This window comes from Rhodococcus sp. ACPA4 (assembly GCF_002300185.1).
In the GTDB taxonomy this organism is placed as follows: domain Bacteria; phylum Actinomycetota; class Actinomycetes; order Mycobacteriales; family Mycobacteriaceae; genus Rhodococcus_F; species Rhodococcus_F globerula.
Genome location: NZ_NSDY01000001.1, coordinates 2,775,820 through 2,832,279, shown reverse-complemented (window position 1 = coordinate 2,832,279; position 56,460 = coordinate 2,775,820). Strand labels below are relative to the sequence as shown.

The 56,460-nt window shown below is 62.1% G+C and carries 55 protein-coding genes and 1 pseudogene (2 of these 56 cut by a window edge); 30 read left to right on the top strand and 26 right to left on the bottom strand.

What is annotated here, in order from left to right; translation table 11 throughout:
* Nucleotides 1–447 carry the 3' portion of a TetR/AcrR family transcriptional regulator gene (locus tag CJ178_RS12930; protein WP_095886834.1) on the top strand. It extends 165 nt beyond the left edge of the window, so only the last 447 of its 612 coding nucleotides appear in the window; its start codon lies beyond the left edge, outside the window; its stop codon occupies nt 445–447.
* 73 nt (nt 448–520) lie between these two features.
* Nucleotides 521–1,207 (top strand): PadR family transcriptional regulator, encoded by a 687-nt coding sequence (locus tag CJ178_RS12925; protein WP_033235691.1) that lies wholly within the window; start codon nt 521–523, stop codon nt 1,205–1,207.
* Between the two features lie 36 nt (nt 1,208–1,243).
* Here CJ178_RS12925 and CJ178_RS12920 read toward each other — a convergent pair whose 3' ends face one another.
* Nucleotides 1,244–2,047 carry an IclR family transcriptional regulator gene (locus CJ178_RS12920; RefSeq protein WP_033235829.1) on the bottom strand — a complete coding sequence of 268 codons (804 nt, stop codon included), beginning with the start codon at nt 2,045–2,047 and terminating at the stop codon, nt 1,244–1,246.
* 272 nt (nt 2,048–2,319) lie between these two features.
* On the opposite strand from CJ178_RS12920, the pseudogene CJ178_RS12915 reads away from it, so the two are divergent.
* Nucleotides 2,320–3,660, top strand: a pseudogene (locus CJ178_RS12915) (DUF222 domain-containing protein).
* Nucleotides 3,661–3,820: 160 nt separating this feature from the next.
* On the opposite strand, the gene bphC reads toward CJ178_RS12915, so the two are convergent.
* The 5 genes from bphC to CJ178_RS12890 form a co-directional block, all read right to left on the bottom strand.
* Complete coding sequence (bphC, locus tag CJ178_RS12910; protein ID WP_045064119.1) at nt 3,821–4,732, bottom strand: biphenyl-2,3-diol 1,2-dioxygenase; 912 nt, start codon at nt 4,730–4,732, stop codon at nt 3,821–3,823.
* An 18-nt stretch (nt 4,733–4,750) separates the two neighbouring features.
* Nucleotides 4,751–5,932, bottom strand: coding sequence for an acyl-CoA dehydrogenase family protein (locus tag CJ178_RS12905; protein ID WP_033235689.1), 1,182 nt, complete (start codon nt 5,930–5,932; stop codon nt 4,751–4,753).
* A gap of 52 nt (nt 5,933–5,984) precedes the next feature.
* Nucleotides 5,985–7,157, bottom strand: coding sequence for a Rieske 2Fe-2S domain-containing protein (locus tag CJ178_RS12900; RefSeq protein WP_033235827.1), 1,173 nt, complete (start codon nt 7,155–7,157; stop codon nt 5,985–5,987).
* A 106-nt stretch (nt 7,158–7,263) separates the two neighbouring features.
* A complete protein-coding gene (locus tag CJ178_RS12895; RefSeq protein WP_033235688.1) occupies nt 7,264–8,472 on the bottom strand; it encodes an alpha-hydroxy acid oxidase in 1,209 nt (402 codons plus the stop codon).
* A gap of 58 nt (nt 8,473–8,530) precedes the next feature.
* Nucleotides 8,531–9,085, bottom strand: a complete 555-nt coding sequence (locus CJ178_RS12890; RefSeq protein WP_095886833.1) for a hypothetical protein — start codon at nt 9,083–9,085, stop codon at nt 8,531–8,533.
* A 291-nt stretch (nt 9,086–9,376) separates the two neighbouring features.
* On the opposite strand from CJ178_RS12890, the gene CJ178_RS12885 reads away from it, so the two are divergent.
* From CJ178_RS12885 to CJ178_RS12875, 3 genes are all read left to right on the top strand, one after another.
* Complete coding sequence (locus tag CJ178_RS12885) at nt 9,377–10,201, top strand: SDR family NAD(P)-dependent oxidoreductase (RefSeq protein WP_095887957.1); 825 nt, start codon at nt 9,377–9,379, stop codon at nt 10,199–10,201.
* Between the two features lie 11 nt (nt 10,202–10,212).
* On the top strand, nt 10,213–12,426 hold the full coding sequence (locus CJ178_RS12880; RefSeq protein ID WP_095886832.1) for an arylsulfatase: 2,214 nt from the start codon (nt 10,213–10,215) through the stop codon (nt 12,424–12,426).
* Nucleotides 12,427–12,590: 164 nt separating this feature from the next.
* Nucleotides 12,591–14,165 carry an AMP-binding protein gene (locus CJ178_RS12875; protein ID WP_033235685.1) on the top strand — a complete coding sequence of 525 codons (1,575 nt, stop codon included), beginning with the start codon at nt 12,591–12,593 and terminating at the stop codon, nt 14,163–14,165.
* A 132-nt stretch (nt 14,166–14,297) separates the two neighbouring features.
* On the opposite strand, the gene CJ178_RS12870 is transcribed toward CJ178_RS12875, so the two are convergent.
* Both CJ178_RS12870 and CJ178_RS12865 read right to left on the bottom strand, forming a co-directional pair.
* A complete protein-coding gene (locus CJ178_RS12870; RefSeq protein WP_095886831.1) occupies nt 14,298–14,999 on the bottom strand; it encodes an aspartate/glutamate racemase family protein in 702 nt (233 codons plus the stop codon).
* A gap of 2 nt (nt 15,000–15,001) precedes the next feature.
* Nucleotides 15,002–16,420, bottom strand: a complete 1,419-nt coding sequence (locus tag CJ178_RS12865) for an MFS transporter (RefSeq protein ID WP_095886830.1) — start codon at nt 16,418–16,420, stop codon at nt 15,002–15,004.
* A gap of 273 nt (nt 16,421–16,693) precedes the next feature.
* Between CJ178_RS12865 and CJ178_RS12860 the strand changes: the two genes are divergently transcribed.
* Nucleotides 16,694–17,368, top strand: a complete 675-nt coding sequence (locus CJ178_RS12860; RefSeq protein WP_095886829.1) for a GntR family transcriptional regulator — start codon at nt 16,694–16,696, stop codon at nt 17,366–17,368.
* 54 nt (nt 17,369–17,422) lie between these two features.
* Here CJ178_RS12860 and CJ178_RS12855 read toward each other — a convergent pair whose 3' ends face one another.
* Both CJ178_RS12855 and CJ178_RS12850 read right to left on the bottom strand, forming a co-directional pair.
* Complete coding sequence (locus tag CJ178_RS12855) at nt 17,423–18,091, bottom strand: response regulator (RefSeq protein WP_033235681.1); 669 nt, start codon at nt 18,089–18,091, stop codon at nt 17,423–17,425.
* Nucleotides 18,088–19,731: a sensor histidine kinase gene (locus CJ178_RS12850; RefSeq protein ID WP_257013119.1), complete on the bottom strand. Its 1,644-nt coding sequence runs from the start codon at nt 19,729–19,731 to the stop codon at nt 18,088–18,090. The genes CJ178_RS12855 and CJ178_RS12850 overlap by 4 nt, the downstream gene beginning before the upstream one ends.
* Nucleotides 19,732–19,844: 113 nt before the next feature.
* Here CJ178_RS12850 and CJ178_RS12845 point away from each other — a divergent pair, with 113 nt between their 5' ends.
* Both CJ178_RS12845 and CJ178_RS12840 read left to right on the top strand, forming a co-directional pair.
* On the top strand, nt 19,845–20,885 hold the full coding sequence (locus CJ178_RS12845) for a Bug family tripartite tricarboxylate transporter substrate binding protein (protein WP_095886828.1): 1,041 nt from the start codon (nt 19,845–19,847) through the stop codon (nt 20,883–20,885).
* 95 nt (nt 20,886–20,980) lie between these two features.
* Nucleotides 20,981–22,363, top strand: a complete 1,383-nt coding sequence (locus CJ178_RS12840; protein WP_095887956.1) for a CitMHS family transporter — start codon at nt 20,981–20,983, stop codon at nt 22,361–22,363.
* A 6-nt stretch (nt 22,364–22,369) separates the two neighbouring features.
* Here CJ178_RS12840 and CJ178_RS12835 read toward each other — a convergent pair whose 3' ends face one another.
* Nucleotides 22,370–23,554 carry a nitric oxide synthase oxygenase gene (locus CJ178_RS12835; protein ID WP_095886827.1) on the bottom strand — a complete coding sequence of 395 codons (1,185 nt, stop codon included), beginning with the start codon at nt 23,552–23,554 and terminating at the stop codon, nt 22,370–22,372.
* 237 nt (nt 23,555–23,791) lie between these two features.
* Here CJ178_RS12835 and CJ178_RS12830 point away from each other — a divergent pair, with 237 nt between their 5' ends.
* The gene (locus tag CJ178_RS12830; protein ID WP_095886826.1) at nt 23,792–24,952 is read left to right on the top strand and encodes a globin domain-containing protein; all 1,161 of its coding nucleotides are present in this window, start codon (nt 23,792–23,794) and stop codon (nt 24,950–24,952) included.
* A gap of 3 nt (nt 24,953–24,955) precedes the next feature.
* Here the strand turns inward: CJ178_RS12830 and CJ178_RS12825 are convergent, their stop codons facing one another.
* Both CJ178_RS12825 and CJ178_RS12820 read right to left on the bottom strand, forming a co-directional pair.
* On the bottom strand, nt 24,956–25,702 hold the full coding sequence (locus CJ178_RS12825; protein WP_095886825.1) for an FAD-binding oxidoreductase: 747 nt from the start codon (nt 25,700–25,702) through the stop codon (nt 24,956–24,958).
* 16 nt (nt 25,703–25,718) lie between these two features.
* Nucleotides 25,719–26,897 carry an FAD-binding oxidoreductase gene (locus CJ178_RS12820; protein ID WP_239654596.1) on the bottom strand — a complete coding sequence of 393 codons (1,179 nt, stop codon included), beginning with the start codon at nt 26,895–26,897 and terminating at the stop codon, nt 25,719–25,721.
* 224 nt (nt 26,898–27,121) lie between these two features.
* Here CJ178_RS12820 and clpB point away from each other — a divergent pair, with 224 nt between their 5' ends.
* The 5 genes from clpB to pyrE all read left to right on the top strand — a co-directional run bounded on the left by clpB (nt 27,122) and on the right by pyrE (nt 33,271).
* Nucleotides 27,122–29,674: an ATP-dependent chaperone ClpB gene (clpB, locus tag CJ178_RS12815; protein ID WP_033235677.1), complete on the top strand. Its 2,553-nt coding sequence runs from the start codon at nt 27,122–27,124 to the stop codon at nt 29,672–29,674.
* A 188-nt stretch (nt 29,675–29,862) separates the two neighbouring features.
* On the top strand, nt 29,863–30,732 hold the full coding sequence (locus tag CJ178_RS12810) for a hypothetical protein (protein WP_257013116.1): 870 nt from the start codon (nt 29,863–29,865) through the stop codon (nt 30,730–30,732).
* Between the two features lie 145 nt (nt 30,733–30,877).
* Nucleotides 30,878–31,831, top strand: a complete 954-nt coding sequence (locus CJ178_RS12805; RefSeq protein ID WP_257013368.1) for a hypothetical protein — start codon at nt 30,878–30,880, stop codon at nt 31,829–31,831.
* A 49-nt stretch (nt 31,832–31,880) separates the two neighbouring features.
* The gene (locus tag CJ178_RS12800) at nt 31,881–32,681 is read left to right on the top strand and encodes an SDR family NAD(P)-dependent oxidoreductase (protein WP_033235821.1); all 801 of its coding nucleotides are present in this window, start codon (nt 31,881–31,883) and stop codon (nt 32,679–32,681) included.
* A gap of 56 nt (nt 32,682–32,737) precedes the next feature.
* Nucleotides 32,738–33,271 (top strand): orotate phosphoribosyltransferase, encoded by a 534-nt coding sequence (gene pyrE, locus CJ178_RS12795; protein ID WP_033235674.1) that lies wholly within the window; start codon nt 32,738–32,740, stop codon nt 33,269–33,271.
* Nucleotides 33,272–33,314: 43 nt separating this feature from the next.
* Here the strand turns inward: pyrE and CJ178_RS12790 are convergent, their stop codons facing one another.
* Nucleotides 33,315–33,764 (bottom strand): MarR family winged helix-turn-helix transcriptional regulator, encoded by a 450-nt coding sequence (locus CJ178_RS12790; RefSeq protein WP_033235673.1) that lies wholly within the window; start codon nt 33,762–33,764, stop codon nt 33,315–33,317.
* Between the two features lie 63 nt (nt 33,765–33,827).
* Complete coding sequence (locus tag CJ178_RS12785) at nt 33,828–34,382, bottom strand: TetR/AcrR family transcriptional regulator (protein ID WP_095886824.1); 555 nt, start codon at nt 34,380–34,382, stop codon at nt 33,828–33,830.
* Between the two features lie 64 nt (nt 34,383–34,446).
* Between CJ178_RS12785 and CJ178_RS12780 the strand changes: the two genes are divergently transcribed.
* The 6 genes from CJ178_RS12780 to CJ178_RS12755 all read left to right on the top strand — a co-directional run bounded on the left by CJ178_RS12780 (nt 34,447) and on the right by CJ178_RS12755 (nt 39,213).
* Entirely contained in the window at nt 34,447–35,127 is a 681-nt protein-coding gene (locus CJ178_RS12780) for a lysophospholipid acyltransferase family protein (protein WP_033235671.1), read from the top strand.
* A 63-nt stretch (nt 35,128–35,190) separates the two neighbouring features.
* On the top strand, nt 35,191–35,901 hold the full coding sequence (locus CJ178_RS12775) for a lysoplasmalogenase (protein WP_095886823.1): 711 nt from the start codon (nt 35,191–35,193) through the stop codon (nt 35,899–35,901).
* Complete coding sequence (locus CJ178_RS12770) at nt 35,894–36,676, top strand: SDR family oxidoreductase (protein ID WP_095886822.1); 783 nt, start codon at nt 35,894–35,896, stop codon at nt 36,674–36,676. Before CJ178_RS12775 ends, CJ178_RS12770 begins: the two co-directional genes overlap by 8 nt.
* Nucleotides 36,677–36,750: 74 nt before the next feature.
* A complete protein-coding gene (locus CJ178_RS12765) occupies nt 36,751–37,344 on the top strand; it encodes a DUF6636 domain-containing protein (RefSeq protein ID WP_095887955.1) in 594 nt (197 codons plus the stop codon).
* On the top strand, nt 37,344–38,024 hold the full coding sequence (locus CJ178_RS12760) for a TrmH family RNA methyltransferase (RefSeq protein ID WP_045064099.1): 681 nt from the start codon (nt 37,344–37,346) through the stop codon (nt 38,022–38,024). The genes CJ178_RS12765 and CJ178_RS12760 overlap by 1 nt, the downstream gene beginning before the upstream one ends.
* Nucleotides 38,025–38,091: 67 nt before the next feature.
* Nucleotides 38,092–39,213 carry a glycoside hydrolase family 76 protein gene (locus CJ178_RS12755; protein ID WP_095886821.1) on the top strand — a complete coding sequence of 374 codons (1,122 nt, stop codon included), beginning with the start codon at nt 38,092–38,094 and terminating at the stop codon, nt 39,211–39,213.
* A 65-nt stretch (nt 39,214–39,278) separates the two neighbouring features.
* Here the strand turns inward: CJ178_RS12755 and CJ178_RS12750 are convergent, their stop codons facing one another.
* Entirely contained in the window at nt 39,279–39,941 is a 663-nt protein-coding gene (locus CJ178_RS12750; protein WP_033235666.1) for a DedA family protein, read from the bottom strand.
* Nucleotides 39,942–39,972: 31 nt separating this feature from the next.
* Entirely contained in the window at nt 39,973–40,707 is a 735-nt protein-coding gene (locus CJ178_RS12745) for a VTT domain-containing protein (RefSeq protein WP_033235665.1), read from the bottom strand.
* A gap of 182 nt (nt 40,708–40,889) precedes the next feature.
* Between CJ178_RS12745 and fbaA the strand changes: the two genes are divergently transcribed.
* A complete protein-coding gene (fbaA, locus tag CJ178_RS12740; RefSeq protein ID WP_033235664.1) occupies nt 40,890–41,927 on the top strand; it encodes a class II fructose-bisphosphate aldolase in 1,038 nt (345 codons plus the stop codon).
* An 80-nt stretch (nt 41,928–42,007) separates the two neighbouring features.
* Here fbaA and CJ178_RS12735 read toward each other — a convergent pair whose 3' ends face one another.
* Nucleotides 42,008–42,793 (bottom strand): Rv0361 family membrane protein, encoded by a 786-nt coding sequence (locus tag CJ178_RS12735; RefSeq protein ID WP_033235663.1) that lies wholly within the window; start codon nt 42,791–42,793, stop codon nt 42,008–42,010.
* 123 nt (nt 42,794–42,916) lie between these two features.
* On the opposite strand from CJ178_RS12735, the gene CJ178_RS12730 reads away from it, so the two are divergent.
* The 3 genes from CJ178_RS12730 to CJ178_RS12720 all read left to right on the top strand — a co-directional run bounded on the left by CJ178_RS12730 (nt 42,917) and on the right by CJ178_RS12720 (nt 45,479).
* Complete coding sequence (locus tag CJ178_RS12730; protein WP_033235662.1) at nt 42,917–43,333, top strand: DUF3151 domain-containing protein; 417 nt, start codon at nt 42,917–42,919, stop codon at nt 43,331–43,333.
* Entirely contained in the window at nt 43,320–44,465 is a 1,146-nt protein-coding gene (locus tag CJ178_RS12725) for an FUSC family protein (protein ID WP_033235661.1), read from the top strand. Before CJ178_RS12730 ends, CJ178_RS12725 begins: the two co-directional genes overlap by 14 nt.
* Before the next feature lie 84 nt (nt 44,466–44,549).
* Nucleotides 44,550–45,479 carry a cation diffusion facilitator family transporter gene (locus CJ178_RS12720; RefSeq protein WP_095886820.1) on the top strand — a complete coding sequence of 310 codons (930 nt, stop codon included), beginning with the start codon at nt 44,550–44,552 and terminating at the stop codon, nt 45,477–45,479.
* Here CJ178_RS12720 and CJ178_RS12715 read toward each other — a convergent pair.
* Nucleotides 45,469–45,933, bottom strand: coding sequence for a pyridoxamine 5'-phosphate oxidase family protein (locus CJ178_RS12715; protein ID WP_179300821.1), 465 nt, complete (start codon nt 45,931–45,933; stop codon nt 45,469–45,471). The genes CJ178_RS12720 and CJ178_RS12715 overlap by 11 nt on opposite strands.
* Nucleotides 45,934–45,997: 64 nt before the next feature.
* Between CJ178_RS12715 and CJ178_RS12710 the strand changes: the two genes are divergently transcribed.
* Nucleotides 45,998–46,951: a helix-turn-helix transcriptional regulator gene (locus tag CJ178_RS12710; RefSeq protein WP_095886818.1), complete on the top strand. Its 954-nt coding sequence runs from the start codon at nt 45,998–46,000 to the stop codon at nt 46,949–46,951.
* Here CJ178_RS12710 and CJ178_RS12705 read toward each other — a convergent pair.
* Entirely contained in the window at nt 46,948–47,889 is a 942-nt protein-coding gene (locus CJ178_RS12705) for a DUF808 domain-containing protein (RefSeq protein WP_033235659.1), read from the bottom strand. The genes CJ178_RS12710 and CJ178_RS12705 overlap by 4 nt on opposite strands.
* A 240-nt stretch (nt 47,890–48,129) precedes the next feature.
* Between CJ178_RS12705 and CJ178_RS12700 the strand changes: the two genes are divergently transcribed.
* The gene (locus tag CJ178_RS12700) at nt 48,130–48,810 is read left to right on the top strand and encodes a class I SAM-dependent methyltransferase (protein WP_033235658.1); all 681 of its coding nucleotides are present in this window, start codon (nt 48,130–48,132) and stop codon (nt 48,808–48,810) included.
* A 23-nt stretch (nt 48,811–48,833) separates the two neighbouring features.
* Here CJ178_RS12700 and CJ178_RS12695 read toward each other — a convergent pair whose 3' ends face one another.
* Nucleotides 48,834–50,264, bottom strand: a complete 1,431-nt coding sequence (locus CJ178_RS12695; protein WP_095886817.1) for an MFS transporter — start codon at nt 50,262–50,264, stop codon at nt 48,834–48,836.
* 58 nt (nt 50,265–50,322) lie between these two features.
* Between CJ178_RS12695 and CJ178_RS12690 the strand changes: the two genes are divergently transcribed.
* On the top strand, nt 50,323–50,820 hold the full coding sequence (locus CJ178_RS12690; RefSeq protein ID WP_045064086.1) for a winged helix-turn-helix transcriptional regulator: 498 nt from the start codon (nt 50,323–50,325) through the stop codon (nt 50,818–50,820).
* 39 nt (nt 50,821–50,859) lie between these two features.
* Here CJ178_RS12690 and CJ178_RS12685 read toward each other — a convergent pair whose 3' ends face one another.
* Complete coding sequence (locus CJ178_RS12685) at nt 50,860–51,669, bottom strand: SDR family NAD(P)-dependent oxidoreductase (protein ID WP_095886816.1); 810 nt, start codon at nt 51,667–51,669, stop codon at nt 50,860–50,862.
* Complete coding sequence (locus CJ178_RS12680) at nt 51,666–52,361, bottom strand: hypothetical protein (protein ID WP_257013115.1); 696 nt, start codon at nt 52,359–52,361, stop codon at nt 51,666–51,668. The genes CJ178_RS12685 and CJ178_RS12680 overlap by 4 nt, the downstream gene beginning before the upstream one ends.
* Before the next feature lie 121 nt (nt 52,362–52,482).
* Here CJ178_RS12680 and CJ178_RS12675 point away from each other — a divergent pair, with 121 nt between their 5' ends.
* The gene (locus tag CJ178_RS12675; RefSeq protein WP_033235815.1) at nt 52,483–53,148 is read left to right on the top strand and encodes a TetR/AcrR family transcriptional regulator; all 666 of its coding nucleotides are present in this window, start codon (nt 52,483–52,485) and stop codon (nt 53,146–53,148) included.
* An 894-nt stretch (nt 53,149–54,042) separates the two neighbouring features.
* Here CJ178_RS12675 and CJ178_RS12665 read toward each other — a convergent pair.
* On the bottom strand, nt 54,043–54,249 hold the full coding sequence (locus CJ178_RS12665; RefSeq protein WP_143547510.1) for a hypothetical protein: 207 nt from the start codon (nt 54,247–54,249) through the stop codon (nt 54,043–54,045).
* A 40-nt stretch (nt 54,250–54,289) separates the two neighbouring features.
* Here CJ178_RS12665 and CJ178_RS12660 point away from each other — a divergent pair, with 40 nt between their 5' ends.
* On the top strand, nt 54,290–55,630 hold the full coding sequence (locus tag CJ178_RS12660; RefSeq protein ID WP_095887953.1) for an HNH endonuclease signature motif containing protein: 1,341 nt from the start codon (nt 54,290–54,292) through the stop codon (nt 55,628–55,630).
* A 115-nt stretch (nt 55,631–55,745) separates the two neighbouring features.
* Here CJ178_RS12660 and CJ178_RS12655 read toward each other — a convergent pair whose 3' ends face one another.
* Nucleotides 55,746–56,237, bottom strand: a complete 492-nt coding sequence (locus tag CJ178_RS12655; protein ID WP_033235653.1) for a GNAT family N-acetyltransferase — start codon at nt 56,235–56,237, stop codon at nt 55,746–55,748.
* A gap of 88 nt (nt 56,238–56,325) precedes the next feature.
* A protein-coding gene (locus CJ178_RS12650) for a site-2 protease family protein (protein WP_095886813.1) crosses the window boundary here: on the bottom strand, nt 56,326–56,460 show its end. It continues 636 nt past the right edge of the window; only the last 135 of its 771 coding nucleotides appear in the window; the start codon falls outside the window, past its right edge — the gene reads right to left on this strand; it ends in the stop codon at nt 56,326–56,328.

Genomic DNA, 56,460 nt, shown 5'->3' with positions numbered 1-56,460 from the left:
CTCCAGGCGATTCGCGAGAAGTACCTGGTGCAGTTGGAAGCTCGGAGAACCGCGATGCTCGCGCACTGGCAAGGTGACGTCACCCCGCGCAAGTGCGTCGAACTGATCGTGGCGCCGCTGGGGGAGATGCTCACCAGCGAAGCGGGCCGCAGATACCTGCGCATTCTCGGCCAGACCATCTATCAGCTCGAACCCGAGCAGATAGATCAGGTACCGCCGAACTATCCCAGCCTCGTCAGATCCATCGAGTTGCTGCGCGAATCCATCGGTCACCTGCCCGGCCCGCTGGTCGACGAGCGGGTGCGCGGAGCAATTCTGCTTGCCACCGCAATGCTTGCCGTCCGGGCACGTGATCTGACCGGACGTCGCCGATTGCCGCTCTCGGCGGCGGACTTTCAAGTGAACGTCATCGACATGACGACAGCAGCCTTGACCGCCAATTCGTGAAACTCTCCCGCTAAGCGGGCACCTCGGTTTGTGATGCACCTCACCTGGTCGTTCGATTGTTAGACTCCTGTCCGTGTCCGCAACCGAAGACGTGTCCAGAGGACTTCCCGCAACGAGTTGGGCGGTCCTCGGAACGCTCACGTTTGGTGAGGAGCTGACAGGCAACGATCTCAAGAAATGGGCCGACTGGAGTGTCGGGTTCTTCTACTGGAGTCCGTCCATCAGTCAGGTGTATGCCGAGCTCAAGAAACTCGAGAAGATCGGGTTCGTGGAATCGCGGGTCGTATCCGAACCCGGGGTGCGGGGTCGACGCCTGTACGCGATTACCGAATCCGGAACCGAGGCAGTGCGCACCTGGTCACGCGAAGCTCCTGTGGAGGTTCCCGTACTCAAACACGGTGTCATGCTTCGCCTTTGGATGGGGCATCTGAATGACCCGCCACGGCTCAAGGCGCTTGTCGGTGCGCATATCGCCAATGTCGAGGAGCAACTACGACGCGCGGAACTTCACGCAGACCACGCAGAAAACGAGCCCGCGTGGGCGTACTCCGTCATGACATTGCGTTGGTCGGTACGCTACTTCCGGGCTGAAATCGACCTTGCGCGTGAACTACTCGACGATATCGACCGGGCGTCGGCAGAATTTGCCAAGGTCGCCGAATATGATCCCCTCGGGTCACCGATCCCGGTGTCGCCTGGCCGATGGAAGGACATCGAAGATCATGTCCTCTCACTCACCCAGGATCAGCGCGATATCTGAGTAACCAGCTGCCCTCGGTCATGACCGACATGTTGCTCACGCCCTGGCAGCGGTGGGCAGGTTTCGCAGCAGCTGCCGACGCTGCAAAGTCGGTGTGACAGTGTGAGATCCACCGTCGATGGCACGCCAGATCGCAGACGCGGCCATGCGGACGGGTGCTGCACTGATGTGATCGTTACGTAGCGCCTTCGTCGGCCCACAAATCGACACTGCGGCAACTGCCCGTCCGGGCAGTCCGATCGGTGCCGCCAGACAGCTGAAGCCGGCCAACCCACTCCCACTTTCGAAGGCCACACCGGCCTCCCGAATCCGGGCACGCTGGGGATGCGTTGTGGATTGCGACTCGAATGCGAGCAGCGCCTGCCCCAAGGCAGTCGTGGGAGCATGACGCCGTTCCCCGACGCGCGTCGGGACAGCGGCGGCCAGGCGCCCGCCGATCTTCTCGAGATACACCACATCGGAGCCGTCGAGAATGCCGAGGTGAACAACAAATCCAGTGACGCGATACAGCTCGTGCAGCAGTGGCAACGCAGCTGTGTGCAGGCGATCCTGGTGTACGGCGAGAGAGCCCAACTCGACCAGGCGCATACCGAGCTCGTAGTCGCGGCCGTCGCGCCGTAGCCAGCGCATCGAGACCAGCCGCTCGAGTAGGCGGTGGGCGGACGACCGAGGAAGGCCGGTGCGGCGAACAATCTGGGCGAGCGTGAGGCGGCCAGGACCGTCGAAGGTGTCGAGGACGAGTGAGACGCGGTCGAGAACGGCAGTGGGTGTCGAGTCAACCCCCAGGTCAGCGGAATCTAGCTTCACGGTCGCTACTTGGGACTCCAGTGCCATAGTCATCGCGTCCACTACTCCTCTTCGATGAAAATCTGTGAGCTGGCTATTTCAATTAGAAATAGTGTCATATGACTCGCGATTTGTGAAGTGAATCACGTAAACGTCCTGCATCTGGGCGTAGAGGTGTGGCGCGCTCGGGTTTTTGTGGGCGCCATTCCTGTCGACTGGGCGATCCGGCGCGCATGCGTGTCGCTTCGGTTTCAGATGTGCCCGATATGTCTCTTGATTCGAATAAGTGTTCGAGTATCATTGTGGTCAAGGGTGGGGAGGCTCTGATGACCAAGGTCAGCGATTTTGTTTCGGTGGGGGATGTTGTAGCCGGCTCGGCTGCGGGTGTGCGTGGCAGGCTGTGGCAATTGCGCCCGGCGGAGGTTCGGGACGTTGCCGTGAGTGCGTCTGCGGAGATTCTTCGGTTGGAAGCGATTCGGGTTGCCGCTGTCGACGCGTTGGCGCTCAATCCTGATGAGCAGGTGCTGTGTTACCGGGGTGTTGGTCGGTGGTTGGCGGCGAACACGATGCTGCAGAATGCGGCCGGTAACAAGATCGCTGCCATTGGCGCCGCGCTGCGGGTGTTCCCCGACATTGCTGCGTAGTTCGAGGCCGGCGATCTCTCGCTCGATCATGCGGCAATAATTGCCGCATTCTGTGAATCTCCGCCAAAAGGAATGCCCGACAGTGCGTTACCGTCCTGCATGGCAACTCTGCTCGCCGCGGCATCCGGGGTGGAGGCGACCACCATCAAACTCCGCTATGCGATTGCGGTTCTGGAGCGGATATTCGAGTCCGACGATGTCCCGCCCGGTGAGGACGACGATCTCAACGTCTTGCGGATTTCGCCAACGCTCAACGGACGGGTCGCGATCAAGGGTGATTTCGACGCGTTGACCGGCGAAATGTTGTTGTCGGCTCTCTCGGGTTTGTCGATGCCGAAACCGGCCGCGGACGGGACCCCGGATCAGCGATCGGCTGCCAAACGAACCGCGGATGCGTTCACGGAGCTTATTCGCCGGTACCTCGACAACGCCGTCACCGGTGTTGATGGTGGGCAGCGTCCGCATGTGAATGTGCACATCACTGCGAAAGATCTTGCGGAGCATCGGGAATGCGCCACCATGCGTAGCGATGTCGCGGCGGATTTCGATGAGCCTGACGTCGAGGATCTTGATGTCGGGTACATGCCGTGGATGGGACCACTCAGTGTGAGCCTGACCCGGATGCTCGCCTGCGATTGCATGCTCTCCACAGTGTTGATGGACGGCAACGGTGCACCGCTCGATGCGACGCCGCACAAACGGTTAGTCACACCCGAACAGCGGACTGCGCTGATCGCTCGGGACAAAGGCTGCGCCTTCCCGAACTGTGATGCCGTACCGGCTTGGTGCGGCGCCCACCATATACAACCCTGGTCGGTGGGCGGTCCGACGGTGATGGACAACCTCACCCTCCTCTGCCGTAGCCACCACCGATTGATCCACAGCACCAGCGGGTTCCGCGGGATCTGGGAAATCAAGATGGGCGATGATCACAAACCGTGGTTCATCCCGCCGTCGGCGATCGATCCGAAACAACGACGCCGTCGCTCCACCACCCGTCAGGGACCAGTTCACCGAGACTGAATCCGGTTCCACCGGAACTACATACCGCGTGAGAGCCTCGCATCACCAGGAAAGACGATACGAGGCCCACACGCATGCCTACGGGGTCCGAACACAGGAAAAGGGCTTGCGCACAAATGTGCGCAAGCCCTTCCCGGTGAAAATTTACATCGCTTGCTATTTACATCGCTGCCAGCGGTTCGCTGCCCGACCAGTCATGGCCCCAGTAACTGTCGGCGGTGATCTCCTCTGCCGAGTAGGAGTCCTGATCCACCTTCGATCCCTCGGTGCCGAACTCGATGTCCCAGCCGCCTGGCGCCCGGACGTAGAACGAGACCATCTTGTCGTTGGTATGTCGACCCAGGGTCGAGGACACCGAGAATCCGTCCTTCACCACCCGGTCGAGTGCCTGGCCTACGGCGTCGAGTGTGTCGACCTCGACCATGATGTGGATCAGGCCGGGCGCGCCGCCGTGCGGGGCAGGGCACAGCGCCAAGCTGTGGTGGCGTTCGTTGACCCCGAGGAAACGGATGCGCAGGGGGCCGAACTCCGGCGGCGCGGGCAGGCGGAATGCGCCACGCGGATAGAAGCCGAGAACATCGGTGTAGAAATCGAAGCTCGCAGCACTGTCCATGACCGGGAGAACAACGTGGCCAAGGCCCTGTGAGCCGGTGACAAATCGAGAGCCGAACGGCGTGACGACCGGGCTGTGATCGAGGATCGCGCCGTGGAAGATTTCCACATTTGCGCCGCCGGGATCGGTGAAGGTGATGACCTCTTCGACTCGGCGTGCGTCGGCCTCGGCCAGGGGAAGTTGGTCGACCGCGGTGCCGAACTTCTCCAGCGCGGCCTGAACGCGTCGTAGCGCGTTGCGATCGGCCACCTCCCAGCCGATGCTGACGATCTCGTCGCGCTCGCCCTCGACGATGACGATGCGGGCGGCGCGCTCGTCGAGACGCAGGTACAGCGCGTTCTCGTCCGGTCCGCTGCCCTTGGCGAAGCCAAGAACGTCGAATGCAAAAGTGCGCCAACGGTCCATGTCGTTGGTGGAGATCTTGACGTAGCCAAGTCCCTTGATGTCGGTGTGCGTCATCGTGTGTTGTTCCTTATGTCAGATCATCGCCCGCAGCGGGCCCTGCGGATCGGCGCCGAGGCGGCTGAGGGAGGCAGCGTGGAATACGGTGCCGGGGACGTGGATTGCGTGATGCTGGCCGGCATGGGCGTCGCGCCAGAAGCGCTGCAGTGGCTTGTCCATGCGAAGGGCGTTGCCGCCGCACCGCGGGTAGACCTGGTCGATGGCATTGATGGCACGCCATGCAGCCTGAACCTGGGTCTGCCGACCTTCGGCGCGCTGCTCGAACGTCACTTCCTTGCCTGCGTCCACGCGATCCCACATGCGATCGACATTGGCCAGCAGAGTATCTCGCGCCGCGCGAATATCGGCTGTTGCCTGGCCGATGGCGAAGAGCGTGTACGGATCATCCTTGATCGCGGTGCCCTGGGCATTGATGCGATCAGCCTGGTATTCGTTGGCGTGGAACAGCATTCCCTCGCAGATTCCGATGGTCGCGGCTGTGATCCCGAGTGGGAACATGTTCGACCACGGCATCAGGTACAGCGTCTCGGTGCGTCCGTACTTGCGCACAGCGGTACCGTCGATGACCTCGTCGCAATCCATGACGCGGTAATCGGGAACGTACGCGTCCTTGACCACAAGATCTTTCGACCCCGTGCCGCGCAAACCCATGACGTCCCACGAGTCTTCGATGATCTCGTAGTCGGTGCGCGGAATGATCACGTGCAGCATGCGGGGCGGCATTTCCATGTTGCCGTCCTTGTCGCAGGCCATAGCGCCGAGGAACGCCCAATCACAATGGTCCGTACCGGAGGAAAACTGCCAGCGGCCGGAGAACTTGTACCCACCGTCGGTGGGAATACACATGCCGCCGGGCATATAGGGAGAGGCCATCCAGGTATCAGGATCGGAACCCCAGATTTCCTGCTGAACCTTCGGATCGGCAAACGCCAACTGCCACGGGTGAACTCCGACAATCCCGTGGACCCAACCAGCCGACGGATTCAGCGACGCCATCCGCATTACGGTTTCCGCGAACTCGCGCGGATGTGCCTCCATGCCGCCGTATTCCTTGGGCTGCAACATCCGGATCGACCCGGCGGCTTTCATCTTCTTGGCGGTATCGTCTGCCAACCGTCCGATTTTCTCGGCCTCGATACCTTCTTGGAAGATGTCGTCGGCCATCAAGTTGATCTGTTCGAGCACTTCGTAACTCATGGTCACCCTATGTTGTGTTGTGTCGTGTGGTCTCGGTCAGCACGGGCTCTGATCAGGACGTGGTCTGAGGTGCCTGGGCTTCCCGGGCTGCGACGTTCTCGGCAACTTCCTGCTTCCAGCTCGCCACCGCTCGGGTGGTGTCGATCTCGAACTCGAAGCGCTTGGTCATGTCTTCGGTGACGTCCTCGACATCGGTGTAGAACTGGTTGTACCAACGCCGCAACTGATATACCGGGCCGTCTTCTTCGGAGAGAAGTGGATTGTCGATGGGAGCCTTGTTCTTCCAGATCTCCACGTCCTGAAGGAATCCCGTCTCGACGCCCTCGGTGAACTGCGCGGCCATAGCCGCAGTGTCCTCGTCGCTCATTCCGGGAAGCTTCTTCACCATGGCGCCGTACTGCAGCACGAAGGCGTTGTTCGAGATCGGGTAGTGGCAGTTGATCAGAACGGTCTCGATGATCTGACCGTTGGCCTCGCTCTTGAGCCAGTCGATCATGTACGACGGACCGAAATACGACGCGTCCGAACGAAGAACAGCGTTGGGATCCCCGTAGTTCGTACCGCTGATGACATCCTCACGTCCCACCGACTCCATGTACTGGCTTGCGACATGACCTTCGAAGATGTTCTTGAAATACCGGGGGAAGGAGTAATGGATGTAGAAGAAGTGCGCCATGTCCACGACGTTGTCCACGATCTCGCGGCAATGCGAGCCTTCGATGGTGAGCGTGTTCCAGCTCCAGTCGCTCCACTCGCTGCTTCCGAAGCCTTCGATCTCGGGGATGGTGACTTCTGCGGGTGGGGGGTTGCCCTGGGGATCGTTCCAGACGAACAGCTGGCCGTTGCGCTCGAGTGTCGTCCATGCACGGGTCTTGGCCAGCGGCGGAACGCGTCGTGCGTACGGAATGTCCGTACATTTTCCGTTGCCGCCCCAACGCCAGTCGTGGAACGGGCACGCGATCGAATCGCCCTTGACCGTGCCCTGCGCCAGGTTGCCGCCCATGTGACGGCAATAGGCGTCGAGGATCTTGATGTCGCCCTTACTGTCGGCGAAAACAACCAGGCTGGTGCCGAAGATTTCGATCTGGTGTGGCGTTCCGTCGCGATACGTCTTGCTGAGTCCGAGGCAATGCCACCCCCGAGCAAATCGCGCCGGGGGAGCCGCCGCCTCGATTTCGCGAATTTCCTCGTCTGCCGTTGTGGGTGAGTCCGTGCTGAGCGACATGTCTTCCTCCGAGCCGCGTCCGACGACGCTGTCAGTGATGTGATCCACCCCATAGAACCGTTGGCGTGGTTGCCTCGGATACGGGCATTCCCGCTGGATGGAACACTTACTCTCGGGACCGGAAACTCGCCCCGCGTCGCATGATGTGGGAGCGATCGAGTTCGGCGATGTCACGTACGCCCATGAGCGTCAGAGTCCGCGCGATCTCCTCGCGGAAAATCTCGAGAACGTGCGCGACGCCGTCCTCACCGCCAACCGCCAATCCGTACACGTACGGTCGGCCGATTCCGACCGCGGTCGCGCCGAGTGCAAGTGCCTTCACCACATCGCTGCCACGACGAATGCCGCCGTCCAAGTAGACGGGAACGCCGCCGGATCCGCCCACTCGATCAACCACCGCAGGCAGTGCTTCGATGCTCGAGAGCGCGCTGTCGAGTTGGCGTCCACCGTGATTCGACACGACAATTCCGTCGGCACCCAGTCGGACAGCAGCAGCGGCATCATCCGGATCGAGAATGCCTTTGACGTACATCGGACCGTCCCACAGATCGCGGATCTTCGCCAAGTCGTCCCAGCACAGTTCCGGTCGCAGGAGACTGACCTGCTTCTGCGCCGATCGCACTGCGGCGGCGGCGCCTCGCTCGTCGACCAACATGCGCGACGAGATTCGCTGGTGTTTCAGGAAGTTGTAGGCCCAGCGGGGTTTGCGGGCCGCGTCGAGGACGCGGGACGGCGAGAGAGTGGGCGGAATCCCCATGCCTCGCTTACGTTCTCCCTCCCGGTTTCCGGTCACCGGAACGTCAACCGTCACGAACAACGCGCTGTACCCGGCGTGGTGTGCGCGGTCGATGAATTTCTTCGCCAACGATTCCCCGGTGCGGACGCTGGTCCACGGGTAAAGCTGGAAGAAATGGTTCTCGGAGGTCGCGTCCGCGATCTCCTCCACTGTGTAACTGGATGCCGTGGAGATAACCGCTCGCGTGCCAACGCGTTCGGCTGCCCGAGCGGCAGCTCGTTCACCGGTCCACTGGATAAGTCCGGTCATTCCGGTGGGAGAGAGGAAAACCGGGAGATCGAGCGCTGTGTTCCCCACTTTGGCGGACAGCCCTTGACCTTCGTTTCCGGTCAAAACCCGTGAGCGAAGCGCCCACTTGTCGAAATCATCGACGTTGGCGCGCAGCGTCAGCTCGTCCTCGGCGCCGCCGTCGACGTACGCCCAGATCATCGCGGGCAGTGCCTTGCGGGCACGTTCGCGGTAGTCAGCGACGGTTATCGGTGACGTACGTGAGGACAGAGTGAATGCAATGGCCGACATGGAGACACTCAATCACCGGAGAATTGCCCGGTTACTGCCTGATCCCGCTCGGTGGAACTTACCGATCCGAGTGAGCAGTCTCTGCCACGGTGACCCACGCCCTGCCCGCGGTTACGCCTGCATCATCGGTTGCACTCACGATGAAATCGGAAACATACTCCGAATCCTTGAGATACCGGGCGACGGCAGTGCGGGTAAACGTGAGACGCGAGGCATCCGAGACGAAGATCCGGGTACGGAATCGACGGACACTGTCGGCATCGAACGAGGCGTCGACGTGGGCGGCCAGTGCGGACGAAGTGCTCGCAGCGACAGGACCCTTGATGTCGCAGGCGATTCCCGATGCGTACACCTCGGCAACCAGGTGCCCGTACACGTCGCGGTAGTCGATGGTCCGGGCGATCCGCGACGGGCCGCCGTCGGTGGACGAGATTCGTTCGAGTGAACGGATACTTCCCACAACAGTGTCCGTGGGGCGTGGCGGGCCGAAGAACACCACATCCTGTTCGTCTGTCGACGCGTCGATCAAGCCGGCGGATGCGTCGTACAGCGTCGAAAATGTCGGCAGCACCGCGTGCGCCAAGGGATTCTCGTCGACAAGCATTGCAGTCACGATAACCTCCGTTTCCCCCGGCCAGTCGGCCGTTCGAGTGGGTGATGGCAACGCTAGTGACCATCGCGGCTACCACAGCATTTGCTCCCGCTGATCGGGAATATGTGCAGAAGTGCCCTGTAGTGCGGCTGGGACGTGGCCGTGGTTTCGGTGGGCGAGACATCAGTTTCTGGCGGTATTGCGCTCGTTCCACCGTGCGGGAGATCCTCTGTCGAGCGGGCTGTAGGCCGAATAGTGTCACCCGAAAATTCGGCAGAGCAACGCGTCACTGCAGGTTGCGAAGGGAATGTGATGAAACTCGAAGAATTGCGCGACGGAACAGCAGTGATCACGGGAGCCGGAAGTGGAATCGGCGAGGGTCTGGCCCGCGAAGCTGTCAACCTCGGAATGAATGTCGTCCTGGCGGACATCTCCGCCGAGCGCCTCGAGGCTGTGGCGACCGATCTTCGGGCAGACGGAGCCCACGTGCTGACCGTCCCGACCGATGTCACCGTCGCCGCAGATGTGGACGCACTGGCCGACGCGGCCTTCGCGGAGTTCGGTGCCGTGACACTCCTGGCCAACAATGCAGGCCTCGAATCCGTCGGGTTCACGTGGGACATTCCGGCGGACGAATGGCGCCGCGTCATCGACGTCAACCTGACCGGGGTTTTTCACGGCATCCGCTCGTTCGTCCCCAGAATGGGAGCCGACCCGCGGCCTTCCCACGTCGTCAACACCGTCTCGGTCGGCGGTGTGGCGATCACACCGAAGATGACTGCGTACGCGGCCTCGAAGCACGGTGTGCAGGCGCTCACCGAAAGCCTGTATCTCGAATGTGCCGAACAGTTTCCACAGATCCGCGTCTCGGTGTTCAGTCCGGGACAGGTTGCCACCAGGATTTTCGAGGACGTCGCGGTGCGCCCGCAGTCCGGGGCGGACACCGAGTTCTGGCGCGAGAACATCAGAGAAGGTATGTCGCCCGCGGCCGCAGCCAAAATCTACTTCGACGGTGTTGCGCAGGAAGAGTTCTGGATACTCACGCACCCCGATTCGTTCGACCGTCTGGCCGCAAAGCGGGCCCAGGTTCTGACCGGAAAACTACGTCCGGACGCACTTTTCGACGGCCGGAACTGAAAGGTACTGCTATGACGAACAAGGCACCTAACGTACTGATCGTCTTGGTCGACGACATGGGATTTGGCGCCACCTCGCCGTTCGGTGGGCCGATCGACATGCCCACGGCGCAGCGGCTCGCAGATGACGGCCTGAAGTACAACAGGTTTCACACCACCGCATTATGTTCGCCGACCAGAGCATCGCTGCTGACCGGCCGAAATCCACATGCGGTGGGGTTCGGTACTGTCACCAACTTCGAGAGCACAGATCCCGGATACAACTGCACAAGGCCAGACAGTGCCGCAACGCTCGCGATGACTCTGCGTGAGAACGGATACAACACAGCAGCATTCGGAAAATGGCACCAAACTCCGGGTGTCGAGACGGGGCCGGCCGGACCGTTCGATCGTTGGCCAACCGGGGAGGGGTTCGAGCACTTCTACGGATTTCTCGGCGGATCCACCGACCAGTACTACCCGGCTCTCTACAACGGCATCACCCCGGTTGACGCCCCAGCAGGTCCGGAGGAGGGCTACCACCTCTCCGAAGATCTCGCCGATCGCCTGATCGACTGGGTGGGCCACCAGCAGGCGGCCGCGCCGGACAAACCCTTCTTCACGTATCTGGCTCTGGGAGCGACACATTCACCCCTTCAGGTCCCGGCGCAGTGGCGAGACAAATACGCCGGGAAGTTCGCGCACGGGTGGAACCGTCAGCGCGACATCACCGTGACACGCCAGCACGAGTTGGGCGTCGTACCGGAAGACGGACAGCTGACGGCGTGGCTGGATTTCATTCCCCAGTGGGATTCGATGAGCGACGAAGACCGTCGCGCGGCGGAATTGCTCATGGAACTGTACGCAGGTTTTGCCGAGCACACCGACGCTCAGGTCGGGCGGGTGATCGACGCACTCGAAGACATGGGCACGCTCGAAAACACCTTGGTTTTCTACATTCTCGGCGACAACGGTGCGGCCGGTGAAGGCGGCATGCTCGGCACCGCCAACGAGGGCATCCTGTTCAACGGCCTGAAGGACACGTCGGCGCGGATCATCGACAAGAGTGCGGAATTGGGTGGACCGACCACAGCTCCGCAATATCCGATCGGGTGGGCGCTGGCGATGGATACGCCCTACCAGTGGGTGAAGCAGGTCGCGTCGCATTACGGCGGCACGCGAAACCCGTTGATCGTGCACTGGCCGTCCGGCATCGACTCGGGTGGCGAGATTCGCGAGCAATGGCACTTTGTGTCCGACGTCGTTCCCACAGTTCTCGAGGCTGCGGGAATTGCGCAGCCAGAGACTGTCGGCGGCGTGGCGCAGCAGCCGATGGACGGAGTGTCGATGCTCTACAGCTTGAACGACCCGTCGGCGCCCGATCGGCGAACCACGCAGTATTTCGAAGTATTCGGCAACCGCGGGATCTACCACGAGGGGTGGGTGGCGTGTACCGCTCACCGCGTCCCGATGCAGGCGGCATCCGGTGACAAGCCATTCGAAGACGATGTGTGGGAGCTGTACGACACGAATACCGACTGGACCGAGGCGGCCGACCTGGCGTCGACCCGGCCGGACAAACTTGCCGAGCTTCAAGCGGTATTCGAACGCGAGGCGGTCCGAAACCAGGTCCTGCTCGACAACACTCGCATGCAGAGGATGCGCAAGGGGTCGGTGAAGCCGGCGCCGAGTTCGCACACCTATCCCGGGTCGATGCCACCCTTGCTGCCGGACGCGGCACCCAAACTGTTCAATCGTTCGCACGCGATCACGGCGGACGTCGAACTGTCGGAGGCGGGGCTGACCGGCGTTGTCGTGGCTCAAGGTGCGCGCGCCGACGGCGGATGGAGTCTCTATGTGCACGACGGCGCCCTGACGTACTGCAACAACGTCGCCGATCTGCATGTGCAGCACGTTCGTAGCCGGGTGGTGATCGAACCCGGCCATCACGACCTGCGGATGGAACTGCACTACGAGGGCGACGGATTGGGCTCCGGCGCGCAGATCGTGCTTCTGGTGGACGGCGCCGTTGTTGCGTCGGATCGGATCGAGCGGACGACACCGTTCTACATCGGCGGAACCGGCCTGCTGACAATCGGGCGATGCCACGGCGTCGCAATCAGTTCCGACTACACCGACCGAGATCGTTTTGTAGGGACGGTGCGATCCGTTCGGGTCGATCTGGATGATCTGCCTCCGCGCGAAACGGAAGCGGATCTCGCGCGGATTGCATTTGCGGTGCAGTAGGGCCTTCGGCCCTGTGCGCCTTTTTGGTAGTCGGGCCTACCAGAAAGGCGCACAGGGGACGGAGGCCCCTCTGGAACCTGTTCCAGTTTTGTGCGATTGTGGATAACGTATTCGTGACCGGGAGCACATCTCGATGACGGCAGGCCAAGCAGAAGGAAGACCAGATGACAGACGAGTTTGCTGACCTCCACCGACCGATTTACGGTCCGGACCTGCTCATCACCGCCCTCGAACGGAACCACGACAAGCCGGCGCTGTACATCGGCGACGTTGTTCTCACCGGCGGACAGATGCGCGATCAGATCAGCTGCTTCGCCCAGGCACTCGCGTCGCTCGGAATCACCCAGGGCACCAGCACGGCGATGCTCTCCAAGAATCGACCCGAAGTACTCATCAGCATGGGCGCCACCATGATCACCGGTTGTCGCGCCAGCGCTCTCAATCCGATGGGCTCCCTCGACGACCACAAGTACATCGTCGACGACGCCGAGATCGAGACCCTCATCTTCGACCCCAACGCTTTCGAGGACAGGGCCGCCGAGTTGAAGGCGTCGTCGCCGTCGTTGACCACGATCCTGTCGATGGGCCCGTCGGAGATCGGCATCGACATTCTGGCTCTCGCGGCAACTTTCGAGCCGAAGCCGCTCAAAGCCGCGCACGTCGACGCCGAGGACGCCAGCAGCATGGTGTACACCGGCGGCACAACCGGAAAGCCGAAAGGTGTTATCGGGTCGTTCCGTTCGGGCGCGGCGCTCAACCAGATCCAGATGTCGGAATGGCAGTGGCCCGAGGAGAATCGCTTCCTCATCTGCACGCCGCTGTCCCATGCCGGTGCCGCGTTCTTCACTCCGACGCTCCTGCGCGGCGGCGCGCTGATCGTGCTGCCCGCCTTCGAGCCCGGAGCAGTTCTCGAAGCGATCGAAAAGTACAAGATCACGGCAACCATGTTGGTGCCCACCATGATCTACATGCTCATGGACCATCCGGATTTCGAGAAGCGGGACGTCTCGAGTCTGCAGACGCTCTTCTACGGCGCATCCGCGATGTCACCGGCCCGCTTGCAGGAAGGAATCAAGAAGTTCGGTCAGATCTTCTTCCAGTTCTACGGTCAGAGTGAGTGCGGCATGACCATCTCGGTGCTCCGCAAGGAAGAGCACCTCGCCGACGACCCGGTCCGACTTGCCACGTGTGGCCGCCCGGTGCCGTGGCTCGACGTCCGGCTGCTCGACGACGATCTGAACGAGGTGCCGCAGGGCGAACTCGGTGAGATCTGCGTCCGAGGTCCTTTGGTCATGAAGGGGTACTGGAAGAAGCCCGCCGAGACTGCAGAAGCCTTCCGCGGTGGCTGGCTGCACACCGGCGACATCGCGCGCAAGGACGTCGACGGGTTCCTGTCCATCGTCGATCGCAAGAAGGACATGATCGTGACCGGCGGTTTCAACGTGTTCCCGCGAGAGATCGAGGACGTGATCTCCGCGCACCCGTCCGTCGCGTCCGTGGCCGTGGTGGGTGTGCCGGACGACAAGTGGGGCGAAGCCGTCAAGGCGTGCGTGGTTTTGCGCGGCGGGCTCACCGTCAGTACCGAAGAGCTGGTCGAGCGGGTGAAGGCGGCCAAGGGATCAGTACACGCGCCCAAGAGCATCGACTTCGTGGACAGCCTGCCGCTGACACCGCTCGGCAAGCTCGACAAAAAGGCTCTGCGTGCGCAGTACTGGGAGACCAGCGACCGCGCTGTGTAGTCGTAGGAGTGAGCTGGCAGTAGGAGTGAGCTGGCAGTAGAAGTGAGCTGGCAGTAGGAGTGAGCACAGTTTTCCTCGAGTGAGCAGCCCCTGCAGCAGGATGCAAGGGCTGCTCACTTCGCAAAACCTGTGTCAGCTTCGAGTTGAACTGCACTCCGACACCCTGAACTCCGCCAGCGCTTTCCGGACTGCGCTTGGAATAGGTTCGATCACCGTGGCGTCGGTGCGCAGCGAGAGCACTTGTGCGGGTTCGCTCAACGGTCCGCCGCCGATCACCACGGCTCGCGCGCCCGCCGCGACTGCACCGTCGATCGCGCTCCCCAACTGGCTGACACTGGCAGTTGTGTCTTGCGCCAGGGTCAGGGGATCGCCTTCGGTCAACCACAGTCCGGCATAATCCCCTGTCGGGCAATACCACTGGACAAGGTCGTTCATCGCGTCCGCGAGCAGTCCCGTGGTGGTGGCGATGGCGAATCGTCGACCGTCTTGCGCGGCTTCCAGTATCGAGGCCTGTCCGATGCCGATCACGGGGATCTCGACGCGAGAACGTAATTCGTCGGCGCCGGGATCGCCGAACGCGCTGACGATCACCGCGACCGGTCGATACCGATCGATACCCACCATCGCTGCGTCGACCGCCCACCGCGCCGAGTCTTCCAAAGCCTGCGGTTCGACGATCATCTTCGGACCGCGCGCCGCAGTGACACCGACCGTGCGGAAACCCGTGCCGGTCAATACCGTGTTGGCTTTGGCTACCATGCGATCGGTGGTGTCTGCGTTGGTGTTCGGATTGACGAGCAGGATGGTGCGACGGCGATCGGTATCGGTGGACATGATCAGTCATCCTCCGGCATGGGCTGACCCACGGTTTCCTTGGGGAACTGAACGGCGATGGCGCAGACTGCGAACAAGCCGGCGAGCATCGCGAACATGGCTCCGACACCGGATGAATCGAGAACCGCACCGGCGATCAACGGGAACAACCCGCCGGACAGTGAACCAAGGGCGAGGATGACCGACGTGGCCAGGCCGCGGATGCGGGTGGGGTACTGCTCCGGCGCAAACAGCCAGATGGTGGTGTTGAGGACGATGACGCAGAAGTTGAACAGTGCTCCGAAGATGAGGACCAGCGGCATATTGACTGCAAAGAACCCGAACCCCAGACCTGCGACGACACCGAAGATCGCCGCCGCGGTCAGCGTGACTTTACGAGGTAGCCGACGCGCGATCATGGCCGCTGTCAGCGCACCCACCAATGAACCGGTCTGCATGACCAGCGTGTACCAGAGGGCGCTGGTGATCGACATGCCGCGCTCGGTGAGAATGACGGGGATCAAGGTCAGCATCGAGATCTGAGCCGCGTAGGACATGCAGACTGCAGTGCCCAGTGAGAGTGTTGCGCGGCGGAACCGCTTCCCGAACATCTCGGTCCACCGCGTGGTCGTGGTAGTGGTGACTTCTGCAGCCGTCGACGCGTCGACGAGGTACTGCTCCTGAACCTCGATTTCGCCCCGAAGTTTGCCCTGCGCAAGGCGATTGATCACGATGTTTGCTTCGTCGATCCGTCCGGTCGCGGCAAGATAGCGAGGTGTTTCCGGCAAAGCCCGCCGATAGACGACAACTGCTAGGGCCGGCAGGATCAGCACACCGAAGAGCCAGCGCCACGCGTTGTCGCCGGAGAAGATGGCAAAGACAATGACTCCGAACAATGGGGCAAGCATATTTCCCAAACCTGCTGCGGCAACGTTGATCAGGCCGACAGCGGTGCCGCGGTGCTTTGCCGAGAAGAACTCGGACAGCATGATCACAGCAGTGGCGATTTCGCCGCCCAGGCCCAGTCCGACCAAGAACCGCGCGCCAACGAGGACTTCGTAATTCGGTGCCAGCGCACACAGCAACGAACCGACGGCAAACACCAACAGGTTGGCTCCGAGCAGGGTTCGGCGTCCGAAGCGGTCCATCAACGCCCCGGCAAGCAGGCGGCCCAATGCGACTGCGGTGAACGTCGCGGTGTTCAGCAGACCGATCTGGGTTCCACCGATTCCCCACTGTTCCTTGAGGGCCGGACCAGCGATACCAACGGTGTTCTGCTCGATCGCGTCGAAGAAGACACCGAACAAGACCATCGCGACGATGCCGATATGGGCGGAGGTGATGCCGATCCTGCTGTACGACGCCTCGATCTGGTTGCTGAGGCTGGTGCGTTCGATGGGTGTTTCGCCGTGCGGTTTCATGTGTGGATCAACAGTCACCATTGCGGTGCCTTTCGTTGTTCAAGGACGGTAAGAATGGGTTGATTGGTATACCTGAGCTCGGTCAGGAATCTATGTCCAGATTTCGGCGATGCGATTGCTTGGCGGTAAAGATTGTGTTTCCAAGTGCGTATATTCAACGAAACTGGACCGTCCGGCGGAGTTGGCCGCGGGTACCTATATGGAGCACAGAGAGGAATTGGTATACCAAGAACGCTGAGTTGGGGTGCTGGATATCGTGTGAGGGAACATCAACGAAAGAGGAGTCGTAACCACGTGGGCGCACCAGAGAGACCGGAAAGCCTGTCACGTGTTGTGTTCGACGAAATCCGGGCGCGGATTCTCGACGGTCGCTTGCGCGCTGGAGAGCCGCTACCTGAACGTGACATCAGCGCAGAACTCGACGTTTCCCGGGTTCCGATCCGTGAGGCGCTTCCACTACTGGAAGCCGCCGGTTTGGTGAAGCTGTCGAAGCGTCGTCCGGCAGTGGTCACCTTTGTCACGCGCAGCGGAGTCGACGAACTGTACGACATCCGATCGGCGCTCGAACCGTTGATCGCAAGAAAAGCGGCCGCAGCGGTGGTGCGTGGCGCGGACGCGTCGTTGTTGCTCGGGGCGCTCGAACGGGCAGGCGCCGCCTTGGACGTCGGTGATCTCGACGCATTCCATTTCTCGAGTGGGCAGGTGCACAAGGGAATCGAAGCGCTGGCAGGCAACACGCTCTACGTGACCATCACCGAACCGTTGCGAGAACGTAGCGAGCGACTGAACGTGGCAAACATGGAACGGGATCCAGCCAAGCGTCACGGCGAGCACGTCGCCTTGGTCGAAGCCATTGCCAACGCCGACGTCGAACTAGCTGCGGCAGTTGCTTACTCGCACGTGGAATGGGGGAGGGCGCGCACCTTCGAGACGTTATCCTCGGTACCGGGATACGATCCGAATCAGTAGCCCAGACCTCAGCGTCTCCGACCTCAGCGTTTCCGACCTCAGCGTTTCCAGGTCTCAGCGTTTCCAGACGTAGCGTCGTTCCGGGCGGCCCACCACTCCGTACTTCAGGGACGTGGTGGACTGCCCGCTCGCGCACAGGTGCTCGAGGTAGCGACGCGCGCTTGCCCGCGAGATGCCGACGCGTTCGGAAATGTCTGTCGCCGAGGCAGGTTCCGCTTCTCCGCGCAGTGCGGTCTCGACCAACTGCAGGGTCTCGGGACTCAGGCCCTTCGGCAGGGGTGCTGCCACAACACCGGCTACACCGAACGCTTCGTCGACGGCGGTCTGCTCGGCTTCACCCGCGCTGTCGAGGTTCGCGTACGTCGATCGGTACCGCTCGAGACGGTCACGGAGAACGTCGAATGTGAACGGCTTCATCAGATAATGCACGACGCCGCTGCGTAGTGCCTTCTTCACCGAGCCTGCCTCGCGCTCGCTGGTGATCACCAGAACGTCGAGTTCGGGCACCAGTTCCCGGAACGGAGCGATCAGATCGAGCCCTGTTGTTCCGGGCAGGTGGACGTCGAGAAGCACCAGATCGGGAACCAGGTCTCCGACGGCAGCCAGCGCGGCCTCGGCGGAGTGCGCAACACCGCATACCTCGAAACCGTCTATCCGCGAAACAAATCCGCTGTGCACACGCGCGACCATGAAGTCGTCGTCGACTACCAGAACTCGGATCATTCGCTCTCTCCGTCATGTAGGACTGCGGTGAAGACGGTCCACTCGAGACCCTCCGCAGTGTGAGTGCTCACGGAGACGTCACCGCCGCGCCGCCGACATGTCAGGCGCACCAACGCCAACCCGAATCCGTGACCGTCGCTCGATTGTCCCTTGGTGCTCCAGCCCTGGCTGAACACCCGCTCTCGATTTTCGGGCGCGACACCGGGGCCGGCGTCCTCGACACGCACTTCGACGGAGGCGCCCAAACCGCGAATGGACAACCGAACCGTGCGCCGCTCCGTCTCCGACATTTCAGCGACGGCATCGACGGCATTGTCGACGAGGTTTCCGACCACCGTCGCCACATCGCGCCCGAGCGCGCGTTCGAGAGTGCCCAGATGCGAATCGGCAGACAAGTCGACGGTCACCAATCCCTGTGCCGCCGCGCCGATCTTGGCAATGACAAGCGCGGCGGTGCCCACATCGGCGATCTTGTCGGTGACCGCCGCGCTGATCTGCGCCCGCTCCATGGTCAAGCCTTCGACGTAGCCGACAACTTCGTCGTATTCGCCCAGTTGGATGAGGCCGGAGATGGTGTGCAGTTGATTGTCGAACTCGTGAATGTGAGCGCGCAGTGCGTCGGTGCTGGTTTTGGTTACGTCGAGTTCTTCCTCCACAGCCCGCAATTCGGTGCGATCGCGGAACGTGGTGACCGACCCGATGGTGCGGCCTTTGGACTCGATGAGCACGGTGTTGAGAACTAGCAGCCGATCGCCGACCAGAACCAACTGATCGGATTCCGTTGTCCCGGAGGTCAGAACGCTCTGCAAGCGATCGTCGAGTCCTAGATCTCGGACGGATTTGCCCGCGCTGCCGTAGGCGATGTCGAGAAGTTGGTGGGCGCTCTCGCTCATCAGCACTACACGCCCCTGCGCGTCGAAGGCGATGACTCCCTCCTTGAGGCCGCGCAGCATTGCCTCGCGGTGGCGGACAAGATCGAGGATCTCGCCGGGTTCCATGCCGAGCGTCTGCCGTTTGACCCTGCGGGCCAACAGGATCGAGCCGACTGCGCCGATCACCGAAGCAACTGCGAGATACACCAGGAGGTTCGGCGCCGACTGCAGTAGGCGGGTCCAGATCGACGGGTACTCGATCCCGACTACGGCGCTGCCGATGATCGAACCCTCGTTGCCGAGAATCGGAACCTGCGCTTCGACGGCCTTGCCGGAGGACGTGTCGACCAGTCCCGTCTCGGACCGGCCCTGAGTCTGCGGTAGGGCAGTGCCGACATCGCCGGGACGCGTGGAGATGACAACGACGGCGTCTCCATCGGCAAGAGACACGTACGTGACACCGGAGATTGCGCGCACCGAGTCGACAGATCCCTGCAGCCCCGAGCGAATACGGGTCTGAGCTCCGGGGAGTAGTTCTCGCACTGCCGGATTGGCGGCAAGCGACTCTGCTGCCGAGAGTGCGCGGCGCCCCTCCTCGCGCTGGAAACTCGCCGACGACTGCGCAAGTGAGAGTGCGGTCACGCAGAGAAGAACCGCCACGACGATCAGGAGTTGCAGTTCGAGTAGCTGTGTCGCCAATGTCTGTCGTCGACGGCGGAAGCGAGCGCGCAGCGGTATGCGTTCGGCCTGCGCGTTTCCTGTGGACACCTGCCAGACCATAGCGCGGTAGTCGGGCGCCGGGAAAGTGGCTGTTTGTGAGCACAATGAGCACAAAGCACTTTGCGTTCCCAATGGTGACTCCAGTCACAAAGTGCGCCAGTATGAAATCTGTTCACACATCGAACCAGGCAGGAAAGGGCAACATCATGAGTGCATCGACGCGGCTGAGCAGGCGTATCGCCCCGCTGGCTGCTTGCGCGATGGCTCTCGCGGCGGCGATCGGATGCACTCCGGTCGAGTCCTTCCTCGCTGGTGGCCAGGCAGGAGCCAGTTCCGAGGAATTGCGCATCCTGGTGCCGTCGGTTGCCGGTGGCGGTTACGACCTGACCGCCCGAACCATGGTGCAAGCCCTTGCCGACGAGGGAACCGCCACCGCCGACGTCGTGGTTCTGCCCGGATCGGGTGGCATCGTCGGACTCAACCGGTTGGTTCTCGAACGGGGGAACTCCGATCTCCTCATGGTGATGGGGCTCGGTGTGCTCGGATCCGTGGAAATTCTGCCGTCCCAGCACACGCTTGCCGACGCGACACCGATCGCACGGTTGATGGACGAACCGGAAGCTGTTCTGGTTCCGGCAGATTCGCCGTTCACAACCCTGGCGGATCTGACATCGGCGTGGACCCAAGACCCGTCGTCGATCTCGATAGGCGGGGGTTCGAGCGAAGGCGGACCGGACGGGCTGTTCCGGCTTCTCCTGGCGCGGGCCGTCGGCGTCGATCCGTCGCTGTCCCCGTCGCGCACGTACGACGGCGGCGGTGAACTGCTCCCAGCGCTATTGACCGGGCAGGTCGATGTCGCGGCAACCGGTCTCGGTGAATACCTGGATCAGATTGCGGCAGGAACGGTTCGGGTTCTTGCGGTCAGTTCACCGCAGCGCTCGCCGGCGGTGGACGCGCCCACCTTGGCTGAACTGGGCGTCGACGTCACCTTCACGAACTGGCGAGGCCTCATGGCGCCGCCGGGGCTGACCGACGATCAGCGACTGCGTCTGCAGACGCTGGTGACGGACTTGACGGCCAGCCCGCGATGGAACGAGCTTTCCCGCCGAAACGGTTGGAACAGTGCAGTTCTCACGGAACCCGAGTTCTCCGAGTTCCTGCAAGATCAATCCCGGTTTGTTGCTGCGACTTTGGATCGGTAGGGCGTCAACACCGAAGTTTCGTTTCACCCTCAGTAGGACATCAGCTGGATTTGCTGTGCCTTCTTCTCCTCGTTCCGTACGCAAAGGAGCTCACCATGCTCGTCACACTCGGCTTCCTCATGGTTGCGGTGTTCATGTTTCTCATCCTCACCAAACGTGCAACACCGGTGGTGGGGCTGACACTGGTTCCCGTGGCCTTCGGATTACTTGCCGGAGCGGGCCTCGGGATCGGCGACATGATCACCGACGGCATCAAATCGCTTGCCCCCACCGCGGCGCTCTTGTTCTTCGCGATCATCTTCTTCGGCATCATGATCGACGTCGGGTTGTTCGATCCGCTCGTGAAGTTCATTCTCCGGTTGGTGCGTGACGACCCGATGCGATTGGTGGTCGGCACCGCAGTTCTGGCGATGGTGGTCTCCCTCGACGGCGACGGTTCCACGACGTTCATCATCGTGACGTCCGCGATGTTGCCGCTGTACCTCAAACTCGGAGTCAGTCCGGTTGTGCTGACAGTGGTCGCCGGGCTGTCCAACGCGACGATGAACATCATTCCGTGGGGCGGTCCTACCGTCCGGGCCGCGAGCGCCTTGGGACTTTCGCCGTCCGATGTCTTTGTTCCGATGGTGCCGTCGCTGGTCGTCGGATTGATCATGGTGCTCGGGTTTTCGGTTCATCTCGGGATCATGGAGCGTCGCCGGATCGGGACTTTGGTCCTCACTTCTGAACGCATCCTCGAAAAGGTCGGAAACGGAGGAACTTCCAGCGCCGGCAGCGATCACAGTGGCAACGCCGACGACAGTGACGACGGCGGCGACACCGGACGCTTCATCGACGGCCTCGACCCCAAGCGGGATACGTTGCGGCCGAAGCTCCTGTGGTTCAACGCCGCGCTGACGACTGTCCTTCTGGTTGTTCTCGTCATGGATGTTCTGCCCATCCCGGTGCTGTTCATGATCGCGTCGTCGATCGCTCTCGCGGTGAACTTCCCTGCCGTCAAGGATCAGGGTGAGGCGATTGCCCGGCACTCGGCGAGCATCGTGTCCGTTGTCGCGATGGTGTTAGCGGCAGCTGTGCTGACCGGCGTTTTTCAGGGCACCGGCATGGTCGAGGCGATGGCCGAATGGCTCCTGCAGGTCATTCCCGACGCGATGGGCTCCCACCTGGCCGTCATCACCGGCGTCCTGAGCATTCCGCTCACGTTCTTCATGACCAACGACGCCTTCTACTTCGGCGTACTGCCGGTGCTGTCGGAGACGGCGGCGCAGTACGGAATCGAGCCGGTGGAGATGGCTCGGGCGTCGATCACCGGGCAGGCAGTACACATGCAGAGCCCGCTGGTCCCCGCGATTCTGCTGCTCGTGACGTTAGCCGGTGTGTCTTTGGCGGATCACCACAAGAAGGTCCTGTGGCGAGCCGGCCTCATCTCGATCACGATGCTCGTGGTCGGAGTTGCGTTGGGGCAGATCCCGTTCTGAGCGTGATCACGTGTGGAAGGGGCATCGACCTTGGTCGGTGCCCTTTTTCTTCGTCACGAAGTTGGGGCGGATGGAGAGATCTGGCTCGTCGTAGAGGCGATGGAACGTCGGAGTGAGAGAACTGGACATCGGCGGGTTCACCCAGGACCAGTCCGTCGGGCATTTGCGGCCCGCCTTTTCTTCGCGCCCGATGTGGTCGATGAATTGTTTTGCGACAGTGTGGTGGTCGACCATGATGACGCCGGCCTTGCGATAGCTGTGAATAACTGCGCGGTTCAATTCGACCAGAGCACGGTCCTTCCACAGAGTGCGGTCGTGGCTCGTATCGAGTTCCAAATGCGCTGCCACGGCGGGAAGCATGTTGTAGCGATCGGTGTCGCTGAAGTTGCGGGCGCCCACTTCGGTACTGACGTACCAACCGCTGAACGGAGTGCAGGGGTAGACGATTCCGCCGATATCGAGATTCATGTCCGAGACTGCCGGAACGGCGTGCCATTTAAGGCCCAGGTCAGCGAACCATGGGTAGTCGGGATGCTCGATGGGTACCTCGAGGACAAGGTCTGCAGGCACGTCGAAGTACTGCAGTGGTTCGTCCGGAACCGAAATGAGCAGGGGTAGAACGTCGAACGGCGTTCCGGCGCCCTTCCATCCCATCGACTTAACCTGTTCTGTCAGGTCGACGTGCCACGGGTCGCCCAGAATTGTGCCGTCTGGCCGCCGGTAGCCGGCGTAGCGGATCAGTTGCGGGCTGAGGATGCGGTACTCCTGCCCGTCCTCGCGGGGAAGTGGTCCGACGGTGACGACGGACTGGAGTGCGCCGCCGTTGGTCGAGAGCCGCAGGTGTTCCCAACAGGCTTCCGCCAGTGCGGATGCGGTGACGGCGTCGCGTGCGTCGATGAGTTTGAGGGTGCGCCAATGTGCGCGTCCGACGCACCGTGCGTGGTTGCGCCACGCGAGCTTGGCTCCGACCAGAAGTTCTTCGGCGGTGTGGGTGTACGTTCCGGTCCGATGCAGTTCCCGTAGCGCTTCGTGCCTTCTCGACGTCGGCAGGTGGCTCAGTTCCGGGGAGTCGAAGAACTCCACGCACTCGAGTTCGCGGCGTTGAAGATCGGTAGGCACCGGGGGATGTGATACGAGCGGAGTTGAAGGAGCGCTACCTTTTGGCAATGCATCCGGTCGAACAATATCCACGGCACGACTCCTGTTTGGCTGGTTCGGATTTCGCTGGACGTTAGCTCAACTGTCGAGCGTGTCGAAACCCTTGCTTATTTTGCACCCCCCAGCGAAAAAGGGACGGGCGTACCGAAAAAATCGGCGTGACGTGTGACATATACGGCCAAACATTTACGAGTGGGACATTTGTGACATAAGCTCCCCTCGGAAAGTTTGCGGCTGGTCTGCCGCGAAAAATCGGGACGAGGATTAAGCGTGGATTCGCAAGCAATTTCTCTGGTCCGGTCGAGCTTCAAGTCCATCGTCGCTGAAGAAGGCGGCCCGGAGCGGCTTGCCCGGACCTTCTATTCGCTGCTGTTCGCGCGCTCACCGGAGACACGCGAGTTCTTTCCGGCTGCAATGGACGTGCAGCGTGACCGTCTGTTCACGGCGATAGCTTACGTTGTCGAACGACTCGACGAGACCGACGAAATTCTTGAATATCTCGCGCAATTGGGCCGCGATCATCGCAAATACGGTGTAACGGACGAGCATTACCAAGCCGTCGGCAATTCGATGATCGAAGCCTTCGAGCTGTTCGGCGGCGCCGAGATGTGGACCGACGAGGTCGACAGCGCCTGGCGCAACGCCTTGGCTGTCATCTCCGCAGCCATGATGGACGCGGCAAACGCAGAAGACGGACCGCCCGCCTGGAGCGCCACGGTAATCGAGACGCGCACCGCGATCAGAGGAGTCGCGATCGTGCGACTCCAACTCGATCAGCCCATGGACTACCGGCCCGGTCAATACGTCAGTGTGCAGGTTGGCGCGCGGCCCCGGATGTGGCGATACCTTTCCCCGGCCAATCCGCCGGACGGATCGGGAATCATCGAGTTCCACATCCGTCAGGTAACCGGCGGCTGGGTCAGCCCCGCAATGGTCACGCAGACCACCGTCGGAGACATCTGGGTGATCGGGTCACCGATCGGCGGCCTCGGAATTCCGGAGAACACCAAAGACCTCCTGATGATCGCGTCGGGAACCGGCGTTGCACCGCTGCGCGCACAGATCCTGGAACTGATCCGTCGCAGCAATACTCGCAAGGTTCACTTGTTCTACTCCGGTGCGCATCCGTGCGATCTGTACGACCTCCCACATCTGTGGGCCCTCGCCGAGCGACATCCCTGGCTCACCATCGTCCCGGTCTCGGAAGACGACACCAATCCGTGGTGGCACACCGAGACCGAACCGCTGTCACCGATCGGAATGCCGAAGCGGATGACCGGAAAAGTCGGCAAGGTTGTCACATCGTTCGGGAACTGGGCGGGATGCGACATTCAAGTCGTCGGCAACGAATCCGTCGTGAACAGCACCAAATTCCGGCTCCGGGCCGTCGGCATCGACGCCGCGACCGTCCGCAGTGATCCCACGTACTGACCGTCAGTAAGGGTCGAAGCTTATGGCCTCGGCCGGCGTGCCCGTCGCAATCAGCCGATCTCGCGTCGAACGCACCATCGCAGCCGACCCACACACCAACACCTGGTGCTCGGTGAAGGCCCCGTACGACGAGACGACGTCGGCAAGCGTTCCCTCCACCAGATGATCCTCGCCGAAACCGATGTCGACGCCGAGCCTTTCGGCCCAGCCGTCGGGTGGGCCGGCGTCCGTGAGATCTTCGACGACGGGAATCGGTTGCAGCCACGGCAGTTCGTGGGCGAGTATCCACAGCATGTCCGCCGCGTACAGATCGCGAAGCGTTCGACCGCCGAAAAACAGGTAGACCAGCGGCGGATTCGGCGACTGGGCCAGATCGAGGATGATCGACCGCATCGGCGCCAAACCGGTTCCGCCCGCGATCATGATGACGGGCGGACCGTTCTCGTCGACGGCAAGATTGCCGCGCGGATCGATGATCGTCCACGTGTCGCCGGGTTGAGTGTCCTTGACTATCGCACCGCTCACCCAACCGCCGGGAACCGTCTTGACGTGGAACTCGAGCTTCCCGTCCTGCGACGGTGGCAGCGCGGGGGACAGCCGGCGAAGCAAGCGGGCATTCTGCGGCACGCTCACATCCACGTATTGACCCGGCCGGAACGGCACGACGTCGCCGATCAGGCGAACCACGGCCAGATCCTCACGCAGGCGGTGATGTTCGACGACAGTGCTGGTCCAGGATCGTGAAGTCATGGATGTCTCCTGAAAGTCAGTAGAGCGGGTCGTGCAGGATCTGGTCGATCGGAGTGCCACCGGCCCGCAACGCGTAGATCGTGGTCTTGATCATCGACGGTGACCCCGAGATCTGGATCTGACGGTCCGCCCACGAACCGAACCGCGCAACGACCCGACCGATAGGGCCGGTCAGGCGTGAATGCATACCGAATGGCGGCTCGAGTGCCGGCCCGCTGTGCCACCACGGATTATCGGCTTCCTCGGACACCGGTACGACGGTCAGCCACGGGTTGCTGAGCGAAATGTGCCACAAGGTCTCGAGATCGTAGAGATCACACGGGTAGCGTCCGCCGACAAAAAGATGAACACGCGGATTCTGCGCTCGCTGAGACATTTCCATCACCTGAGCGCGCAGCGGCGCGATCCCGGTGCCCGAACCGATCATCAGGACGTCGCGGTCGTGTGTGAAGTCCACTTCCAGGCCGCCGAGCGGAGTGGACATGACCCATTGGTCGCCGACATTGGTCTCAGTGACGATTGCCGGGCTCACCCAGCCGCCCGAGACCTTGCGGACGTGGAACTCGAGTTGGCCGAAGGGATTGGTCGGAATGGCGGGGGAGTAGTACCGCCACATTCGGGGGCGTTGGGGTACCTGCACCCCGACGTACTGACCAGCGCCGTACGGAATGGGCGGGTCGGTTTCGAGGCGCACTATCGCAAGATCGTCGAGCACGCGTTCGTGGCTGACGACGGTTCCGCCCCACAGCGCCGGGGTGGTATCGGACTCGGCGCCTTCCGCCATCGTGCTCACGACGAACTCGGTGAACTCGGACCAGGCTTCTTCGAGTTCGGGTGTCCACTTGTACCGGCTGTGGGCGCTGGTCCCGTGCATCGACTTCACGGCGCGCCTCATCGCAACTCCGGCAGCCCGGTAGTGCTCGCGTTCGACACCGTAGCGACGATGGTCGAGGCCGAGTTGAGTCAGGAATTTCCGGATCCTGCGCTGCTGCGGCAGGTTCTTCACGACAAATTCGATAGCGGTGACAAACCTGTGGCCTTGGGATTCCATCCCGGCCGGGAACAATGAGCGGTACAGAGGATGTTCGGCAAAAAGGGCCGTGTAGAACAGAGCTGAAAAGTGGGCGCGAGAGTCGTCGTCGTCGGCCAGAGCGTCGAGGCTGGATTGCAGGCGGGCGATCACCGTCGGATCCAATCGACACCCCTTTCGCAACAGCTGCAACTCTCGTCCCAATTCTAGTACGGCTCGAATTGTTACAAACGATGGCGAACCCGCCTGGCCAAATCAAACTTGAGCGGAATAGACTCAAGTTTGTCCGCGTTGAGCATATTGACACGGCCGCACCACCACCCGGAGCGGCCCACAACTTCGACTTCGACGCGCTTGTGGCGACCGGAGCCCGGCCAGAAAGGTGACAAGTGGACTCGTTCACACCAACAACCAAGACCCAGGCTGCGATGACGGCTGCACTGCAGTCGGCGTCGTCGGCGGGTAACCCCGACATTCGACCGGCACACCTGCTGGTCGCACTCCTCGACCAAACCGACGGCATCGCCGGCCCGCTGCTCAAAGCAGTGGGCGTCGATCCCACCGTCGTGCATCGCGAAGCTCAGAGCATGGTGGATCGCCTGCCGAAAACCACCGGTGCGAGCTCGACGCCCCAGCTCGGGCGTGAAGCACTCGCGGCGCTGACCTCCGCGCAGCACCTCGCCACCGAGATGGACGACGAGTATGTCTCCACCGAGCATGTGCTGTACGGACTTGCCGACGGTGATTCCGACGTCGCGACCCTGCTGAAGAATCACGGTGCGACACCAATTGCACTGCGTGAGGCGTTCACCACAGTTCGCGGGAGCGCGCGTGTCACCAGCCCGGAGCCGGAAGGCACCTACCAAGCGCTGGAAAAGTACTCCACCGACCTCACCGAAGCCGCACGCAGCGGCAAGCTCGACCCGGTGATCGGTCGCGACACCGAGATTCGACGCGTTGTGCAGGTGCTCTCGCGTCGTACCAAGAACAACCCGGTACTCATCGGTGAGCCAGGCGTCGGCAAAACCGCGATCGTGGAGGGCCTTGCCCAACGCATCGTCGCGGGTGACGTCCCGGAATCGCTGCGCGGAAAGACCGTCATCTCCCTGGACCTCGGGTCCATGGTGGCCGGTGCCAAGTATCGCGGTGAATTCGAGGAGCGCCTCAAGGCAGTTCTCGACGACATCAAGAACAGCGCCGGACAGGTCATCACCTTCATCGACGAGCTGCACACCATCGTCGGCGCCGGAGCCACCGGTGAATCCGCGATGGACGCAGGCAACATGATCAAGCCGATGCTCGCCCGCGGTGAGCTGCGGCTGGTCGGTGCCACCACGCTCGAGGAATACCGCAAGTACATCGAGAAGGACGCCGCACTCGAGCGTCGCTTCCAGCAGGTACTCGTCGGTGAGCCCTCGGTCGAGGACACCGTCGGCATCCTGCGCGGCCTCAAGGAACGCTACGAAGTGCACCACGGCGTTCGCATCACCGACTCCGCGCTGGTAGCAGCCGCTTCGCTGTCCGACCGCTACATCACGTCGCGGTTCCTGCCGGACAAGGCAATCGACCTCGTCGACGAAGCCGCATCGCGTCTGCGCATGGAGATCGACTCGCGTCCCGTCGAGATCGACGAGGTGGAACGTACCGTCCGCCGACTCGAGATCGAGGAAGTGGCACTCGAGAAGGAAACCGACGACGCGTCGAAGGCGCGGCTCGAAAAGTTGCGCCAAGAACTTGCCGACGACCGCGAGAAGCTCAGTCAGCTCAGTACTCGCTGGCAGAACGAGAAGCAGGCCATCGACTCGGTGCGCGTGCTCAAGGAACAGCTCGAATCCCTGCGAGGAGAGTCCGAACGCGCTGAGCGTGACGGCGATCTGGGCAAGGCAGCCGAGCTGCGCTACGGCCGCATCCCCGCGTTGGAGAAGGAACTGGAAGCCGCAGCAGAGGCTTCCGGCGCCGCCTCCGACGGCGACGTGATGCTCAAGGAAGAGGTCGGGCCGGACGACGTCGCAGACGTGGTCGCAGCCTGGACCGGCATTCCGGCCGGCCGAATGCTGGAAGGTGAAACCGAGAAGCTGCTCCGAATGGAGTCCGAACTCGGCAAGCGCGTCGTCGGACAGACTGATGCCGTCGTCGCCGTCTCGGATGCGGTTCGCCGCGCCCGAGCAGGTGTTGCCGACCCCAATCGGCCCACCGGTTCGTTCCTGTTCCTCGGCCCGACCGGCGTCGGTAAGACGGAGCTCGCCAAAGCCTTGGCGGACTTCCTCTTCGACGACGAGCGCGCGATGATCCGCATCGACATGAGCGAATACGGTGAGAAGCACTCGGTGGCCCGACTCGTCGGTGCCCCTCCGGGATACGTCGGTTACGAAGCCGGCGGCCAGCTCACCGAAGCAGTTCGGCGACGCCCGTACTCGGTGGTCCTCTTCGACGAGGTCGAAAAGGCACACCCCGACGTATTCGACGTACTGCTCGCAGTGCTCGACGAAGGCCGACTCACCGACGGTCAAGGCCGCACGGTGGACTTCCGCAACACCATCCTGATCCTGACCTCCAACCTGGGATCCGGTGGAACACGGGAGCAGGTCATGGACGCGGTACGCCACGCGTTCAAGCCCGAGTTCATCAACCGTCTCGACGACGTGGTCATCTTCGACTCGCTCTCCGAAGAGCAGTTGGAGCACATCGTGGACATCCAGCTCGAGCAGCTGCAGAAGCGTCTGGCTGCGCGCCGGCTCACCCTCGAGGTCAACGGGGCGGCTCGGATGTGGCTCGCGGTGCGCGGCTACGACCCGCTGTACGGCGCTCGGCCACTGCGTCGACTCGTCCAGCAGTCGATCGGCGACCAGCTCGCCAAACTGCTCCTGGCCGGCAAAGTCCAGGACGGAGACACCGTGAACGTCGGTGTCAGCGAGGACGCGGACCAGTTGGTTCTGTCCTGACCGTTCTGCCGCTGATGCGTTAAGCGAATGCCCCGTCGATCCATGCGGATCGGCGGGGCATTCGCGTTTTCTCTACCCTGGTTTTGTCGACGCTGGTTTTGTCGACGTTGTTTTTGTCTACGCTGAACGGCTGGATGCTCGTACGGCAGATGTGCGCACCCGTACGTCCGAAATGAAGGTGGCCAGGAATGACTGATCAGAACGATCCGCGTAAGTCGGACCAGCCGACCGAGCATTTCGAGATTCCCGAGCAGTACCAGAACCCCGAGCAGTACCAGAACCCACAGCAGTACCCCTACGGTGGGCCGGATCAGAACACCGAGTACCTGGGTCAGCCGAACCAGCAGGGTCAGCCCAACCCGACGCAGGCGTTTCCGCCCTATAACCCGCAGTTCGATCCGCAGGCCCCGCCGCCCGGCGCGACGCAGGCGTACCCGACATACAACGCGCAGCAGTACGGGCAGACGCAGCAGTACGGACAGACGCAGCAGTATCCGGTTGCGGGCGGAAGTGGCGGCGGGGTGCCGCCGGAGCAACCATTCTCGGACAGTGGGTCGCCGGATGGTGGGAAGCGACGCAAGCTCGGGACCTGGATCGCGGCGGGAGTTGTCGGCATCCTGGTTGCCGTCGTCGCGATCATCGGGATTTCGTTGTTCGGTTCCTCGGGTGAATCGGGAACGCAGACGGCATTTGTTCCGCCAACCAGCACGGTGGCGCCGACGACGCCCAAACCTACGACCACCGCACCTGCGCCATCGCCTACATCCTCGCCGCTCGAAAACCTGCCTGGCGGACTCGGTGATGTTATCGGCCAAGCCGGCGGAGCTGTCGGCACAGTGGTGTCCAATGACGGCGGCACCCTGGTCATCAACTCGATCGGTGGATCTCAGACCACCATTCTCACCACATCTGAGACGACGCTGATCGCGTTCAACCGATCATCCGTCGCTGACCTGCAACCGGGTGACAACATCGTCGTCGACGGCACCCCGGTGGAGAACGGCACGATGACCGCAAAGACGATTCTCGATACTTCATTGCCGTCGTTCGGCAACTGAGCCAGCGTGTCGTCGCGCTTATGAGCCTTGGATCGAGGGGTTTCGCCGCACCGAAGGTAACGCCGCCACACCGATCAGGTGACAGTTCTCGGGGTGTTGCGGGAGGTTGTCGTCGGAAGTCGCTAGGCTGGCTGTGATGACTGGAATGTGGTTCGGACTCGCATTAGTGGCACTCGCAGGCGCGGGTGCGCTTCTGTACGTCGATAGAACAAGACGTGATCAATCCGGCCGCGTACGTCAGATTTGGGCAAAGGCGCAGGGCTACACGTACACCGGTGCTGATGATCAGCTTGCCGGCGAGTGGCATCGCGCAGCGATGGCCAAGCAGGACTACCTGACCGCAACCGATGTTGTGCGTGGCACAAGACGAGGTGAGCAGTTTGTGCTCTTCGACCTCGAGGAAACAGCAACCATCGTGGCAGTTCGACGCGAAGTCGGGTCTGACGTCGACATCGATCTACGGCTCAAATCGACGGCACCGCCCAAGGACGGCGACCTCAACCTCCTGGGCGCAATCGGTCCGCGCGTCGTGTTTGCAACCGACCTCGAAATCGCTCGCCGGGTCTGTGACCAGCGTATGGTCGCCTTCACCGAATCAGTACCCCCGGCAATCAGCATGCTGTGGAGCGAAGGTCGCTGGACCCTCGGCTCCCTTCCGGTCTCGAGCACCGGCCGCGATTGGGATGCTGCCATCGAAGCTGTCGCACGGCTGTCCGGCATCCTGCACGTACTCCCTCCCGTCACGGATCCGCGTGAACTCGAAGTCGATCACGACCCGACCCGGCCCCGCCCCCGCAGCGACAAATCCGATGCACCGCTGAACCGCGAAGCGCCGCAGGCCGTTCGTAGTGCACCGCAGGCACCGCCGGTCGTTCGTGGCGCACAGCAGCCACCACGCCGGGAGGCTCCAGAGTCGCAGCGTCGAGAGGCTCCGGAGTCGCAGCGTCGAGAGGCTCCGGAGTCGCAGCGTCGCGAGGAGTCGGACATGCCCCGTCGAACCGCTCCGGAATTGCCCCGCCGCGAGTTTCCCGCCCCGTCGACCACGCCGAAACCCAACCCCGGCACACCGCGCTCGGGAACCGTACGCCCTGTCGATTGAGCCGCGTGTAAGCCCACCTTTCGAGGCCTGACGCACTAGCGTGGCCGGTATGTCGTCATCGAACTCGGATCGCCCTGCGCGTCCTGTAGCCCTGGTCACCGGTCCCACCTCAGGTCTGGGTGCCGGGTTTGCCAAGAAATATGCGTCGATCGGCTACGACCTGGTGCTTGTTGCACGGGACGAAGTGAGATTGCGTGATCTTGCCTCCGAACTGTCCTCGATGTTCGGTACCGAATCCGAAATTCTGGTGTCCGACCTCGCCACGGAACCCGGCCGTGACGCGGTCGCCGACCGATTGGCCCGCGGCGTCGACGTTCTGGTCAACAACGCCGGGTTCGGTACCTCCGGTGAATTCTGGACCGCTGATCCAGCACTTCTGCAAGCTCAACTCGACGTCAATGTCACCGCCGTCATGCGTCTGACCCGTGCGGCGTTGCCCAGCATGATCGCGTCGGCGAACGGAACCATCGTCAACGTCGCAAGTGTGGCGGGATTGCTGTCCGGGCGCGGTTCGACGTATTCGGCCAGCAAGGCGTACGTGATTTCGTTCACCGAAGGATTGTCCGGCGGGCTGGCCGGAACCGGTGTTCGGGTTCAAGCGCTGTGCCCGGGGTTCATCCGCACCGAGTTTCACGAGCGAGCCGGAATCGAAATGTCATCGATCCCGAAGCCGATGTGGTTGAGCGTCGATCAGGTGGTCGCGACGTCGATGAAGGACCTCGGCGACAACAAGGTCATCAGCATTCCCGGGATTCAGTACAAGATCCTCACCACTGCCGGGCGTCTGGTTCCGAAGGGCTTGGTTCGCAAGATGACCAACCTTGTCGGACGTGGGCGGGGTAGGACGTAGATACAGGTCGCGCGGAGATTATTGCCTCGGCGCTGTGGTCGGTAGGCTGAGCACTCATGAGCGATCGTGAGGATTTGGCTGCGCTGGTGCGCGAACTGGCTGTTGTGCACGGAAAGGTGACGTTGTCTTCGGGCAAGGAAGCCGACTACTACGTGGATCTTCGCCGCGCGACGCTTCACCACAAGGCAGGGCCGTTGATCGGCTCACTGCTGCGTGAACTTGTTGCAGACTGGGATTTCGACGCCGTGGGCGGTTTGACGATGGGTGCAGACCCGGTCGCGATGGCAGTGATGCACGCGCCCGGCCGTCCGATCGACGCGTTTGTCGTCCGCAAGGCTGCCAAGGCCCACGGAATGCAGCGTCAGATCGAGGGACCCGATGTGGTCGGCAAGCGTGTTCTGGTTGTCGAGGACACCACGACCACGGGCAACTCTCCGCTCACCGCGGTGAAGGCACTTCGTGAAGCGGGCGCCATCGTGGTCGGTGTGGCAACCGTGGTGGATCGCGCGACCGGCGCCGACGCCGTAATCGGTGCAGAGGGCGTGGAATACCGCTCGCTTCTGGGCCTGGACGATCTCAACCTGGGCTAGCGCCCCCGTGCGCCTTTCTGGTAGTTCGCGCTACCGGAAAGGCTCACAGGGCCGAAGGCCTTGCCGACGTGATCATCGATCGCAGCTCGGCCAACCCCACGGTCAGGCGTTCGATCTGCTCGGGTTCGAGGTCCGCAAAATGCGGAATCAGGGCATCAGCGATGGCATGTCGACCGTCGGCTAGGGTCTTTCGTCCCACATCGGTCATCGCGACCAGTACGGCGCGGGCGTCGTCCGGATCCGGGCGCCGCTCGACCAACCCGCGCTCACCGAGTGTGCGCATCACCGCAGTTGCGGAGGGTTGTGAGCAGTGATCGATCTTGGCGAAGTCGCTGATCCGCATTTCGCCGTATTCCTCGAGCAACGCCAACGCGCGGAGCCACGTCCGGGGGTAACGGTCGGCAGCAAGTGACGTCGCCATTTTTGTGAAGCGATGGGTATTGCTCACCAAGTCGACCAGTAGGTCGTGCAATCTCTGTTCCTGATCGGGCACGTTCGAATCCTTCCATAAGGTAATGATTGTGTAAACGAGTCTTTGGCGACAGTTGGTATTCGTTCAGGGGAGGTGTGCAACCACAGTCGACCTGACCAATTCTTCGATGACGAGGTCTGGGGTCACGAGGCTCAGGCTGCGGTTCGCGGCCAACACTGCAATTCCGTGCGTTCCCGTCCAGATCTTCAGTGCAGTCGCGTTCGGATCCGAGGCTTGGTCTGCTTCGGCCAGAGTCCGCAGAGCCTCGAAGAGTGGAAGCGACGTTGCCCGGAGGTTCGCGCCGGCGCCTTCGAGTAGATCGTGGCGGAACATCAGCTCGAACATCGCCGGTCGCTCCTGCGCAAAAGCGACGTATTCGATTGCGGCAGAGATCAATCGGTGTCGCGCGGGCGTGGGTGCATCGAGTATCGGTGCGAGCCTTGCCCCCAAGTCACGTAGGCCCTGTGAGGCAATTGCCGCAAGTAGGCTGTTGTGTGTCGGAAAATAGCGTCTGGGCGCCCCGTGTGACACGCCGGCTCGACGGGTTATCTCTCGTAACGTCAGGGCGGCGAGGCCGTTGGTGTCGAGAATGTCGACGCCCGTGGCGACGAGGGTGTCGCGGAGTGTGGTGGCAGACATGGGAGACAGTGTCTACCATCTAGGACGGTAGACAGTGTCTACTCTCACTGATTGGGGTGTTGGCGTGCTGTATCGACTGTTCAAGTACATCTTGATAGGACCGGTTCTGTGGGTCTTCGGACGCCCCACGATCGAGGGGCACCGCAACATCCCGAGAAAGGGGCCGGTGATACTTGCCGGTAATCACCGGGCTGTCGTCGACTCGTTCTTCCTGGTTCTGAAAGTGCGCCGACGGATCACCTTCGTCGCGAAGAGTGAGTACTTCACCGGTTCCGGCATCAAGGGCGCGTTGCAGCGCTGGTTCTTCGGCGGCGCAGGTCAAGTTCCCATCGACCGCAGTGGCGCCGACGCCTCGCGGGCCGCACTGGATACTGCCGTCGGAATCCTCGAACGGGGTGGTGTGTGGGCGATCTATCCCGAGGGAACACGATCGCCGGACGGTCGCCTGCACAAAGGCAAAACGGGGGTGATCAGGGTTGCGCTGGAAACGGGTGTCCCCGTTATCCCGGTTGTTGTTCACGGCGGCGACGCGGTGAACCCGCCTGGCACCAGGATGTGGCGATTCAGCAAGGTGCACGTCAGTGTTGGCAAGCCGATCGACTTCTCCCGCTACCGAGAACTGCGGACCCATCAGGCTGTTGTGCGCGCGGCAACCGACGAGTTGATGGCGGCACTGTGTGAGCAGTCCGGGCAGGAATACGTCGACCTGTACGGGGCTGACGTCAAATCTCGTGATTCCCTCTGAATTACCCAGTACGGTCGTCTTGGACGCGTAACCAACTGCGCGCAACCAACAGGAGGACTGGGCATGGCAGGCAAGTGGGGCATCGAGCACGCGGTTTTTGCGGCGGCAACGGCGGCAACGGTGGCTGGGGCGGTGCTCGGCAACGAGCGTGTTCAGCAGATTGCCAAGCCGTTGATCGCGCCGTCGCTCGCGGTCAGGGTGCTGCGCAAGCGATCCGAGACCGATACCGCCGATACTGCGCTGCTCTTGGCAGGTCTTGCTGCGGCAACGATCGGTGATGTGTTCATGATCGATCCGGATAACGATGCTCGCCTGGTGAAGGGTGCGTCTTCGTTTGCCGTCATGCAGTCGAGCTATTCGGCGCTCCTGTTGCGTCGTGGTGCCAGGCCGACGAGGCCTGCGCTCAAGCCTCGTATGAGCGGGTGGTCCACGGCTTCCGGGTTGCTGCGTGCAAAAGCTCCCGAGGTCTCGATGCCGTTGACCGCGTACGGATTGCTGCTGGGAACCACGTCGACGTTGTCCGCAGATCCGGCTTTGTCGCCGGGGGCGAAGACGGTGCTGGACGTGGTGGTGCCTGGCGAGGAGCGGCGATCCTGGCTGGGTGTGGGCGGCGTGCTGTTCACCGCATCCGACGGTCTGATTGTGGTGCGACGCTTGTTCATTCGCGGCAAGGCCGGCCGCGCGGCCGCTGAGGGCGTGATTCTGGCGTCGTATGCGGCTGCTCAGTTGATGCTTGTCGAGGGAATGCTTGCTCTCGGTCGCAAAAATGCCTGAGCGGAGCATCTTCATCACCGGGGCGGCGTCGGGAATCGGCCGTGAGGCCGCGTTGTTGTTTGCGCGCAACGGTTATCGGGTTGGCTGCTATGACATCGACGAGCCCCGGTTGATGACTCTGGCCGCCGAGATCAACGAATTCGGGGGTGTGGCCGTGACCGGCGCACTCGACGTGACGGACCCGGCGCAGTGGTCGACACAGTTGGCTCACTTTGTCGGTGCGTCGGGTCGACTCGACATCCTGGTCAACAACGCCGGTGTTCTGTCGTCGGGGAAGTTCGAGAGTATTTCCCTTGCTGCGCATCGCCGCATGGTCGATATCAACGTCACCGGCGTTCTCAATGGGACACACACGGCGTTTCCGTATCTGCGCGATACGCCGGGTGCTCAGGTCGTGAATATGTGCTCGGCATCGGCCATTTACGGACAGCCTGAACTGGCGACATACGGGGCCACGAAGTTCGCGGTCCGAGGACTGACGGAGGCACTCGACCTCGAATGGGCCGAACACGACATCCGAGTGATTGCACTGTGGCCTCTCTTCGTCCAGACGGCCATGGTCACCGGAATGGATACCGGTTCGACGCGATCGCTTGGAATCAAGCTCACTGCAACGGAAGTCGCGCAGGAACTCTGGGATGCGACGCGCGGCGCCGGACGCATGCCCAAGGTTCACTATCCGGTGGGAGGGCAAGCGAAAGTGCTTCTTGCCGCGTCGCGATTCTCGCCTGCGTGGTTGTCGAGGTTGACGAACAAACGTTTAACCGGAACGTAATCGAACTCGCGATATAGTTCGGAATCGTTTTGTGGGCCGGGTTGAGGCAGAAGACATGGGTGGAGGTAGTCGCGGTGGTTCGTGTCCGGGTGGGATTGCTGTGTCTGAGTGTGGGTTCGGCGGTACTGCTCACTGGTTGTGGCGGTGACGCGCAGTCTGCGCCGACGCCGACCACGCAATCCAGTACGGCAGTCTCGACCACGCCCCAGGTGACGACGACCGTTCCGGTACCTGTCACAACGACGACGATCCCGCCCACAACTGTGCCGCCGACAACCACATTGACGGACGTGCACTTCGAGCGCAACGAGTCTTACTACTTCACTACTCCGGACGGGAACTTCCAGTGCGGCATCATCAGATTGCCCACCCGCATCGAAGCCGGGTGTGAGGGAACGACAACTCCGGTGCCGCCGCGCCCGGACAGTTGCATGGTGAACTGGGGCAACGGAATTCGTGTTCAAGATGAGGGTGAAGGTGCCTTCATGTGCTCTGGTGGCCCGGTGTACATGTCCGGCGGACCCGAAGCTGATCCGGTGCTTCCGCCCGGAACGCCACTGTCTAAGCTGGGCTTCACATGTACTACCACGGCGACGGATGTCTCGTGTGTCAACGAGCAGACCACACACGGATTCACCGTGGCTGCCGATTCCAACGAGGTGTTCTGATGTCCGACGTGAGTGTAGAACCGGCCGACGAGGTCGGTCCGACAGAATGGGGCGAAAACCCGAACGGCGTCGGCCCGTGGGCGGAGTTTCACGGGACGGACCTCCCCACCGACGAGCGTTACGACCCGCTGCTTCTGCTGGAGGGTGACCGTCGAAACGTGTTGGACGAGTACAGGTACTGGACACGCGAGGCGATTGTCGAGGACATCGACTCGCGGCGTCATCCGATGCACGTGGCCATCGAGAATTTTGCCCACGACGCCAACATCGGCACCGTGGTTCGTACCGCCAACGCGTTTGCCGCAGCGGCCGTGCACATCGTGGGCCGGCGACGGTGGAACCGCCGCGGCGCCATGGTCACCGATCGGTACCAACACATCGTTCACCATGCTGACATCGGCGAGTTGGTCGAGTACGCACGTGAGAATTCGCTCACTATCGTTGCCGTCGACAACACCCCCGGATCGGTACCACTCGAAACCGCGAGCCTGCCGAGAGACTGCATTCTGCTGTTCGGCCAGGAGGGTCCAGGAGTGACCGAACTGGCGAAAGAGGTTGCGTCCATGACGGTATCGATTGCACAATTCGGCTCGACCCGCAGCATCAACGCCGGCGTCGCGGCAGGTATCGCGATGCATGCCTGGGTGCGGGAGCACGCGGATCTGCGTAACTCCCGCTGACCTTGCCGGAGTCTGTTAGCTGGGTAGGCGCTAGCGCCGCAGGCTCCGAGGGGACAGGATATGTCTTATGCAGCAAGTGTGGGCGGAACGCGCAGATGCGGCCGAAGGAGCCATTGTCAGTCGGCATCTGCGACGGTTGTGGGCAATGCCGAGAACAGCGCTGGGTGTCGTGGCGTGGCCGGCGGTGCGCCGCGAGCGCATGTTCCGCCCGTGGCATTACTGGTGGCAGGCGCATCTGCTCGATACTGCCGTCGACGCGCTCGAACGTGACCCGACGCCCAAGCGTCGTCGTCGGATTGCCAAGGTTGCCCGCAGCGTCCGGGTCCGCAACGTCAGGTCCTGGACCAACAGCTACTACGACGACATGGCCTGGCTGGGGTTGTCGCTCGAACGCGCCCAACGGCTGTTTGCACTGGACCATCGCAGCGCCGTACAAGCTCTCGAATCTCAACTCTTCGACTCGTGGTCGCCGGAGGACGGTGGCGGAATTCCCTGGTGCAAGGGTTCCGACTTCTACAACACCCCGGCCAACGGCCCGGCCGGGATCATGCTTGCTCGGACTGGCAAGCTGTGGCGAGCTCAGGCGCACGCCGACTGGATCGAGGAGACTCTGCGTGATCCCGAATCGGGCCTGATCTTCGACGGTATCCGCCGCGACGGAACGCTCGAACGGGCCATTTACTCGTATTGCCAAGGAGTCACTCTCGGCCTGGAGACGGAACTGGCGACACGGTTGGGTGAACCGAGGCACCGCGAGCGGGTTCACGCCCTCGTCAACGCGGTCTACGACGGTTTGACCGATCGCGGCGTCATCACCGGAGGCGGCGGCGGTGACGGTGGCCTGTTCAACGCGATCCTGGTGCGGTATCTGGCGTTTGTCGTGGTCAACCTGACCTGGGAGAGCAACGAGGACATTCGGGCGAAGGAGATCGCCGCGCAGATCGTGCTGGCGTCGGCGGAAGCCGCCTGGAAGAACCGCCTCGAGGTGGAGGGGTTACCGCTGTTCGGTCACGACTGGACCCGCGACGCCACGCTGCCGAGGCTTTCCGGGGAACTGGCGACATTCACGGGAGGTTCGGTGCGATCGTCGAGCGTCCCGGAGCGTGACCTGTCAGTGCAGTTGGGCGGCTGGATGCTCATGGAAGCCGCATACGTCGTCTCAGCGGCGGGGTATCCGCGTAAACGCTGAGCGCCAGAGCCTCAGCCGCGTAAACGCTGAGCGCCAGAGCCTCAGCCGGGCAAACGCTAAAGGCGTCAGTCCAGAACTTCCTCGACCTCGACGTCCTCGGCGGGGCGGGCCATTTCCTTGCGGTACTGCCAGATGCCGAGACCGGTGCCGACGACCAGGCTCACGGTCATCACGATCAGGACCGCCGGCAGGAGCCAGGGGACACGATCGAGGAACGAGCCGCCGTAGAAGCCGATCAGCAGCAGAACCGGCGCCCAGATGATTGCGCCGATGGTGCTGGCCACGGTGTACCGCGTGTGGTTCATCTTGGCTGCGCCCGCGACCATCGGGCACAGGGTGCGAATCCAGGGGATCCACCGGGCGATCAGGACAGCCCAGAAGCCGTGTCTCTCCAGCAGGATGTTGACCCGGTGCAGGTTCTTCTCGGTGAAGTATTTGCCACCTTTGCGGGCCTTGATGTGGTTACCCGTTCGGTGACCGATGACGTACCCGACCTGATTGCCGGCAATGGCGGCGATCATGGCGCCCACCGAGAGAGCCCACACATGTCCGGCACCGGATTCGTGGCCGGCCAGCACAATTCCTGCAGTGATGAGGAGAGAATCGCCGGGAAGGAACAACCCCAGAATGATCGCGCATTCGATGAAGACGAATGTCACGACGATGATCCACACCAGCGCAGGACCAGCGGTTTCGAGGGGACCGAAACTGCCGGACGCGAGTGTCATGGTGGTCAGTTTCTTGCCTCGGTTCTGGTGATCAGTGAGTCGGTTCCTCGGTCACGGATTCCGAATTGTCCGTAGTTGAAGTATTCGCCGTTTCACCGCGTCGTGACGCGAGAAGGCGCTTTCCGATTTCGAAAACGATCGGCAGGACAGACACCAGGACGATCAAGATGAAGATGTAGTCGACGTTGTCGCGGATGAATTCGATCTGGCCGAGGAGGTAGCCGAGCATCGTGACGCCGGCACCCCACAGAATGCCACCGACGATGTTGTAGGTGAGGAAGAGCGAGTACTTCATCTTCGATGCGCCGGCGACAACCGGAGCGAACGTGCGCACGATCGGCACGAAGCGGGCCAGGATGATGGTGATCGGGCCGTGCTTTTCGAAGAATGCGTGCGATTCGTCGATGTACTTCTTCTTGAAGAACTTCGCGTCGTCGTTCTTGAACAGCGCAGTTCCACCCTTGGCGCCGATGTAGAAACCGACCTGGTCACCGAGGATCGCGGCAATCGGAATGGTCACCAACAGCACCCACAACGGCGCGAACGGTTCGATCTCGGTGGACTTGGACGCCGCGATCAACCCTGCGGTGAAGAGGAGGGAATCGCCGGGCAGGAGCGGAAACAGTAGGCCGGATTCGATGAAGACCACCAGAAGCAATCCCACCAGAACCCACGTTCCGAAGGAGTTCAAGAGGTTCACGGGATCGAGGAAGCCGGGCAGCAAGGCCAGGTTCGTCACGGATTCAGTTGCTGCCTGCACATTCACGGAGGCCAGACTACCGGGAGCGTCTGAGTGTTTCCCACCGCTGCAGGTCACCGCGTCGTCCACGTCACGGCGAGACCGCAAAGAGACGTGGCGACCACGACTTGCCATACTGCTAGGACCACACGAAGCGCTTTATACATCGTCGAGCGCTCCGAACGACACGTAAATGGAGGACTCCCGCCGTGCCTATCGCAACTCCCGAGGTCTATGCCGAGATGCTGAGTCGGGCCAAGGAGCATTCCTTTGCCTTCCCCGCTATCAACTGTGTCGGCTCCGAATCCATCAACGCAGCCATCAAGGGCTTTGCAGACGCCGGCAGTGACGGCATCATCCAGTTCTCGACCGGCGGTGCCGAGTTCGGTTCCGGTCTGGGCATCAAGGACATGGTTACCGGTGCTGCTGCACTCGCCGAGTTCGCGCACGTGATTGCCGCCAAGTACGACGTCACCATCGCGCTGCACACCGATCACTGCCCGAAGGACAAGCTGGACACGTTTGTGCGTCCACTGCTCGCCATCTCGCAGGAACGCGTCAACGCCGGCCGTAACCCGCTCTTCCAGTCCCACATGTGGGACGGATCGGCTGTCCCGATCGACGAGAACCTGGCGATCGCCAAGGAACTGCTTGCACTGTCGAAAGCTGCAAACATCATCCTCGAGGTCGAGATCGGTGTTGTCGGCGGCGAAGAAGACGGCGTCGAAGCCGAGATCAACGACAAGCTGTACACCTCGAAGGAAGACTTCGAGAAGACGGTCGACGCTCTGGGCGTCGGCGAGCAGGGCAAGTACCTCCTCGCTGCCACCTTCGGCAACGTGCACGGTGTGTACAAGCCGGGCAACGTCAAGCTCAAGCCCGAGGTTCTCGACGAGGGCCAGCGCGTTGCCGCAGCGAAGCTCGGCCTCGCTGCCGGCTCGCAGCCGTTCGACTTCGTGTTCCACGGTGGATCGGGCTCGCTGAAGTCCGAGATCGAGGCTTCGCTGAACTTCGGCGTCGTGAAGATGAACGTCGACACCGACACGCAGTACGCGTTCTCGCGTCCGATCGCGGGTCACTTCTTCACCAACTACGACGGCGTCCTCAAGGTCGACGGTGAGGTCGGAAACAAGAAGGCTTACGACCCGCGCAGCTACCTCAAGAAGGCCGAAGCAGGCATGACTGCTCGTGTCATCGAGGCGTGCAACGACCTGAAGTCGGCCGGCCGCTCGGTGTCCGGAGGCTAGAACTGCTCGATCGAAAAACTGTGCGCGCCCACGAAGTCGAAGACTTCGTGGGCGCGCACAGTTGGTTATGGTTCGAGTGTTTAACCGGTCTGGCTCGGGTCGCAGACCTTCCAGGTTCCGTCCTGGCGTTCCAGATCGAAGGTTCGCCACGACCGTTCCCCGGTTGCCGGGATGCTCGCCTCAACTTGGGCGATAGCAGTGTCGTCGGTGATTCGGACGGCGTCGACGGCGCTGACCTGGGGAATCGTCTTCTGCGTTACCGCATTCTGGTGGACCTGGGCAAAAGCGTCGTCCGGGACGGACTGGTAGTAGTCGGCGAGAGAACCACACGTTGCGGTGCGCAGAGCGGCAATGTCACCGGACGCGAGAGCGTCGACGTACGTGCTGATCGCCGTTTGGACCTTAGCTTCCGGTGAGTTTTCCCCGCTGCTGCTCTCGGACGAGACATACAGAGCGACGCCGATCGCGGCCACGATGGCGACAGCGGCTGCTCCCGCGGCGATGTACCACCCCTTGCCACCGCGCTTCGTCTGCTCCGGCGCGGCCGGCTCGATTCGAGTGGGAAGAGGCTGCTGCGGCGGAATTCCGGCTGCTACTCCGACGCGTTGCGGCGCGGCGCGGACCGGCTGTGGTGCCTTGGGCTGCGGCGACGGACGTGGCGGCGACTGACGTTGCGGTGCCTGGGGCGGCGGCATCTGGGGCTGCTGTGCCTTGGGAATGGCTACGGTTGCGGGCTCAGGCGCCGGGGGCTTCGGAGACGCCTTGGGGATCGCGACGGTGGCGGGTTCAGTCGGCGTCGAACTTTCCGGCGCGCCCTGTTTTTCCGGCGCGCCCTTTGTCGAGTTGTCGTCTTTCGAGTCCGGCACCGGTCATCCTTCGGTCTGGGGCAATTGACGTCCCCAGCGTAACGATCGGTCGAATCCGGTCGTAACGGCGACCACGGGTGAGGCGGTCCGGTGCCCACGGACCGCAGCGGGCACAATAAGCCCATGACCCAATTCGGTGACCTGCTCGGACCCAAGCCCACTCTGCTTCCCGGCGACGACGACGCGGAATCGGCCCTGCTCAACCACGCTGATCCGGCTCAGGTAGCGGCTGATCATCCCACTGCGTCCATCGCGTGGGCTTATCTGGCCGAAGCCGCATTCGAGAGCGGCGCAACCATCACCGCGTACGCCTACGCGCGTACCGGCTACCACCGCGGACTCGATCAGCTTCGTCGCAATGGTTGGAAGGGCTTCGGGCCCGTCCCGTACAGCCATGAGCCCAATCGCGGTTTCCTCCGTTGTGTAGCAGTGCTGGCCAAGGCCGCGCAGTCGATCGGTGAGACAGACGAGTACGCCCGCTGCCTGGACCTGCTCGAGGATTGCGACCCCAACGCTGCCGAAGCGCTTGGCGTCGGTTAGCAGTTTCCGTCCGAGCGCGTCGAGCATCAAGGACCGCGCTCGCAAGTCGGGGCGCCGGCTGAGAACGTCGGCGCTACCGATTCTTCAATGCGCACTGGCCGCAGGGTTGGCGTGGTGGGTTGCCACCACGGTGATCGGGCACCACGCGCCGTTCTTTGCGCCCATTGCCGCTGTCGTGTCGCTCGGGCTGTCGTTGGGTGCTCGCCTGCGTCGCTCGTTCGAGTTGGTGGCCGGTGTGACGGTCGGCATCGGTATCGGCGATCTGATCATTTCCGGTATCGGCAGCGGCGCGTGGCAGATCAGCCTGGTGGTGGTGCTGGCGATGTCGGTGGCGGTCTTGCTGAACAGCGGCCCCATCTTCTCGATGCAGGCCGGTAACTCGGCTGTGCTGGTGGCGACGTTGATTCCGCCAGGGGGTACCGGCGGAATCGACCGCATGATCGACGCACTGGTCGGTGGTTTGGTGGGCATCGCGGTGGTCGCCATCATCCCCACACATCCCGTGCGACGCGCTCGTAAGGATGCAGCGGCGATTCTCGCGACGTCGTCGGAGGTGTTGGCGTTGGTGGCCGACGGATTGCGAGCCAACGATCCGGAGCCGATAGTGAAGGCTCTCCGTAAGGCCCGCGCGACGCAGTCGGCGATCGACGGATTGCGCACCAATCTCAAAGGCGGGCAGGAGATCAGTCGGATCTCGCCGCTGTACTGGAACACTCGCCCGCGGCTCGAACGACTCATGGCGACAGCCGATCCCATCGACAACGCGATGCGCAACATTCGAGTTCTGTCGCGGCGTTCCCTGACGTTGGTCAGGGACGACGAAATTCTTGATCCACGTCTGGTGACCCAGGTGGAGAAATTGTCCAAGGCCGTCGACGTCTTGAGGGAAATGATCCTGGCGGAACCGGGGGAGCAGCCTGATCAGGCGGAGGCCGCCCGGGTGCTACGTTCGGTGGCCAAGGAACTGAAGCCGGCAATTGTGGAGACGGCCGGCCTGTCTGCGACGGTGGTGTTCGCGCAGATCCGCTCGCTGGTTGTCGACTTACTGCAGGTGGCGGGGATGAAGCGTATTTCGGCAATCGCTACGTTGCCGCCCACTGTGGAGAAACCGGCGTACCAGCCTGAACACTGACCTTTGTCCCGCTCACCGAGCAACCCGTTGTATATATGCGAATGTATGCATATGATCGGGAGAACTCAGGAGGTAAGCGGTCATATGGGGTCAGGGCACGGTCATTCTCACGGTCACACGGCGGCAGATTCGGTCGGAGTAGGACCGAGTCCGACGCGCATCCGGAAGATGGTGATCGCACTCGCGATCCTGGTTGCCTTCCTCGTTCTCGAGGCGACCGTCGGCTTGCTCATCGGCTCACTGGCTCTGCTCGCCGACGCCGGCCACATGCTCACCGATGTTGTCGGCATGGCCATGGGGTTGACAGCGCTTCTGCTCGCCAAGAAGGGGAGCACCACCGCTGCACGGACTTTCGGCTGGCATCGCGCCGAGGTCCTCACAGCGATGGCCAACGCGGCCATGCTCTTGGCCGTTGCGGCGTGGGTGATGTACGAGGCCATCGGCCGCATCGGTGACGAACCCGAGATTCCCGGCGGTGCCCTCATCATCACTGCGGCAGCGGGTCTGCTCGCCAATATCGTGGTCATGCTCATGTTGCGTGGCGACTCCAAGGACAGCCTCGCCGTGCGCGGCGCCTACCTCGAAGTGCTCGCGGATGCCGTTGGCAGCGTTGGCGTTCTGATCGCCGGCGCTGTGGTCCTACTGTTCGGCTGGACGTGGGCAGACATCGTTGTCGGTGTGCTCATCTCGTTGTGGGTGGTTCCCCGTGCTCTCAAGTTGGCGGCCGCGTCGCTGCGCATTCTGACGCAGGCGTCGCCGGCCGATGTCGATGTCGAAACCGTCGAAGCCGATCTGGCCGCGCTACCCAATGTCAAGGGCGTGCACGATCTGCACATCTGGACCCTGACGACGGGAATGGACGTTGCGACAGTGCATTTGACCAGCGACGCCGATTCTTCCCACGTTCTCGAATCCGCCCGCGCGGTCTTGGAAAGTCACGGGCTTTCGCACGCGACAGTGCAGGTGGAATCGTGCGCCAACGGCGAGCATTGCGAGAAGAACGTCACTTGGTGAACCGGGTGATCTCCTTTCCCGGCTTCCAGAGGTCCACGTACATATGTTCGTCGTCGACGGTCGTGTGAACCACCTCCCCGATGTCGAGGACAAAGAGGTGCAGGGGTTTCGGAACCTCGTAGGTGTAACTGGCAAGAACGGCCTCGAACTCCTCGCCGGTCACCTCTCGTGCGGTTCCGGCGATCTTCGCGTCGCCACCCTCCATCGTGTGCTCGCCGGGATTGCTGTGGAGGGCGTAGCGTCCGTCGCGGATGAGGTCCTTCGCCTTGAGAGCGCCGAACATCGAGCCGAGCACCAGGCGCCCGTCCAGCATTTCCACCTCGGTGCCACTGACCCGCGGTGAACCGTCCTTGCGCAGCGTTGCGAGCACGTGATGCTTGTGGGCCTTGAATCGAGCTTCGACGGCTGTGGCTAGGGCGGGAACTTCTTCGGAGAACTGCTTCCAGGTGACCATGACGGTCATTCTGCACCCCTATTCCTGACAACTTCTGTCAGTGATTCTCGGTAATGTTCGCTCCATGAGATCCGCGCGCCTGCTTCAACTCATGTTGCGATTGCAGGGCAGTCGAGGAGTTGTAGCCGAGCAGTTGGCCGGCGAGTTCGGGGTGTCGGTACGGACGATCTACCGCGATGTGGCCTCGTTGTCCGCTGCCGGTGTGCCGATCTGGACCGAAAGTGGCCCGGGCGGCGGTATCCGCTTGCTCGACGGCTGGCAATCCAAGCTATCGGGAATGACAGACGACGAGACGTCGGCGCTGATGCTGCTGGGCGTGCCGTCCATCGCCGCCGATCTGGGCCGGACGGATTCCGCGGACGCCGCGGCCGCAAAACTGCTGGATACGATGCCGCCGAGCCTGCGGAAAGGCGCGCGGTTGTGGCAGGACCGCATTCTTGTGGACGTCCCCGGATGGTTCGGTGGCAGCGACGATATCTCGGCACTGCCGACTATTGCGTCCGCGGTGCTGGATTCACGCCGACTACGTTTCACCTACCGTGACAACCAACGGACGGTTGATCCGCTCGGTCTCGTGATCAAGGCCGGGGTCTGGTATCTGGTGGCACGTCTGGGCGGTCGAACTCTGTCGTTTCGGGTCGGCCGAATCACCGGCCCCGTGGTGTGTGACGAATTATCCGACAGGCCTGCGGATTTCGATTTGGCGACATGGTGGGCGGCATCCATGGCGGAGTTCGACCGTTCGCTGTTGCGTTTCAGCTGTCGGATTCGATTGTCGCCCAACGGTTGGCGAAGACTCCCCGAGGCGGTGGGAGTCGAGGCGTCGCGAGTGGTGCCAGGTCCGCCTGATTCGGCCGGATGGATGGACGTCGAATTGAGATTGGAAAGCCCTGAAGTTGCGCTCTCTCAGTTGATCGGTTTGGGTGCGGACGTCGAAGTGCTGGAACCGTTGTCGCTGCGCGATGCAGTGTGCGCGGTGGCGGAGCAGATGGCGGCGCGCCACAGGCACATCGACTAGGCCGTCGCCGATCGCTTTGCCAGCACGCTCGTAATACCCAACTGCGCTGCGACGATCACCGCACCGACCACCAGGCCGAGAGCTGCAGATGCAAGAGTGTTGACGATCCATGCCAGGACTCCGCCGACACCGGCAATATCCTTGACCGCTTCTTCGCCGTGATGAACGGCGTCGTAGAGGGGATGGAAGCCGAGTTCGTCGATGCCGACCAGAAGAATGTGGCCACCCACCCACAGCATTGCGGCGGTGCCCACCACGGAGAGCACCGACATCACGTGTGGCATGCCGCGAACGAGCCCGCGCCCGACCTTGTGAGTGAAACCGGACGACGACTCGGCGATGCGCAAACCGATGTCGTCCATCTTCACGATCAATCCGACAACGCCGTAGACGACAACGGTGATCACCACAGCGACGACGGCAAGAATGATCAGTCGGCTCCAGAAACCTTCACCCGCGATGGTGTTGAGTGCGATCACCATGATCTCGGCCGACAGAATCAGATCGGTACGTACGGCGCCGGAGACAACGGCCTCTTCGTCACGAGGATGCTCGTCTGCGCTCTCGTGATGGTCGCCGTGGCCGAAAATCGCTCCCCAGATTTTGTGGACAGCTTCGTAGCTGAGGTAACAGCCACCCACCATCAGCAGGGGAGTCAGTAGCCCGGGGAGGAACTGGCTGAGCAGCAGCGCGATCGGCAGAATGATCAGCAGCTTGTTGCGCAACGACCCGATCGCGATGCGCTTGATGATCGGCAGTTCGCGTTCGGCCGCCAAGCCGCGCACGTACTGCGGAGTGACAGCCGCGTCGTCGATCACCACGCCGGCAGCCTTGGCCGTTGCCTTACCGGTCGCGGCAGCTACATCGTCGATCGACGCTGCTGCCATCCGAGCCAGAGCGGCGACGTCGTCGAGCAGGGCAAACAGTCCGCCGGCCATCACAGACCTCCAGTGGAATCAGTGGAAAGGGGTGGCCGGACGGATCCGGTAACGCAGTTGCTTGATCGCACGAAGTCTCTATCCCATTGAACGTCGGAGGCGGCGGCAGGTCACCTCGAACGATACCGGCGACTTCGCAGCGTGAGTAGCGCAGACCCGACGTCAACTCTGCAGAGATCGTTGCGTTAAGGGCTTCCGGGCTAGTTGTTCGCGTGCGAGACTGCACAGGGGATCGACCGAATGGGATCGACCGAATGGGGCATCATGCGCGAACCGGACACAGCACAGGTCGCCAAGAGTTTCGACGCGATGGCGACTCACTACGACCGACAGATCGGACGCTTCGAGCGCTTTGCACTCGGTGACGCACGTAGATGGGCAGTCGACAAAGCGCGCGGCCGCGTCGTCGAGATTGCCGTCGGTACCGGCCTGAACTTGCCGCTCTACGGTAAGGACGTCGACTATGTCATCGGAGTGGACATCTCGAAAGCGATGCTCGATCAGGCCCGCGCCAGGGTCTCCGAGGGTGTGAGCACAAGCGTCGACCTTCGGTACGGAGACGTGCAGGAACTGGATATCCCCGACGAGTGCGTCGATACGCTGCTGTCCACCTACGCGTTCTGCACGATTCCTGATCCGGGCCGAGCTGCAGTCGAGGCCTTCCGCGTTTTGGTGCCCGGCGGTCGATTTGTACTGGCGGAACACGGGCCGAGCACCAATGTTTTTGCGCGGGCCGTGATGAAGGTGGTGGAACCGCTTTTTGTGCGTTTCGGTTCCGACCACCTCACTCGCGATCCCATCGGATACCTCGAGGACGCGGGTTTCCTGATCGACGAAGTGCAGCGCAGCGGACGGGGCGGGGTCGTGTTCCGGGTAGTGGCGAGCAAGCCGGATCCCGAATGGACGGCGTTGGGTCACTGACTGACGGGCCGGACCTTGCCGGACTACTCGACAGGTACGGTCTGCTGCGGCACTGACTTCGTGCTGGCTGACTTCGTGCCGGCGGTATCCGTGCTGGAGGTGGGAGTCATCCCGAGTGATGCGACTGCGGATGCAACAGCAATTGCGACGATGACCCACCACGCTTGTCGGAAGGTGTTGTAGTCGACCGCGCTTCCGAGGACTGCGATCAGGATGCTCACGCCAAGCACAGTACCGATCTGACGGCTCATGCTGATGACGGCGCTGCCCGTGGCCGATCGCGCAGCGGGTAGGTCGGCAGTTGCCTGCGAGAGGATGGTGGGCAGAGCGAGGCCGACGCCGATCCCGGTGACGATCCACCCCGGCAGCAGTTGGGTGGCGTAGTGCGGTGTCGTGTCCACCGACAGCAGGACAAAGAGTGTGCCGGCTGCCCAGAGCGCGCTGCCCAGAGAGGCTACTCGGCCGGCGGAGTATTTGCGCGTGAGGGCTCCGCCCACGATGGCAAACAACGGAACCATCATCGGACCGGGAGCGACCGCAAATCCGGTTCGCAGTGCCGAGTATCCCCAGACTTCTTGCAACCACAGGATATTCGCGAGAAGTCCGGCCGCGAATGTGGCGCTGAACAAGATGGCGGTGATATTCGACCAGGCAAACGAGCGGACTTTCAGGAGATCCGGCGCGATCAGCGGAGCGGAGTGGCGGGAGTTGCTCCACCAGAAGGCAATCAGAGTGACCGCGGCGAGTGCAAAGGCAGTAACGATGCGCGGGTCTGTCCATCCCCAGTCAGGACCCTGAACCAGTGCGAGAGCAAGAGCGCCGATGCCGACGGTGAGGAGTGCGGCGCCGGCCAGGTCCATTCCTGCATCGGGGTCCTTCTCCGCGGCATCCGGGACCAGTCGAACGGCGAAGTAGAGCAGCACAATCCCGATGGGAACGTTGATCAGGAACACCCAGTGCCACGACGCCTCCACGAGCATGCCGCCGACAACGGGGCCGAATGCCGCTGCCGCAGCGCCGGAAGCGGCCCAGATGCGAACGCCGGATTGGCGTTTCGCGGCCGGGAGTGCGTTGATCAGAAGTCCGAGGCTGGCCGGGGTGAGTGCTGCAGCGCCCACGGCCTGGACGATGCGGAATGTCACGAGCATCCACAGTGACGGGCTGAAAGCGCAAGCGGCACTGGCGAGAGTGAAGAGTGCGAGACCGGCGATGAACGCTCGTTTGGGGCCGATGCGGTCAGCCCAACGCCCGAGTGGGATGAGCAGTGCGGCGTAGACGATTGCGTATCCGTTGAGGATCCAGCTGAACTCGCCGAGTGAATGTCCGGGAAAGCTCTCGGCGATGTCGCCGAAGGCCACATTGACGACAAAGAGATCGAGGCTCGCAACAAATGGTGCTCCCGACAGGATTGCCAGAAGTGGGCCCGTCCTGACGGGCTGACTGTTGAGTTCCATAGTCAGGAACCTAAACCCTGGCTATGGCAATAGCAAGTCAGGGAGTATGGTGGTGAGCATGGACGCAGTGCGACTGACCGGAGTCTTGGCGGATCGGGACGCGTGGCAAGCCACGCATTGCTCGATCGGCCGCGCAATGGAAGTGGTCGGCACGAGGTCGGCGATGCTCATCCTGCGTGAGGCTTATTACGGCACAACCCGTTTCGATGATTTTGCGTCGCGGGTCGGTATCACCGAAGCGGTAGCGTCGGCGCGCCTGAAGGATCTCACTGCTGCCGGCATCTTCGAGCGTCAGCCGTACAAGGAGCCCGGGAAGCGCACCAGGCACGAGTATGTGCTCACCGAGATGGGCCGGGATTTACTGCCGGCGGTGTTGGCGCTCATGCAGTGGGGCGACAAGTACCTGCACGGGGGCAGGGGTGGGCCGCTCAACGTTGCCGACGACAGCACTGGTGAACCCGTGACGGTCGACGTGCGCAACCAATCCGGCCACGTTGTGCCACTGGGGGAGTTGCGGGTGTCCGTGAACGGCGCTCGGGTGCGCGGCAACAGCTAATCGTCGAATATCGATTGGCGATCCTGTTGAGCAAGGTGGTCATCGGAGGATTCGGTCGAGATACGCGCGGCGCTGGGTGTCGTCGTAATCCCCGGGTGGCCGGTTGCGGGTGACGACACGCTTAGCGACTTGCAAGAGACGTTCAGGTGCAGCTTCCTCGAGCGTTCCTATCGGTGCCAGCCAGCGCGGGACTGTGACCTCGCGACCTGGTCGGCGTGCAGTGTCGGCGATGGCGCGACCTACCTGTTCGGGTTGCAGCGTGGGTTGCAGATCGAGCGAAACACCAGAGGTGAGTTCGGTGTTGACTGCCGCAGGCATGATCGTAGTGACCGTGACTGCGGTGTGGGCAATTTCGGCGCGCACAGCCCGCGACAGGGCGGCAACGGCGAACTTGGTGGCGCAGTACACCGCGATTCCTGGTGTGGTCACCTTGGCGGCCATTGATGCGACGTTGACGATGTGGCCGCAGTTGCGGGCCAACATGTCGGGGAGGAAGACGTACATGCCGTTGATGACGCCGCCGAGGTTGACCGCCACCTCCTGATGATGGCCTTCGAGGCTTTGGTCCACGAACGGACCTAGCCGCATGATTCCGGCATTGTTGACGAGCATCCGAACCGGGCCGTCGGCGCTGGCGGCAGCCCAGAACTTTCGCAGACTTTCCTCTTTAGTGACATCGAGATACATTGACTTGGCATCGATTTCAGCAGCGGTGCGGGCGGCCTCCTCAGCGTCGAGGTCACCGATCCACACAAGTGCTCCCCTGCGAGAAAGTTCAGCAGCAGTGGCACGTCCGATGCCGCGGGCTGCGCCGGTGACACAGACGACGGCCCCGTCGAGTTCGATCATGACCGCACCTCCTCGTTCTCGAAGTGGCGCAACGCAAAGTGGGCGATAGTACGAATCTCACCGGTGTGCATCGTGAGCAACGCTCTACCGAGGTGCAGCCCTGGTAGCAACTCGACGATCTCGTCACGGGTGCGTTTGATCGGGAAGGTCCGCACACTCGGATTGCAGTACTCCTCGATGCCGTAGTCCAGCGCGATCACGGGAATCTTGGGAGTGACCAGTCCGACATCGGCGCTGTAGCGAAAGTCGAAGCCCACAATCTCCGGGCCGGCCCGACGCAGGCCGCGATAGAGCGGCGCGATCACCCGCATCGCATAGCGCGCCAACGGGATCAGTCGATTGAACCCCGTACCTGACTCGGCGTTGAACGTCTTGCCCTGCCACGTCGGGTTGATCGCGAGCAGCGGATTGGCCAACGCGGCCTCGGGAACATTGAAGAGTTTGCCCACGATCAAACCTTCGTAGGCACCGTCGAGCTGCGCGGGCCGTGTTCCGGCGGCAAACAACGCGCCGATCTGGTCGCGGCGGTCGGCCCTACTCAGCTCACGCAGGTACCGCCATCCCTCTACTCGCGCTCGACCCGGCGCGTGTTTGGAGAGCTCACGCAACTCGGCCAGTATCGGCCCGATCACCGCTGTGACGGTGGAGGGAAGTTGGGTGGCAGCGGTAGCAGCATGCGGTGTGGGTGACATCGATGAACGTCCTCTCGGTAGCCGATGAACTATTCTGGTACCAAACTGTGCCAAATATGGTCGACAGGTGTCAAGGGCCCTACGCAGCGAACGAGACGAGGTGAATGCCACTATGGCTGTCATGAGTGCCCAGCCTGCGCGGAGCTACGGCGGAATCGATGCCGGCGAGCGGGTGCGGGTTCGCCGCAACCAGCTCATCGACGCCGCGCTGGGAATCATGGCCACTGACCAGTGGCGCACAGCGACGGTCGCCAGGGTGTGCTCGACCGCAGGGCTGAACAAACGCTATTTCTACGAAAGCTTCGACACCCTCGATGCACTGGCGGCGGCCGTCGTCGAGGAAACCGCACGTCACGTAAGCGAGAGTGCCGTCCTCGCGTTCGCAATGTCAGCAAAGAAGTCCCTGCAGGAGAGGGCCTTTCAGAGCATCGACGCTGCGGTGCGAGCCCTGGTCGAGGACCCTCGTCGCGCCAGGGTGCTCTTCGACGCGGTTTCCGCGTCCCCTGCGGTGTTGGCCCACCGGGCCGCGGTCGTTCAAGGCCTCGCGACGATCCTGGTTCAACACGCCCGCGAAGTTCACGATGTAAAACTCGAACGAGACAGCCTGGCCCGAGTTACGCCGGCGTTCCTCGTCGGCGGCACCGCCGAGGCGATCATGAGCTGGCTCAACGGCACTGTCGATATCACCCTTGAGCAACTGATCGATGACCTGAGCACGCTGTGGCTGATCACCGGCAACGGCGCCGCCGACCACGCCCGCCGGCGACTGCCCGAGGAAAAGCCGTGAGCATTGCAGAGGCGATCCGCGTCATTTTCTTACCCAAGGGTGGTTTGCCTGTGATGTGACGGTTGATCCGGCCACCTACGGTGTCCCAAATTGAACTCCGCTGCGCTCCGCTCTGGAAAAGCACTGATTTGTTTAAGGGATGGCCGCCGCGGCGTTCTCGACAGTCGACTGCTTATCGAGAAGTGTGACTTGATCGCTATTTAAGGACACGACGGAGAGGTCGCCTACCCAGGTGTCAGCCCGATCCGTGGCGAAGGGAGTGCGCCTTCTGTCACGGAAACGTAAGTGCCGAAACGTATCCGATGAATCACCCGTGCAGCCTGCATTGTGGTGAGGCTCGATCAAAAGTTCCATGACCACCCGAAAATTCAGGTGGAGGATGACCGCTCGAGGCAATCTTGTTTGTCCATGGCTGCCGCGCCGCCGCTTCGCGCTGGCTTGCCAGCGGATATACAGTCGACTGTCTCGACGACCGAGTTCGCGTTCGCGCTCAATACCACCGAAAACCCTTGACGCTGGTGGTTAGCCCCATTGGGTGTTCATCTTGTTCGCGAGCCATTCTGCGTCCGTCTGGACCATCGGTCCGTGCAGGCAGTCGTGGCCGCCGTTGTCTTGGACGTAATGGGTGTAGCACTTGTTTTCGTATCCACCGTGTCCTGCGATGCGGGGCACTGTAATGAATCAGGCGGTGTTGGTCTCGGTCATGGTGTTTCCTTCCGGAGAGTCCGTAGAGTCGCTCCCCTCGACACGGTGTTCCGGGCGACTTGTGCGACGACTTTCTTGGCCGCTCGGGGAGTGAAACACCCCTGAAACACCTTAAGCAGTTTGGGGAGGAACCTGGTTTGATCAGTTCGTGGCGGCGAGTTGGTCGGTGTCGAATCTTTCGTGGCGGGGCTATGCGGTCGAGGTGACGACAGGTGGCGTCGAGTTTTGGGCGATCGTTTCCCAGCTGAGGGTGGGGTCGGCGAGTTTGCGTCGGGCGGTGTCTTTGACGTTGTGGGGGAGATCGGAGGTTGCGATGAACTGTTCGAGTTCGGCAAAGAGGCCCGGCTCGAGTGAATATTCTTGGAACCTGTCCGAAATGCCTCTTGAATCGAACAAACGTTCGAGTATCATTGTGGTCAAGGGTGGGGAGGCTCTGATGACCACGGTCAGCGATTTTGTTTCGGTGGGGGATGTTGTAGCCGGTTCGGCTGCGGGTGTGCGTGGCAGGTTGTGGCGGTTGCGTCCGGCCGAGGTTCGGGACGTTGCCGTCTGTGCATCGGCGGAAATTCTTCGGCTGGAAGCGATTCGGGTTGCCGCAGTAGATGAGTTGGCGCTCAATCCTGATGAGCAGGTGCTGTGCTACCGGGGTGTTGGTCGGTGGTTGGCGGCGAACACGATGCTGCAGAACGCAGCCGGCAACAAAATCGCTGCCCTTGGTGCCGCGTTGCGGGTGTTCCCGGACATTGCTGCCCAATTCGAGGCCGGTGATCTCTCGCTCGATCATGCGGCAATAATTGTCGCGTTCTGTGAATCCCCACCAAAAGGTATGCCGGAGAACGCTCTACCGTCCTGCATGGCAACACTGCTCGCGGCGGCATCCGGGGTGGAGGCGACCACCATCAAGCTGCGGTATGCGATTGCGGTTTTGGAGCGGATCTTCGAATCGGATGAGACCCCGCCCGGTGAGGATGATGATCTCAATGTGTTACGGATTTCGCCGACGCTCAACGGGCGCGTGGCTATCAAGGGTGATTTCGACGCGTTGACCGGCGAAATGTTGTTGTCGGCTCTCTCGGGTTTGTCGATGCCGAAACCGGCCGCGGACGGGACCCCGGATCAGCGATCAGCTGCCAAACGAACCGCGGATGCGTTCACGGAGCTTATTCGCCGGTACCTCGACAACGCCGTCACCGGTGTTGATGGTGGGCAGCGTCCGCATGTGAATGTGCACATCACTGCGAAAGATCTTGCGGAGCATCGGGAATGCGCCACCATGCGTAGCGATGTCGCGGCGGATTTCGATGAGCCTGATGTCGAGGATCTTGATGTCGGGTACATGCCCTGGATGGGACCACTGAGTGTGAGCCTGACGCGCATGCTTGCGTGCGATTGCATGCTCTCGACGGTGTTGATGGACGGCAAGGGTGCGCCGCTGGATGCGACGCCACACAAACGCCTCGTCACACCCGAGCAGCGGACGGCACTGATCGCCCGCGACAAAGGCTGCGCCTTCCCCAACTGCGACGCCGTACCGGCTTGGTGCGACGCCCACCACATAAAACCCTGGTCAGTCGGAGGCCTGACGGTAATGGACAACCTCACCCTCCTCTGCCGAAATCACCACCGATTGATCCACAGCACCAGCGGGTTCCGCGGGATCTGGGAAGTCAAAATGGGCACCGATCACAAACCGTGGTTCATCCCGCCGGCCGCGATCGACCCGAAACAACGACGCCGTCGCTCCACCACCCGCCAAGGGCCCGTGCATCGAGACTGAAACCGGCCCTGCCGGAACTGAACACTGCGCGTTTGCTTCGCATCACCAGAATGCCGATGCGAAGCCAACAGGCATGCGCAGGTTCGGAAATTCCGTGGCGATATTCAGCCGTGCGTTAGCTCAAGGACTTCTTGAACCCGATGTGTGAGGCGACAAATCCGAGGCGTTCGTAGAACTCGTGGGCTTCTGTCCTCGTCTGGTCGGAGGTGAGCTGAGCGAGGAATGCGCCGCGGCGTGCCCCCTCGTCGCATGCCCAACGCAGCATTGCGCTCCCGATTCCCTGGCTGCGGTGATCCTCGTGCACCCGAACGGCCTCGATCTGCATCCGGGTTGCACCCATCCGGCTCAGTCCGGGGATGAAGGTGAGTTGCACGGTGCCGATCACGTTGTCGTCGGCGGTGGTGACAACAACAAGCAGGTGTGCGTCGTCGGCGTCGATCTTCTCGAAAGCTTTCTCGTAGATCGTCCGGGCGTCGGGATTTGTGGTTTCACGAGTGGACCCGATGGGGTCGTCGGCTAGAAGGTCTACCAGGGTGCCTACGTCGTGAAGCTCTGCCTTTCGGATGGTGTACACCGAATTGCCGCACTCTATCGACGCCGAAATCATCAGTGGTGCTCCTGTTGAAAAGTTAATAGACCGAAATGTCAGGTTCTCATGTCGGCGTTCAGCGTTGTTCGGAAGGGTGCGATCTCCGTTACGTCCAGAAGCGCATCAACGAATTGCCGGCCGCCGCGTAGTTCCCGGGTACCCCACTGAGTTCGAAGATCCAATAGATCGCGTCGAAAAAGATCACGTTGACCTGAGGGACAAAGAGAACTGCGACCAGAAG

Bases quoted from the DNA above. Each gene is read 5' to 3' on its own strand.
- CJ178_RS12680 (WP_257013115.1), bottom strand. From the start codon at position 52,361: ATGTCACCCACACCGCATGCTGCTACCGCTGCCACCCAACTTCCCTCC.
- CJ178_RS12755 (WP_095886821.1), top strand. From the start codon at position 38,092: ATGCAGCAAGTGTGGGCGGAACGCGCAGATGCGGCCGAAGGAGCCATT.
- CJ178_RS12865 (WP_095886830.1), bottom strand. From the start codon at position 16,420: ATGGTGACTGTTGATCCACACATGAAACCGCACGGCGAAACACCCATC.
- CJ178_RS12770 (WP_095886822.1), top strand. From the start codon at position 35,894: ATGCCTGAGCGGAGCATCTTCATCACCGGGGCGGCGTCGGGAATCGGC.
- CJ178_RS12855 (WP_033235681.1), bottom strand. From the start codon at position 18,091: ATGATCCGAGTTCTGGTAGTCGACGACGACTTCATGGTCGCGCGTGTG.
- CJ178_RS12715 (WP_179300821.1), bottom strand. From the start codon at position 45,933: ATGGTCACCTGGAAGCAGTTCTCCGAAGAAGTTCCCGCCCTAGCCACA.
- CJ178_RS12720 (WP_095886820.1), top strand. From the start codon at position 44,550: ATGGGGTCAGGGCACGGTCATTCTCACGGTCACACGGCGGCAGATTCG.
- CJ178_RS12695 (WP_095886817.1), bottom strand. From the start codon at position 50,264: ATGGAACTCAACAGTCAGCCCGTCAGGACGGGCCCACTTCTGGCAATC.
- pyrE (WP_033235674.1), top strand. From the start codon at position 32,738: ATGAGCGATCGTGAGGATTTGGCTGCGCTGGTGCGCGAACTGGCTGTT.
- CJ178_RS12840 (WP_095887956.1), top strand. From the start codon at position 20,981: ATGCTCGTCACACTCGGCTTCCTCATGGTTGCGGTGTTCATGTTTCTC.
- bphC (WP_045064119.1), bottom strand. From the start codon at position 4,732: ATGACGCACACCGACATCAAGGGACTTGGCTACGTCAAGATCTCCACC.
- CJ178_RS12710 (WP_095886818.1), top strand. From the start codon at position 45,998: ATGAGATCCGCGCGCCTGCTTCAACTCATGTTGCGATTGCAGGGCAGT.
- CJ178_RS12825 (WP_095886825.1), bottom strand. From the start codon at position 25,702: ATGACTTCACGATCCTGGACCAGCACTGTCGTCGAACATCACCGCCTG.
- CJ178_RS12900 (WP_033235827.1), bottom strand. From the start codon at position 7,157: ATGTCGCTCAGCACGGACTCACCCACAACGGCAGACGAGGAAATTCGC.
- CJ178_RS12750 (WP_033235666.1), bottom strand. From the start codon at position 39,941: ATGACACTCGCGTCCGGCAGTTTCGGTCCCCTCGAAACCGCTGGTCCT.
- CJ178_RS12885 (WP_095887957.1), top strand. From the start codon at position 9,377: ATGAAACTCGAAGAATTGCGCGACGGAACAGCAGTGATCACGGGAGCC.
- CJ178_RS12920 (WP_033235829.1), bottom strand. From the start codon at position 2,047: ATGACTATGGCACTGGAGTCCCAAGTAGCGACCGTGAAGCTAGATTCC.
- CJ178_RS12895 (WP_033235688.1), bottom strand. From the start codon at position 8,472: ATGTCGGCCATTGCATTCACTCTGTCCTCACGTACGTCACCGATAACC.
- CJ178_RS12800 (WP_033235821.1), top strand. From the start codon at position 31,881: ATGTCGTCATCGAACTCGGATCGCCCTGCGCGTCCTGTAGCCCTGGTC.
- CJ178_RS12845 (WP_095886828.1), top strand. From the start codon at position 19,845: ATGAAATCTGTTCACACATCGAACCAGGCAGGAAAGGGCAACATCATG.
- CJ178_RS12875 (WP_033235685.1), top strand. From the start codon at position 12,591: ATGACAGACGAGTTTGCTGACCTCCACCGACCGATTTACGGTCCGGAC.
- CJ178_RS12810 (WP_257013116.1), top strand. From the start codon at position 29,863: ATGACTGATCAGAACGATCCGCGTAAGTCGGACCAGCCGACCGAGCAT.
- CJ178_RS12730 (WP_033235662.1), top strand. From the start codon at position 42,917: ATGACCCAATTCGGTGACCTGCTCGGACCCAAGCCCACTCTGCTTCCC.
- CJ178_RS12700 (WP_033235658.1), top strand. From the start codon at position 48,130: ATGGGATCGACCGAATGGGGCATCATGCGCGAACCGGACACAGCACAG.
- CJ178_RS12905 (WP_033235689.1), bottom strand. From the start codon at position 5,932: ATGAGTTACGAAGTGCTCGAACAGATCAACTTGATGGCCGACGACATC.
- CJ178_RS12775 (WP_095886823.1), top strand. From the start codon at position 35,191: ATGGCAGGCAAGTGGGGCATCGAGCACGCGGTTTTTGCGGCGGCAACG.
- CJ178_RS12760 (WP_045064099.1), top strand. From the start codon at position 37,344: ATGTCCGACGTGAGTGTAGAACCGGCCGACGAGGTCGGTCCGACAGAA.
- CJ178_RS12705 (WP_033235659.1), bottom strand. From the start codon at position 47,889: ATGGCCGGCGGACTGTTTGCCCTGCTCGACGACGTCGCCGCTCTGGCT.
- CJ178_RS12655 (WP_033235653.1), bottom strand. From the start codon at position 56,237: ATGATTTCGGCGTCGATAGAGTGCGGCAATTCGGTGTACACCATCCGA.
- CJ178_RS12785 (WP_095886824.1), bottom strand. From the start codon at position 34,382: ATGTCTGCCACCACACTCCGCGACACCCTCGTCGCCACGGGCGTCGAC.
- CJ178_RS12660 (WP_095887953.1), top strand. From the start codon at position 54,290: ATGACCACGGTCAGCGATTTTGTTTCGGTGGGGGATGTTGTAGCCGGT.
- CJ178_RS12805 (WP_257013368.1), top strand. From the start codon at position 30,878: ATGTGGTTCGGACTCGCATTAGTGGCACTCGCAGGCGCGGGTGCGCTT.
- CJ178_RS12675 (WP_033235815.1), top strand. From the start codon at position 52,483: ATGAGTGCCCAGCCTGCGCGGAGCTACGGCGGAATCGATGCCGGCGAG.
- CJ178_RS12870 (WP_095886831.1), bottom strand. From the start codon at position 14,999: ATGTCCACCGATACCGATCGCCGTCGCACCATCCTGCTCGTCAATCCG.
- CJ178_RS12685 (WP_095886816.1), bottom strand. From the start codon at position 51,669: ATGATCGAACTCGACGGGGCCGTCGTCTGTGTCACCGGCGCAGCCCGC.
- CJ178_RS12880 (WP_095886832.1), top strand. From the start codon at position 10,213: ATGACGAACAAGGCACCTAACGTACTGATCGTCTTGGTCGACGACATG.
- CJ178_RS12690 (WP_045064086.1), top strand. From the start codon at position 50,323: ATGGACGCAGTGCGACTGACCGGAGTCTTGGCGGATCGGGACGCGTGG.